Source organism: Bacillus sp. NPDC077411 (assembly GCF_044543425.1).
GTDB classification, from domain to species: Bacteria; Bacillota; Bacilli; order Bacillales; family Bacillaceae_G; genus Bacillus_A; species Bacillus_A bruguierae.
The window spans coordinates 10892-58432 of the sequence record NZ_JBITWA010000026.1 but is presented as its reverse complement, the minus strand read 5'-3'; the positions used below and the strand labels follow the sequence as shown (position 1 = coordinate 58432).

Genomic DNA, 47541 nt, shown 5'->3' with positions numbered 1-47541 from the left:
CCAGTTCCAGTGGCTAGAATGTTCGGTGGCTTTGCTTCTTCCTACGAGGTAAAAAACACCTCTACGTCAGAAGCTCCATCCTCCCTCACATTCTGAACGAGCCACTTCCGCTTTTCTAAAGAAGATAGGTGGGGGATAACTGCAGGCATGTGCTCGATTGGGCGAGCTTTCCATCAGTAGGGGAATGAAAAAACCCCCACTGATGGAAGTTTCACTTTATCCTGAAAAAACTGAATTGAAAACCTTCATGAGGGGAAGTTTCGTTTTATAATTAGGAAACTTTACATTCTTTATTCATAAAATAAAGAACAGCTGATTAAACGTGAGAAAATATGGATAGGATAGAGAAGGAAGCAAAAGAGTTGCAAAATTTTTTAATACGTATATAATTAAAGTCAAAGATAGTCAAAGTCAATAAAGGTGGAGGATAAATGAGAAATATATCTGATATTATTGAACAATATCTAAAGCAAGTTATTGACTTAAGTAATAATAATGCAATTGAAATTAAAAGAAGCGAAATTGCTGATAAGTTTGATTGCGTGCCATCTCAAATTAACTACGTTATTAATACTCGTTTTACGCTAGAAAGAGGATTTGTAGTGGAAAGTAAACGTGGTGGCGGAGGTTACATTCGCATTATAAAAGTCAAATTGCATGATGATATAGACATTATTGATCAAATGTTACAAATGATTCAGTATAGTATTGCACAGTCGAGTGCGGAGAGTATAATAAGGCGTTTAGCTGAAGAAGGCATTGTTACAACCAGGGAAGCAAAGCTCATGTTTAGTGTGATAGATCGATCTGTACTACTAACAGACTTACCGCTTCGAGATGAATTGCGAGCACGTATGCTTCGAGCAATGCTTAGAACACTGAAGTATAAGTAAAACTTCTTTTAGGAATGATCTATCTCCTAAAGGTTAGTTGAACGAATAAGGTTATAAATTCATAATTCGTTCCTATTGTAAAGGTGGGGAAATACGTTGATTTGTCAAAACTGTAATTCACGATCAGCAACGCTACATTTTACAAAAGTAATGAATGGAGAAAAGACGGAGATTCATCTTTGTGAGCAGTGTGCACAAGAAAATGAATATACGTCTTTCTTTCAATCAAACAAGTCCAGTTTTTCATTTCATAATTTATTAGCAGGTTTACTGCATGTTGAACAACCTACGCTTGAGAAAAAAACAAATGGCTTTTCGAATACGGATCCTTTGCAATGTTCGAAATGTAATATGACGTATTCGCAATTTGCAAAGGCCGGTAGATTTGGTTGCTCTTCTTGTTATGAAACATTTAAAGAACAATTACAACCGATGCTAAAGCGGCTTCATGGCGGGCATACAAGTCACAATGGGAAAATTCCTAACCGTATAGGAGGAAATATTCATCTAAAAAAAGAATTAGATGAGTTAAAACTAAAATTGCAGGAATGCATACAACAAGAAGAGTTTGAACAGGCTGCAGAATTACGCGATAAAATTCGCAGCTTAGAAAATCAGCTTCGTGAGCATAGAGAGGGGGAATAGTTCTATGTCACTCGATCGTATTATGAGCGAAGCAATTAGCCCGTGGATGAGGGAAGATGGTCCTGATTCCGATATTGTTTTAAGCAGTCGCGTTCGATTGGCTCGGAATTTACGAGATTACCAATTCCCGACTATGTTAACAAATGAAGAAGCAGAGCAAATGATTAAAGTATTTCAAGAAAGGTTTGCTAATCAAACGGTCGAACCTTTTGGGATATTTGAACTTTTACAAATGAATAGCATTCAGCCGCTGCAGCGCAGAGTATTAGTAGAAAAGCACCTTGTAAGTCCAGATTTAGTGGGAACAGAATATGGTGCTTGTTTATTATCTGAGAATGAACAAGTAAGCATTATGCTTAATGAAGAAGATCATATTCGAATTCAATGTTTATTTCCGGGATTACAATTATCAGAAGCGCTGCATAGTGCAAATCGAATTGATGATTGGATAGAAAGTCAGGTTGAATACGCATTTGATGAACAAGTTGGTTATTTAACGAGTTGTCCTACAAATATAGGAACGGGTTTACGAGCTTCAGTGATGATACATTTGCCTGCTCTTGTGTTGACAGGACAAATGAATCGTATCGTTCAAGCAATTAATCAACTTGGTTTAGTGGTAAGAGGGATATATGGTGAAGGTAGTGAAGCGCTAGGAAATATATTTCAACTTTCGAATCAAATGACGCTAGGAAAACCTGAAGAAGATATTGTAGAAGATTTAAAAAGTGTTGTTCAGCAACTTATTCAACAAGAGCGAACAGCGAGGGAATCTATCATGAAAAATTCAGGCGTAGAGCTTGAGGATAAGGTATATCGTTCTTATGGTGTATTGGCAAATAGCCGCTTAATTGAATCTGCTGAGGCTGCAACATGTTTATCGGATGTGCGGCTTGGTATTGATCTTGGCTATATCGAAAATATATCCAGAAATATTTTAACAGAGTTAATGGTACTTACACAGCCGGGAATTTTGCAGCAATATGCTGGTGGTCCACTGCAACCTGATGAAAGAGATTACCGCAGAGCAGCACTTATTCGTGAAAGATTGCAAATTGAACAAAATCGAGCGAAGTAGGAGTGTGATTTATATGATGTTTGGAAGATTTACAGAGCGAGCACAAAAAGTATTAGCGTTATCCCAAGAAGAAGCAATTCGCATTGGTCATAATAATATCGGTACAGAGCATATTTTACTCGGTCTTGTACGAGAAGGAGAAGGAATTGCTGCGAAAGCATTGGTCGCACTTGGATTAAGCCCGGAGAAAGTTCAAAAGGAAGTAGAGGCGTTAATTGGGCGTGGTACAGAGATGTCTCAAACAGTTCACTATACGCCACGTGCAAAAAAAGTGATAGAGTTGTCCATGGATGAAGCACGTAAACTAGGTCATTCTTACGTGGGAACGGAGCATATTTTACTCGGTCTTATTCGAGAAGGAGAAGGGGTTGCAGCCCGTGTTTTAAATAATTTAGGTGTAAGTTTAAATAAAGCACGCCAACAAGTACTGCAGCTTCTTGGTAGTAATGAGACTGCGTCTGGTCATCAAGGTGGTGGTTCTGCTAATGCAAGTACACCGACACTTGATAGTTTAGCTCGCGATTTAACAGTTGTAGCTCGAGAAGGTCGTTTAGATCCAGTGATTGGCCGCAGTAAAGAGATTCAACGTGTAATTGAAGTGTTAAGTAGAAGAACAAAAAATAATCCTGTATTAATCGGAGAACCTGGTGTTGGTAAAACGGCGATTGCTGAAGGATTAGCACAACAAATTGTAAACAATGAAGTTCCGGAAACTTTACGTGATAAGCGTGTTATGACATTAGATATGGGAACTGTAGTTGCTGGTACGAAATATCGCGGTGAGTTTGAAGACCGCTTAAAGAAAGTTATGGATGAAATTCGTCAAGCGGGTAATATTATTTTATTCATTGATGAGCTTCATACATTAATAGGTGCGGGTGGTGCAGAAGGAGCAATTGATGCATCAAATATTTTAAAACCATCATTAGCACGCGGGGAACTGCAATGTATTGGAGCAACAACGCTAGATGAGTATCGTAAATATATTGAAAAAGATGCTGCATTAGAGCGACGTTTTCAACCAATCCAAGTTGATGAACCAAGTCTAGAGGAATCAATCCAAATTTTAAAAGGATTACGTGACCGTTATGAAGCGCATCATCGCGTTTCTATCTCAGATGACGCGATTGATGCAGCTGTAAAATTATCTGATCGTTACATTACAGATCGTTTCCTACCTGATAAAGCAATTGATTTAATTGATGAAGCAGCTTCGAAGGTTCGTTTACGTTCTTATACAACACCACCAAATTTAAAAGAACTTGAATTGAATTTAGAGGAAGTAAGAAAAGAAAAAGATGCAGCGGTGCAAAGTCAGGAATTTGAGAAAGCGGCTTCTTTACGCGATATGGAACAGCGCCTACGTGAGAAATTAGAGGATACGAAGCGTCAATGGAAAGAGCAGCAAGGTAAAGAGAACTCAGAAGTAACAGTAGAAGATATTGCAAATGTTGTTTCAACGTGGACTCGAATTCCAGTTTCTAAGCTAGCTCAAACAGAAACAGACAAACTATTGAACTTAGAAAATATTCTACATGATCGTTTAATCGGACAGGATGAAGCTGTAGTTGCGGTTGCGAAAGCAGTTCGCCGTGCAAGAGCAGGCTTAAAAGATCCAAAACGTCCAATCGGTTCTTTTATTTTCTTAGGACCAACTGGTGTTGGTAAAACAGAACTTGCCCGTGCGTTAGCGGAATCTATGTTTGGTGATGAGGATGCAATGATTCGTATTGACATGTCGGAGTACATGGAGAAACACTCTACTTCTCGTTTAGTTGGTTCTCCTCCAGGATATGTTGGATATGAAGAAGGTGGCCAATTAACAGAAAAGGTTCGTCGAAAGCCATATTCGGTTGTCTTACTTGACGAGGTAGAAAAAGCGCATCCAGATGTATTCAATATTTTATTACAAGTACTAGAAGATGGTCGTTTAACCGATTCAAAAGGCCGTACAGTCGATTTCCGTAATACAATTGTGATTATGACTTCTAACGTCGGTGCAGATGCATTAAAGCGAAATAAACATCTTGGATTTAATGTACAAGATGAAGGTCGTGATTATGCAGATATGAAGGGTAAAGTAATGGATGAGTTGAAAAAAGCATTCCGCCCTGAGTTTTTAAACCGTATTGATGAAATTATTGTTTTCCATACATTAGAGAAGAAACATATTAAAGAAATTGTTACTCTTATGGTAGAACAGTTAGTTAAACGTTTAAGAGAACAAGAGATTGATTTAGAGTTAACAGGTGCGGCAATTGAAGCGATTGCGGATAAAGGATTTGATCCTGAGTATGGTGCACGTCCACTGCGTCGTGCGATTCAAAAACATGTTGAAGATCGATTATCGGAAGAGCTTCTTAAAGGAGTTGTTGAGAAAGGTCAAAAAGTTGTTTTTGATACAGAAGGGGAATCATTTGTCATTCGCAGTGCAGAAAAGGTAAAATAAGTATAGACAAACAAAAGAGGGCTAAACAATAGCCCTCTTTCTTGTACAAGAAAGAAATACTTTTGTTACACATGAAAGTGAAGTGTAAAAAACGATGGCTAAAAAGAAAACAAAATTTATATGTCAAGAATGTGGTTATCAGTCACCGAAGTACATGGGAAGGTGCCCAGGATGTGGACAGTGGAATACCCTAGTCGAGGAGATGGAACCAGTTGTATCATCACGTCGACTTAATTATGCAAATGCAATTCAAACTGAAGTAACGAAGCCTCGTCGTTTGAAAGAAGTGGAAACGAAAACAGAAGCGCGTATTGAAACAAATTTCCAAGAATTTAACCGGGTTCTTGGAGGAGGAATTGTAGATGGCTCTCTCGTACTTATAGGGGGAGATCCTGGTATTGGGAAATCGACATTGTTATTGCAAATATCATCACAACTAGCAGATCTTTCTTATGATGTCTTATATATATCGGGGGAAGAATCCGCAAAACAAATTAAACTTCGGGCAGATCGTCTTCATGTAAATGGAGATAATTTATTTGTTGTATCAGAAACAGATCTACAACGAATTGCAGTATATATAGATGAAATGAATCCGTCATTTGTTGTAATTGATTCTATTCAAACGATTCATTTACCAGAAGTAACTTCAGCACCGGGAAGTGTCGCGCAAGTACGTGAATGTACAGCAGAATTGATGAAGCTTGCGAAAACAAAAGGAATTCCTATTTTTATTGTAGGGCATGTAACGAAAGAAGGGGCTATTGCTGGTCCTCGTATGTTAGAGCATATGGTGGATGCTGTTCTTTATTTTGAAGGGGATCGTCATCATACATATCGAATTTTACGAGCAGTAAAAAATCGTTTCGGTTCAACTAATGAGATGGGGATTTTTGAAATGAAGGAACTTGGTCTTTCAGAGGTGTTAAATCCTTCGGAAATTTTTCTAGAAGAAAGGCCTGTGGGTGTTGCGGGTTCAACGGTTGTTGCCTCTATGGAAGGAACAAGACCTGTTTTAGTAGAAATACAAGCATTAATTTCTCCTACAAGTTTCGGGAATCCAAGGAGAATGGCAACGGGAATTGATCATAATCGCGTCTCTCTTATTATGGCAGTGCTGGAAAAAAGAGCGGGGTTATTGCTCCAAAACCAAGATGCTTATTTAAAAGTTGCTGGAGGAATCAAGTTAGATGAACCTGCAGTGGATTTAGCGGTTGCAATAAGCATCGCATCAAGTTTCCGCGATAAAACGACTTCCCCAGGCGATGCTGTTATTGGTGAAGTTGGTTTAACTGGAGAAGTTCGCCGTGTCTCTCGTATTGAACAGCGTGTACAAGAAGCGGCAAAATTAGGGTTTCAACGTGTAATTATCCCAAGGAAAAATTTGGGTGGATGGGCGATTCCGGAAGGGATTGAAGTAGTTGGCGTATCAAATATAGGAGAAGCTCTTCGATTTGCACTAGGAGGATAAGATATGGAAGAAAACAAGCAACGTTCTAAAAGTATTATTAATATTTTGCAGCTTGTTGCACCGGGGACACCGCTAAGAGAAGGAATTGATAATGTGCTTCGTGCACAAACGGGTGGGCTTATTGTAATCGGATACAACGAACAAATTAAAAGTATTGTTGATGGAGGATTTCATATTAATTGTGCCTTTTCTCCTGCCAGTTTATACGAACTAGCAAAAATGGATGGAGCTCTGATTTTAAATGAAACGGGGAGTAAAATCTTAATTGCGAATGGACAGTTAGTTCCTGATCCAACTATTGACTCCATTGAAACAGGTATGCGCCATCGAACAGCAGAGCGAGTGGCGAAGCAAACGGGTAGCCTTGTTGTTGCTATTTCACAAAGACGGAATGTAATCACCTTATATCAAGGGAATTTACGTTACACATTAAAAGATATTGGGGTTATTTTAACAAAAGCAAATCAAGCAATTCAAACATTAGAAAAGTATAAGGCCGTATGGAATGAAGGAATAACAAACCTTGGTATTTTGGAATTTGAAGAAGTCGTTACGATGTCTGAAGTTGTACATGTATTGCATAGCGTTGAGATGATGCTGCGTATTAAAAATGAAATTTTTAGTTACATTCATGAGTTAGGAACAGAAGGAAGACTTATTCGTTTACAGTTAACGGAGTTGCTTGCTGACGTAGAAGCAGAAGCTGCACTATTAATTAAAGACTATTATCATGAAAAAACACAGGATCACTATCAAATTTTAAAAAAGTTACAAGAGCTTGCGAATGCCCAGCTTCTAGAAGATAGCGATTTAGTAAAACTACTTGGATATTCTGGACAAATGAAACTAGAAGAAAGCATTACACCGCGTGGATATCGGATTGCAAGTAAAATTTCTAGAGTTCCACCTCTTATTATCGAAAATCTAATTAATCGTTTTAAGAATTTGCAAGGAATTTGCCGTGCAACAATTGCAGAATTGGATGATGTGGAAGGAATTGGAGAAGTGCGGGCGAAAAAGATACGAGAGGGTTTAAAACGAATTCAAGAACACTTATATATGAGCAGACACAATTAAGAATATTACATTGGTTTCATAATATAACGACACTCAAAGATTTTTTATATATGATATGATATATTGGTAAATAAAACAAATCATGAAAAAAACACGTCCACTTTTGCACTCGACGTTTTGAGTGGCGAAGTAATGGTTAATAATGAGTAGGAGGTGGTTGAATGTTAAAACGAATCGTACAGCTTTTCTTTTTAGTTATTGGAGGAGCATTAGGAATTTTTCTTATTCCAAAAGTGATTGATATGTTGGGTATAGGTGCAGTTCCTTGGCTTGAAGGTTCTTATATTCGTGCAATTATTGGTGCAATCATTTTATTTTTAACAACGTTTTGGCTTGTAGATTATATTGTTCAGCTTATTAAACATATTGAGGAAGCGCTTGTAAAAGCGCCTGTTACAGATGTTTTATTTGGAACGTTAGGATTAATCTCAGGGCTAATTGTTGCGTATTTGATCTTGATTCCGGTTCGCGAAATTACCATTCAAGTCATTAGTACAGTATTGCAAATCTTTTTCACGCTATTACTTGGTTATTTAGGATTCCAAGTAGGGTTTAAAAAGAGAAATGAGCTGTTGGGGTTGTTTACATTATCGCAACGTGGAGGAAAGAAAAAAAATATTAGCAATGAAAATGAGGAAGTAGAAACGCTAACCTCTTATTGGAAAATATTGGACACTAGTGTTATTATTGATGGGCGCATTGCGGATATTTGCCAAACAAAATTTTTGGAAGGCACAATTGTCATTCCGCAATTTGTGTTAGAAGAATTACAGCATATTGCTGATTCTTCGGATGCGTTAAAGCGTAATCGCGGACGAAGAGGTTTGGATATTTTAAATCGTATTCAAAAAGAGTTACCTATTCCAGTAGAAATTTATGAAGGTGATTTTGAAGACATTCAAGAAGTCGATAGTAAGCTTGTGAAACTAGCAAAATTAACTGGTGGAACTGTTGTTACCAATGATTTTAACTTGAATAAAGTTTCTGAATTGCAAGGTGTGACAGTTTTAAACATTAACGATTTAGCAAATGCCATTAAGCCAGTTGTACTTCCAGGTGAAGAATTAAGGGTATATGTCGTGAAAGACGGGAAAGAGCAAAATCAAGGTGTTGCTTATTTAGATGATGGTACAATGATCGTTGTTGAAGATGGTAGAGAGTATGTTGGTTCCCAACTTGATGTGCTTGTTACAAGTGTACTGCAAACATCTGCAGGCCGTATGATCTTTGCCAAACGTAAATTGTTAGAGAAAGCGTTATAAGTAGAGGATTAAGACGATGTATACATTAATTATTCCAGCAGCAGGACAAGGTAAGCGTATGGGCGCAGGGAAAAATAAGTTATTCTTGCAACTTGATAATGTTCCCATTATTATTCATACATTACGGGCTTTTGAAAAAGATGAACAATGTAGACAAATTATTTTAGCGATTAATGAGAGAGAGCGTTCTTATTTTGAAGAACTTCTTCAAACTTATCATATTCAAAAAGATATTCGATTTGTTCAAGGCGGAAATGAGCGCCAGGATAGTGTATATAATGCTCTTATGTATGTAAGAGAGATAGAGTATGTACTTGTCCACGACGGGGCACGTCCGTTTGTAACGAAAAAGATGATTGAAGATGTATTGCAAATGGCGAAAGAAAAGGGTGCTTCTATTTGTGCAGTACCTGTGAAAGATACAATTAAAAAAGTGATGTATGATGCTGTTGTTGAAACAGTAGAACGTTCCCAACTGCGAGCGGTTCAAACACCGCAAGGGTTTCATGTTCCTATTTTGTTAGAGGCGCATGAGAGTGCAAAACAAGCGGATTTTCTTGGAACTGACGATGCCAGCTTGGTAGAACGCCTTTCTAAAGATGTAGGAGTTGTAGAAGGAAGCTATTACAATATTAAGGTAACAACACCTGAAGATTTAGTGATTGCTGAAAGCTTCTTGCGAGTTTTGCAAATACAGTAGCGATGTTATAATAGAAAAGCTCGGTAGCTACCGAGCTTTTCTATGTATAGAGTGGAAAATTCGGCGCGCGGACATATAAAGGCCCGCGCGAGTAATATAATGTGAAGCTGCCTATAAATAGCGGGATAAAGTGAAACTTCCATCAGTGGGGGTTTTTTATCTTCCACCTATCTTCTTTGTTTTCTCAGAATCTTGAGGTGGGAGTCTTACTGCCCGTTAGAGCGGGATAAAATTTATTAGTGTAGTTTGAGGAGGAATTGAAAATGTTTCGAATTGGACAAGGTTTTGATGTGCATGCATTTGCAGAAGAAAGACCATTAATTATTGGTGGGATTACAATTCCATATGAGAAAGGTTTACTTGGACACTCTGATGCTGATGTCCTTTTACATACAATTGCGGATGCTTGTTTAGGAGCAATCGCTGCGGGAGATATCGGTAAGCACTTTCCGGATACAGATCCTGCATTTAAGGATGCGGATTCAGCTGTGCTTTTGCAAAAAGTATGGGAGTTTGTTACAGAGCAAGGGTATGTACTTGGCAACTTAGATTGTACAATTATTGCTCAAAAGCCAAAAATGGCACCGCACATTGAAAGTATGCGTGTGAGAATTAGTGAGCTGCTGCAAACAGACATCGAGAATGTGAATGTAAAAGCAACGACGACAGAAAAATTAGGTTTTACAGGACGAGAAGAAGGAATTGCTTCACAAGCTATTGTATTATTACAGAAAAAATAGTTGTTTTTAATTCGTAAGATGGATAATCATATTTTTTTGGTGTACAATTAAGGAATCTGTTGACATTAAGAATGGAAGGTGTACCAATTATGGAAAAGCAAGTGAGAGTGCGCTATGCGCCAAGTCCAACAGGACACTTACATATCGGAAATGCACGTACGGCATTATTTAACTATTTATTCGCTCGTAGTCAAAACGGAAAATTTATTATCCGTATTGAAGATACAGACGTAAAGCGTAATATTGCTGGCGGCGAAGAAAGCCAATTAACGTACTTAAAATGGCTTGGCATGGACTGGGATGAGAGCGTCGATGTTGGTGGCGAATATGGTCCGTACCGTCAAATGGAGCGTTTAGATATTTATAAAAATTTATATGAAGATTTACTTGAGCGTGGTTTAGCTTATAAATGCTATATGACAGAAGAAGAATTGGAAGCAGAACGTGAAGGGCAAATCGCTCGTGGTGAAACACCTCGTTATGCAGGTAATCACCGTGAACTAACAGAAGAACAAGTAAAACAATTCGAGGAAGAAGGACGCATTCCGAGTATTCGTTTCCGTGTGCCTGAAAACCGTGAATATGTTTTTAATGATATTGTAAAAGGTGAAGTATCCTTTAACTCAAATGATTTCGGTGATTTTGTTATTGTGAAGAAAGATGGTATTCCAACTTATAACTTTGCAGTAGCAGCAGATGATCATTTTATGGAAATCTCGCACGTTCTTCGTGGTGATGACCATATTTCCAATACACCAAAACAAATGATGATTTATGAAGCATTTGGTTGGGATGTACCGCAATTTGGTCATATGACGTTAATCGTGAATGAAAGCCGTAAAAAGTTAAGTAAACGCGACGAATCAATTATTCAATTTATTGAACAATATGAAGCGCTAGGATATCTTCCAGAAGCGATTTTTAACTTTATCGCATTATTAGGTTGGTCACCAGTAGGGGAAGAGGAAATCTTCTCTAAGGATGAGTTTATTGAAATGTTCGATGCAGCTCGCTTATCGAAATCACCAGCGTTATTCGATTCGCAAAAATTAAAGTGGATGAACAACCAATATATGAAAAAGCAAGACTTAGATCGCGTTGTTGAATTAAGCTTACCGCATTTAGTGAAAGCTGGCCGTGTAAGTGAAAATTCAAGTGAGCAAGAATTGGCTTGGATTCGCGATGTGATTGCTCTATATCATGATCAAATGAGTTTTGGTGCTGAAATTGTTGAACTATCTGATATGTTCTTTAAAGATCATGTAGATTATGAAGAAGAAGGACAAGAGGTGCTGAAAGGTGAACAAGTACCAGAAGTTCTTCGCGTGTTTGCAGCAGAATTAGAAGCATTAGAAGAAGTAGAACCTGCAACAGTTAAAGCGGCGATTAAAGCTGTTCAAAAACAAACTGGTCAAAAAGGAAAAGGTTTGTTCATGCCAATTCGTGTTGCAACAACTGGTCAAACACACGGACCAGAGCTTCCGAATGCAATCGCACTTCTTGGAAAAGAAAAAGTTTTAAATCGTGTTCGTAAAGTAATTGGTTAACATTTTACGGATTTAGAAATATAATAGAAATACTCCAAAATGAAATAAACAAAAGCGACGAGAAGGAGAAGTAGAAAATCATGCTTTTCACAGAGAAAACCACCATTTGGCTGGAAGTGGTTTAAAAGCGGATTTTTGAAGTGCCCCTTTGAGTCTTCTGCTGAACAACGAATGTATTTCGAGAAACGTCATGATGATGTAAAGTAAGCAGAAGCGGTATAAACCGTTATCATGTTTGAGTTTGAGGTCTTTTTAGGCCTAAACAGAGTGGAACCGCGCTAGTAAGGCGTCTCTGTCTATAGACAGAGACGCCTTTTTCTATACATGAAAGGTATGGGGGGAAGTTTTACTTTAAACAAAAAAGGGGGAACACCGATGTTTAAGAGGCTTCGGGAGGATATTGAAGTCGTCTTTGAACAGGATCCAGCGGCGAGAAGTTATATCGAAGTGATTTTAACTTACTCTGGATTGCACGCAATTTGGGCACATCGTATTGCGCACGCCTTTTATAAGCGAAAATTTTTCTTTTTTGCACGTGTTATCTCGCAAATGAGCCGTTTTTTTACAGGTATTGAAATTCACCCAGGGGCAACGATCGGTCGTAAGTTTTTTATCGATCATGGTATGGGAGTTGTAATTGGAGAAACGTGTGAAATTGGAGATAATGTGACGATTTATCAAGGCGTTACGTTAGGTGGTACAGGAAAAGAGAAAGGGAAACGCCACCCAACGATTAAAGATAATGTGTTAATTGCGACAGGTGCGAAAGTGCTTGGATCGATTACAGTTGGAGAAAATTCTAAAATTGGTGCTGGTTCAGTTGTGCTGAAAGAAGTGCCTACGCATTCTACAGTTGTAGGCATTCCTGGTCGTGTCGTGATTCAAAATGGCGTAAAAGTAGGCCACGAATTAAATCATTGTGATCTTCCAGATCCAATTTTTGATAAGTTGAAAGCGATGGAAGCTGAAATTGAGAAATTAAAAGAGCAACTTGAAGTAAAAGTAGAAAGGACGGATAAAAATGACTATTCACATTTATAATACGTTAACGCGTCAAAAAGAAGCATTTATTCCATTAGAAGAAAATAAAGTGAAAATGTATGTATGCGGACCAACTGTATACAACTACATTCATATTGGGAATGGAAGGCCGCCGATTGTGTTTGATACAGTACGCCGTTATTTGGAGCACCGTGGTTATGATGTTCAATATGTATCTAATTTCACGGATGTGGATGATAAATTGATTAAAGTTGCCAATGAATTAGGAGTAGATGTTCCGACAGTTGCAGATCGTTTTGTTAAAGCATATTTTGAAGACGTAACTGCACTAGGTTGCAAACATGCAACGGCTCACCCTCGTGTAATGGAAAATATGGATATTATTATCGAATTTATTCAAGAGCTTGTAGCTAAGGGATATGCATATGAGTCTGAAGGGGATGTGTATTACAAAACGAAGGAATTTGAAGGATACGGTAAATTATCACATCAACCAATTGCAGACCTGCGTCATGGTGCACGCATAGAAGTTGGAGAAAAGAAACAAGATCCACTTGACTTTGCATTATGGAAAGCGGCGAAAGAAGGAGAAATCTTCTGGGATAGCCCTTGGGGGGAAGGTCGCCCAGGTTGGCATATTGAGTGCTCAGCCATGGCACGTAAGTATTTAGGTGATACAATCGATATTCATGCTGGTGGGCAAGATTTAACATTCCCGCATCATGAAAATGAAATTGCTCAATCAGAAGCATTGACTGGAAAAACATTTGCACGTTACTGGATGCACAATGGATATATTAATATTAATAATGAAAAGATGTCTAAATCGTTGGGTAACTTTGTTCTTGTTCACGATATTATTAAGCAGTACGATCCGCAATTAATTCGTTTCTTTATGTTATCTGTGCATTATCGTCACCCAATTAATTTTAGTGAGGAATTATTGCAGCATACAAGTAACGGATTAGATCGTATTAAAACGGCTTATGGTAACTTAAAGCATCGCATGGAAAGTAGTACAGATTTAACGGATCACAATGAGAAGTGGTTAGCTGAGATGGAGAAATTCCAGGCTGCATTTGAAGAGGCAATGGATGATGATTTTAATACAGCAAACGCCGTAACGGAGTTATACAACTTAGCAAATCATGCAAATCAATATTTATTAGAACAACATACATCAAAAGCGGTAATTGAAGCGTATGTGAAGCAATTTGAAACGCTATTTGGAATCTTAGGATTAGAATTAACGAAAGAAGAATTACTTGATGAGGAAATTGAAGCATTAATCCAAAAACGTATTGAGGCCCGTAAAAATCGTGATTTTGCATTATCTGATCAGATTCGCGATGAGTTAAAAGAGCGTAACATTATTTTGGAAGATACACCACAAGGTACGAGATGGAAAAGAGGCTAAACATGATTGATGCAAAGCAATTAAATAGCTTAGCGTTAGCGTATATGGGTGATGCGGTATATGAACAGTATATCCGCTATCACTTGCTTCAAAAAGGGACAGTTCGTCCAAATCAACTACATCGTTTGGGGACAAGCTTTGTTTCTGCAAAAGCACAAGCAAAAGTGGTTCATCATTTATTGGAGACAGCATTTCTTAATGAAGAAGAGGAAGCTGTATTAAGAAGAGGACGTAATGCAAAATCAGGTTCTGTTCCGAAAAATACAGATGTACAAACGTATCGATATAGTACTGCTTTTGAAGCGTTGATTGGATATCATTATTTATTAAATCATCAAACGCGAATAGAAGAGATTGTATGTGAAGCGATTCGTGTATTAGAGAATAAGGAAGGAGGCGCGTAAGCGTGAATAGTGAATATATTATTGGTCGTAACCCTGTAATTGAAGCGCTGAGATCAGGTCGTGATATTAATAAGATTTGGATTGCAGAAGGTGCTGCGAAAGGACAAGTGCAAATTGTACTTGCATTAGCGAAAGAAAATAAAATTTTAGTACAGAATGCGCCAAAGAAAAAATTAGATCAACTTGTAGAGGGGAATCATCAAGGTGTAATTGCACAAGTGGCAGCATATGAATATGCAGACTTAGAGGGTTTATTTGCAGTAGCAGCGAAGCGGAATGAAGATCCTTTCTTTTTAATTCTTGATGAGATTGAAGATCCACACAACTTAGGTTCTATTATGCGTACGGCAGATGCGGTAGGAGCTCACGGTATTATTATTCCGAAGCGCAGAGCGGTTGGTTTAACAGCGGCAGTTGCAAAGGCTTCGACGGGAGCGATTGAGTATGTTCCGGTAGCTCGTGTGACAAATTTATCGAGAACGATTGATGAGTTAAAAGAGCGTGGACTTTGGATTGCAGGTACAGATGCAAAAGGAAAAGATGACTATCGTAATTTAGATGGAAATATGCCAATTGGCTTAGTGATTGGTAGTGAGGGGAAAGGTATGAGTCGCCTTATTGGCGAGAAATGCGATTTCCTCATCCATTTGCCGATGGCTGGTAAAGTTACATCCTTGAATGCCTCAGTTGCTGCTAGCTTGTTAATGTATGAAGTGTATCGGAAACGTCATCCAATCGGTAAGTAAGAATGAATGATATTTTAATCGTTGATGGCTACAACATTATTGGGGCTTGGGCAGATTTGAGAAAGCTAAGGGATGTAGACTTGCAGGCTTCACGCGACTTACTTATTGATAAAATGGCAGATTATCAAGGATATACAGGCACGAAAGTTATGATTGTGTTTGATGCGTATTCTGTTTATGGAATTGAAAAGAAGATGAAACAAGCGCGTGTTGACGTGATTTTTACAAGAAAGAACCAAACGGCCGATGAGAAAATTGAGCAACTCGCAATTGAACTACGTAATATTAATACGCGTATTTATGTTGCGACGTCTGATTACACAGAGCAGTGGGCTATTTTTGGACAAGGTGCTCTGCGTAAATCAGCGCGTGAGTTAGAGATAGAAGTTCAGGCGATGGAACGAACCGTACGTCATGAAACGAAGAAAACAAAAGAAACGCAACCGGCTATGCGAACGATATTTAGTGAAGAAGTTACAGAAAAATTAGAAAAATTAAGACGAGGAGGGCGTTGAAATGTTGACGCTCTCCAATTTCTTACTGTATAATATTGCTAAATAACTAGCGGTCGGAGGGATCAGATTGGAAGTAGACTTCGCAAGCGACAACAGTGTTATATTTAGTGGTTTAGAGGATGAAGAGATAGTTGAATTAGTAAGGAAAGGTAATGTAGATGCGCTAGAGTATTTGATTCATAAGTACAAAAACTTTGTTCGTGCAAAATCAAGATCTTATTTTTTAGTTGGTGCTGATCGTGAAGATATTATTCAAGAAGGTATGATTGGATTATTTAAGGCGATTCGTGATTATAAAGAGGACAAGCTATCTTCTTTTAAAGCTTTTGCGGAATTATGTATTACACGCCAAATTATCACCGCTATTAAAACTGCGACAAGGCAGAAACATATTCCTTTAAATTCGTACGTGTCTTTAGACAAGCCAATTTATGATGAAGAATCTGATCGAACTCTGTTAGATGTTATATCTGAGGCGAAGATGACGGATCCTGAAGAGATGATTATTAGCCAAGAAGAGTATGTTGATATAGAATCAAAAATATCTGAATTATTAAGCGATTTAGAAAGAAAAGTACTGTCTTTGTACTTAGATGGAAGATCGTATCAAGAGATTTCAGAGCAATTGAATCGTCATGTGAAATCCATTGATAATGCTCTGCAACGAGTGAAAAGAAAACTAGAACGTTATATGGAAATGAGAGAAGCGGCAACTGTTAATGCGTCCTCCATTAAGCGAAATATATAAATGCCAATTGAAAAATCGAATCCTTTCTAGAGGGGAGAAGGTATTTGGCTATACATAGAAGCGGTCAGATCCTTTTGCCAAAAATACACAGATTAAAATAAAGGGCGAAAGCCAGCGGGTCATTTTTATTTTATAAAGCAACGGCTTATGTGTTGAGAAACAAAAATGGGTTTATATAGATGCTTCTTTAAATTATATTAAAATAGTAGATTAATAGAAAAGAGAGGTTTTTCCTCTCCTTTTCTTTTTGGAGTAGGTGGGAAGTGTCATTGACATTGTATTTTATTGTATGATACATTTTTAATGAAATAATGTTACAAGGCTGGTGTAACAGATGAGAAAAAAAGTTGTACTCGCATGTGAAAAGTGTAATAATCGAAACTATTCCACAATGAAAGATATAAGCTCAGTAGAGCGTCTTGAGATAAAGAAATTTTGTAAAACATGCAATGCGCATATGATTCATAAGGAAACAAAATAAATAATCGTAATTATGCACTGGAGGTTCCGGAAATGCGTTTGACGAACTTTTTTGGCGATGTAAGCCGTGAAATGAAAAAAGTAAGTTGGCCGAAAAAAGATGAATTATTCCGTTCGACACTTACTGTAATTGCAACCGTTGTATTCTGTGCAGTTTTCTTTGCAGTGGTGGATATGGGGATTTCTTCTTTAATTCGTTTAATTCTTGAATAAGAAGCACTTATACATGATATAATGTTAATGTTATTTATACGAACTGTGTAAAAGCCCGGTGAACGGGTTTTTTCATTTGCGCGAAAAAATGTACGTCAGGGAGGGAAGGACGGTCGTCCTAAATCAATGGAAAAACGTTGGTATGTTGTCCATACTTATTCTGGATATGAAAATAAAGTAAAAACGAACCTAGAGAAACGTGTAGAATCAATGGGTATGCAAGATAAGATTTTCCGTGTTATTGTTCCAGAGGAAACAGAAGTAGAAATGAAAAACGGAAAAGAGAAAGTAACTAAGAGAAAAGTATTTCCAGGTTACGTATTAGTAGAACTTATCATGACAGATGATTCTTGGTATGTTGTCCGCAATACACCGGGGGTAACAGGGTTTGTTGGTTCTTCTGGATCTGGTTCAAAACCATCTCCGTTATTAGAAGAAGAAGTAGTTGTGATTTTAAAACACATGGGGATGGAAAATGAAGTAGTTGACTTTGATTTTGAACTTCATGAGACTGTACGTGTGAATGAGGGCCCATTTGCAAACTATACAGGTGCTATTAATGAAATTGACTTAGAAAAACAAAGAGTTACAGTACTTGTTGATATGTTTGGTCGCGAAACTTCAGTTGAGCTAGACTTCCACCAAATTGAAAAATTATAAAATCAAACTTGAAATGAATTGTAAAAAGTGATAATATCTTTAAAGTCAGTACGTCTTCGGAAACGGAGACGTTTTTTGAAAAATTTTATCGCTAAAGATAAAATATGAAGTGGGAGGGCAAAAAATAATTGCCCATTGACCACATCACGGACTTAAGGAGGTGTGTCTCGTGGCTAAAAAGGTAATTAAAATGGTAAAACTTCAAATTCCTGCAGGTAAAGCTAACCCAGCTCCACCAGTTGGTCCAGCATTAGGACAAGCGGGTGTTAACATCATGGGCTTCTGTAAAGAGTTCAACGCTCGTACAGCAGATCAAGCTGGTCTAATCATTCCTGTTGAAATTACAGTATTTGAAGACCGTTCATTCACTTTCATTACTAAAACTCCTCCTGCTGCTGTTCTTCTTAAGAAAGTAGCTGGTATCGAGTCTGGTTCTGGTGAACCAAACCGTAATAAAGTGGCAACTGTTAAGCGTGATAAAGTTCGCGAAATCGCTGAAACTAAAATGCCTGACCTAAACGCTGCTAGCGTAGAAGCTGCAATGCGTATGGTTGAAGGTACTGCACGCAGTATGGGCATTGTTATCGAAGACTAATTCGATTTGTTATTTTGTAAAAGAGGTTGCGGGTCTGGAGTTCCAATTCGCAACCTTTATTATCGTAAATGAATGTCGTTTTTTAAATAAAAGGGTGGGCGCACATCCTCGGTTGTATCGAAAATAAGGCGTAAACGTGGGAGGTTATTCCGCTAAAACCACATTGAGGAGGAAATAAAATGGCTAAAAGAGGTAAAAAGTACGTAGAAGCTGCGAAGCTTGTTGATCGTGCGACTGCTTACTCTGCAACAGAGGCAGTAGAATTAGTAAAGAAAACAAACACAGCTAAATTTGATGCAAGTGTAGAAGCTGCATTCCGTTTAGGCGTTGATCCTAAGAAAGCTGACCAACAAATTCGTGGTGCAGTTGTTCTTCCACACGGTACTGGTAAAGTACAACGTGTATTAGTATTCGCTAAAGGCGAAAAATTAAAAGAAGCTGAAGCAGCTGGAGCTGACTTCGTAGGTGATGCAGATTACATCAACAAAATCCAACAAGGTTGGTTCGATTTTGATGTAGTAGTAGCAACTCCTGACATGATGGGTGAAGTTGGTAAACTTGGTCGTGTATTAGGACCTAAAGGTTTAATGCCAAACCCTAAAACTGGAACAGTTACTTTCGACGTAACAAAAGCAGTTAACGAAATCAAAGCTGGTAAAGTAGAATACCGCGTTGATAAAGCTGGTAACATCCATGTGCCAATCGGTAAAGTATCTTTCGAAGATGCGAAATTAGTTGAAAACTTAGAAACAGTTGCTGACGCGCTTCTAAAAGCTAAGCCAGCTGCTGCAAAAGGTACTTACATGAAGAACGTAACAGTTGCTTCTACAATGGGACCTGGCGTACGCGTTGACGTTTCAACTATTGCGTAAAAATTGGAAGTTGACTTCATGATGAAGTTTTAATATAATCATCTATGTTGTGAATTTTAATAGTGTACCGTAGACAGTAGGTGCCATCTTGGCTTAATATCCTACCGAGGTGTAAATATACGGAACGGAAATTTTCTGTGACTATATGCCTCCATGTCTATAACTGGGCACGGAGGCTTTTTAGTGCACTTTCGGTACATCTTCTATATAATCTACAGGAGGTGTAATAACATGACTAAAGCAATCGAAGCAAAACAACATGTTGTAACTGAAATCGCTGGTAAACTTAGCGAAAGTAAATCAACAATCGTTGTTGACTACCGTGGTTTAACAGTTTCTGAAGTAACAGAATTACGTAAAACATTACGTGAAGCTGGCGTTGAGTTCAAAGTTTACAAAAACTCTTTAACTCGTCGTGCTGCAGAAGTTGCTGAACTAACTGAGTTAAATGAATTCCTAACAGGACCAAACGCTATCGCGTTCAGTAACGAAGATGTAGTTGCTCCTGCGAAAGTATTAAACGACTTTGCGAAAAATCACGAAGCTTTAGAAATTAAAGCTGGTGTAATCGAAGGTAAACTTGTAACTGTTGATGAGGTTAAAGCTATCGCTACTCTTCCATCACGTGAAGGCTTACTTTCTATGCTTCTTAGCGTTCTTCAAGCTCCAATCCGCAACCTTGCACTTGCTGCAAAAGCTGTTGCTGATCAAAAAGAAGAGCAAGGCGCTTAATTTTTTAAAAGATAATTACGTGTTATCGATCAAACAATATGAACTTATTTAATAAGGGAGGATATTTACAATGACTAAAGAACAAATCATTGAAGCAGTTAAAAATATGACTGTATTAGAACTTAACGACTTAGTAAAAGCTATCGAGGAAGAATTCGGCGTAACTGCTGCTGCTCCTGTAGCTGTTATGGGTGGCGCTGCTGGTGAAGCTGCTGCTGAGAAAACTGAATTTGATGTAGTACTTGCTGATGCAGGCGCTCAAAAAATCAAAGTTATCAAAGTTGTTCGTGAAATCACTGGTCTTGGATTAAAAGAAGCTAAAGAAGTAGCTGACAACACTCCAAAAGCAGTTAAAGAAGGCGTTTCTAAAGAAGAAGCTGAAGAAATCAAAGCTAAACTTGAAGAAGTTGGCGCTGCTGTAGAAGTTAAGTAATTAACTTTTGAAGCTTAAAAAAAGCTCGCTCTCATGCGAGCTTTTTTTTTAACTGTAAAGAAAAGAGGTGGCCATATGGCAGACCATTATTTTTCTAATGATCCTTCTAGCAAAAGTGATCGTAAACGTTGGGAATATACGCTTAGAGGATCTCAATTTGTTTTCTTATCTGACCACGGAGTATTTTCAAAAAATGAAGTGGATTTTGGTTCTCGTCTTTTAATTGAAACGTTTCAAATGTCAGATGTTCAAGGTGATGTGTTGGATGTCGGGTGTGGGTATGGTCCAATTGGTTTATCTTTAGCGAAAGAGTTTCAAGGGCGCGTAGTTCATATGGTGGATGTAAACGAAAGGGCGCTTGGGCTTGCAAAAGAAAACGCTGCTAATAACCGAATTGGAAATGTCCAAATCTATCAAAGTAGTGTATATGAAAATGTGAGTGGAGAATATGCTGCTATTTTATCAAATCCGCCAATTCGTGCTGGAAAACAAGTTGTGCATGAAATTTTAGAAGAAGCGGTGAATCATCTTGTGTCGGGCGGCGAGCTTTGGATTGTAATTCAGAAAAAGCAAGGTGCGCCATCTGCGATGAAAAAATTAGAAGAAGTGTTCGATGTTGTGGAAGTCGTAGAAAAGAAAAAAGGCTATTATATCATAAAATCAAAAAAACGTTGACGGTTATTTTGGGTTGTGTTAACATTATAAAATGCCAATATATGATTTTCTGCGTTGAGAACAATGTATATTTTTGCTTCTCTTGGAAAAGATAGTAAAATCAGCAGATTATGAAACAGAATGATGGTTTTCTTATAGAAGCCATTTTTCTTTTTTGAGCAGTTAGAAACACTCAACGTATCTATCTTTTTAGAGGAAAAAGGCTACGTAATTTGCGTTAGTCGTATTTAGTTGTGATTTTGCACATTTTTGTGCATTTATAATACTCTTGATTTGAGGGGTGAAGCAGTTGACAGGTCAACTAGTTCAATACGGACGACACCGCCAACGAAGAAGTTATGCCCGTATTAGTGAGGTATTAGAATTACCAAATCTTATCGAAATTCAAACCTCTTCTTATCAGTGGTTTCTTGATGAGGGTTTGCGAGAAATGTTCCAAGACATTTCTCCGATTGAAGACTTTACGGGAAATCTATCGCTTGAGTTTATCGACTACAGTCTAGGTGAAACGAAATATTCTGTAGAAGAGTGTAAAGAGCGTGATGTGACGTATGCAGCACCACTTCGTGTAAAAGTGCGTCTAATCAATAAAGAAACTGGTGAAGTAAAAGAGCAAGATGTGTTCATGGGGGATTTCCCGCTCATGACAGAGACAGGAACATTTGTAATTAACGGTGCAGAACGCGTTATTGTTTCTCAGTTAGTTCGTTCACCAAGTGTATACTACAGCGGAAAAGTGGACAAAAACGGAAAACGCGGATTTACTGCTACTGTAATTCCAAACCGCGGAGCTTGGTTGGAGTATGAAACAGATGCTAAGGATGTTGTTTATGTGCGTATCGATCGTACGCGTAAATTACCTGTAACTGTTTTGTTACGCGCATTAGGGTTTGGCTCTGATCAAGAAATCACCGAATTGATAGGTGATAACGAATACTTAAGCAATACGCTAGAAAAAGATAACACGGATAGCACAGAAAAAGCGCTGCTCGAAATTTATGAGCGTCTACGTCCAGGTGAGCCACCAACAGTAGAAAATGCAAAGAGTTTGCTTGTTTCTCGCTTCTTTGATCCAAAACGTTATGATCTAGCAAATGTAGGTCGCTACAAAATTAATAAGAAATTACACATTAAAAACAGATTGTTTAACCAACGTTTGGCTGAAACTTTAGTGGATCCTGAAACAGGTGAAATTTTAGCAACAGAAGGAACAATCCTAGATCGTCGTACATTAGATCGTATTTTACCTTATTTAGAAAAGAACATTGGTTTTAAAACAGTGAAACCGATGGGCGGAGTGGTAGAAGGTAATGTTGAATTACAATCTATTAAGATTTATGCTCCAGATGCAGATGGAGAGCGTTCTATCAATATTATTGGTAATGCGAATATCGATCGCGATGTAAAACATATTACACCAGGCGATATTATTGCATCTATTAGCTATTTCTTTAATCTTCTATATAAAGTAGGAGACACAGACGATATTGACCATTTAGGAAACCGTCGCCTACGTTCTGTAGGGGAATTGTTACAAAACCAATTCCGTATCGGTCTTTCTCGTATGGAACGTGTTGTTCGTGAGAGAATGTCAATTCAAGATACAAATGCAATTACACCGCAAGCGTTAATTAACATTCGTCCGGTTATTGCATCTATTAAAGAGTTCTTCGGTAGCTCTCAGTTATCTCAGTTTATGGATCAAACAAACCCATTAGCAGAGTTAACACATAAACGAAGACTATCTGCATTAGGACCTGGTGGTTTAACGCGTGAGCGCGCAGGCTTTGAAGTGCGTGACGTTCACTACTCTCACTATGGTCGTATGTGTCCAATTGAAACGCCAGAGGGACCAAACATCGGTTTGATTAACTCTTTATCTTCATTTGCGAAAGTAAATGAGTTTGGTTTCATTGAAACACCATATCGCCGCGTGGATCCAGAAACTGGCCGTGTAACAACACGTGTAGATTATTTAACAGCTGATGAACAAGATAATTATGTTGTTGCCCAAGCAAACGCACGTTTATCTGAAGATGGAGATTTCCTTGACGAAGACGTTGTAGCTCGTTTCCGAGATGAGAACGTTGTAGTAAAACGTGAACGTATCGACTATATGGATATCTCTCCAAAACAGGTTGTGTCTGCTGCGACAGCTTGTATTCCGTTCTTAGAAAACGATGACTCGAACCGTGCGCTAATGGGTGCGAACATGCAACGTCAAGCGGTTCCACTTATGAACCCAGAATCTCCAATTGTAGGTACTGGTATGGAGTACGTATCGGCGAAAGATTCAGGTGCTGCAGTAATTTGTAAACACCCTGGTATTGTTGAACGTGTAGAAGCTCGCGAAGTTTGGGTACGCCGTTATATCGAAGTAGACGGTCAGCAAGTAAAAGGTGACTTAGATCGCTACAAAATGTTGAAATTCATCCGTTCTAACCAAGGAACTTGTTACAACCAACGTCCAATCGTAAGTGTTGGCGATGAAGTTGTAAAAGGGGAGATTCTTGCAGACGGTCCTTCTATGGAAAAAGGTGAACTTGCACTTGGTCGTAACGTGCTTGTTGGCTTTATGACATGGGATGGTTATAACTACGAGGATGCGATCATTATGAGTGAGCGCCTTGTAAAAGATGATGTGTACACTTCAATTCATATTGAAGAATATGAGTCTGAAGCTCGTGATACGAAGCTAGGACCAGAAGAAATTACACGAGACATTCCAAACGTAGGGGAAGATGCGCTTCGCAACCTTGATGAGCGCGGTATCATCCGCATCGGTGCAGAAGTAAAAGACGGAGACTTGCTTGTTGGTAAAGTAACGCCAAAAGGTGTAACGGAGTTAACAGCAGAAGAACGCCTATTACATGCAATCTTTGGTGAGAAAGCTCGTGAAGTACGTGATACATCACTACGTGTACCACACGGTGGTGGCGGTATTATCTTAGACGTAAAAGTATTTAACCGTGAAGATGGCGATGAATTGCCACCAGGTGTAAATCAACTTGTACGTGCATATATCGTTCAAAAACGTAAAATTTCTGAAGGTGACAAGATGGCCGGCCGTCACGGTAACAAAGGTGTTATCTCCCGTATTTTACCGGAAGAAGATATGCCTTACTTACCAGATGGTACACCAATCGATATCATGTTAAACCCATTAGGGGTACCATCTCGTATGAATATCGGTCAGGTGTTAGAGCTTCATCTAGGTATGGCAGCAAGATATCTTGGTATCCACGTTGCAACACCAGTATTCGATGGTGCTCGTGAGGAAGATGTATGGGGAACAATTGAAGAAGCTGGTATGGCGCGTGATGCGAAGACAATTTTATACGATGGCCGTACTGGTGAACCGTTCGACAACCGTGTATCTGTTGGTGTCATGTACATGATTAAACTTGCACACATGGTTGACGATAAACTTCATGCTCGTTCTACTGGACCATACTCACTTGTAACGCAGCAACCTCTTGGAGGTAAAGCGCAGTTCGGTGGACAGCGTTTCGGTGAGATGGAGGTTTGGGCACTTGAAGCTTACGGTGCTGCATATACTCTTCAAGAAATCTTAACAGTTAAGTCGGATGATGTTGTTGGGCGTGTGAAAACGTACGAATCGATTGTAAAAGGCGAAAACGTTCCAGAACCAGGTGTTCCTGAATCATTCAAAGTATTGATTAAGGAATTACAAAGTTTAGGTATGGATGTTAAGATGATGTCTAGCGACGATACTGAAATTGAAATGCGTGATACTGATGACGATGATCATCAATCTGCAGATAAATTAAATGTCGAAGTTGAGGCAACGAAGGAATAATTGGGATAACCTGTAGATTAAAAGGGAGGTAGGCCCCTTGATAGATGTAAACAACTTTGAATATATGAAGATTGGACTTGCATCACCAGACAAAATTCGCTCTTGGTCATATGGGGAAGTAAAAAAACCCGAAACGATTAACTATCGTACATTGAAACCAGAGAAAGACGGTTTGTTCTGTGAGCGTATTTTCGGTCCAACAAAAGACTGGGAATGTCATTGTGGTAAATATAAACGTGTCCGTTATAAAGGTGTAGTTTGTGATCGATGCGGCGTTGAAGTAACGCGTGCGAAAGTTCGTCGTGAACGTATGGGTCATATTGAATTAGCTGCTCCTGTATCTCATATTTGGTATTTCAAAGGTATCCCAAGCCGCATGGGACTTGTCTTAGACATGTCCCCTCGCGCGCTTGAAGAAGTAATTTATTTCGCTTCTTATGTAGTAACAGAAAGTGGAGATACACCACTTGATAAGAAGCAACTTCTTTCGGAGAAAGAATACCGTGCGTATCGCGATAGATACGGAAACTCTTTCCAAGCTTCCATGGGCGCAGAAGCAATTAAGAAGTTATTACAAGATATCGATCTAGATAAAGAAGTAGACTTCTTAAAAGAAGAGTTAAAAACAGCGCAAGGACAACGTCGTACGCGCGCTATTAAACGTCTAGAAGTATTAGAAGCATTCCGTAACTCTGGAAACGAACCATCTTGGATGATTCTAGATGTTCTTCCAGTTATCCCACCAGAACTTCGCCCGATGGTACAGTTAGATGGTGGACGTTTTGCAACTTCTGACTTAAACGACCTATATCGTCGTGTAATTAACCGTAACAATCGTTTAAAACGTTTATTAGACTTAGGTGCACCAAGCATTATTGTCCAAAACGAAAAGCGTATGTTACAAGAAGCAGTAGATGCTTTAATTGATAACGGTCGTCGTGGTCGTCCAGTTACTGGGCCTGGTAACCGTCCGTTAAAATCTCTTTCCCATATGTTAAAAGGTAAGCAAGGACGCTTCCGTCAAAACTTATTAGGTAAACGTGTTGACTACTCTGGTCGTTCCGTTATCGTTGTAGGACCGAACCTGAAAATGTACCAATGCGGTCTGCCAAAAGAAATGGCGCTGGAACTGTTCAAACCTTTCGTTATGAAAGAGTTAGTAGGAAAAGGTTTAGCGCACAACATTAAGAGTGCTAAACGTAAAATTGAACGAGTACAACCTGAAGTTTGGGATGTTTTAGAGTCTGTAATTAAAGAACACCCTGTACTTTTAAACCGTGCTCCAACGCTTCACCGTCTTGGTATTCAAGCGTTTGAACCTACATTGGTAGAAGGTCGTGCAATTCGTCTGCATCCACTTGTATGTACTGCATACAACGCGGACTTTGACGGTGACCAAATGGCGGTTCACGTTCCGTTATCATCAGAAGCACAGGCAGAAGCTCGTCTTCTTATGTTAGCTGCACAAAACATTTTGAACCCGAAAGATGGAAAACCAGTTGTTACACCGTCTCAGGATATGGTATTAGGTAACTACTACTTAACGCTTGAGCGCGCGGGTGCAATTGGTGAAGGTATGATTTTCAAAGATACGAACGAAGCATTACTTGCATACCAAAACGGATATGTACACTTGCATACTCGTGTTGCTGTTGCAGCAAGCTCTGTAAATAACGAAACGTTTACAGAAGAGCAAAACAGCAAGCTGTTGTTAACAACAGTTGGTAAGTTAATATTCAATGAAATCTTACCGAAATCATTCCCTTACATTAATGAACCAACAAAAACAAACTTGGAGAAAGAAACTCCAGTGGAATACTTTGTTGAAAAAGGTTCTAACGTAAGAGAAATTATTGCTAGTCGCGAAGAAGTGGCGCCATTTAGCAAGAAAATTCTTGGTAATATCATTGCGGAAGTATTTAAACGTTTCAAGATTACAGAAACGTCTCGCATGCTTGATCGTATGAAAAACCTAGGATTTAAATATTCTACAAAAGCTGGTATTACAGTTGGGGTAGCGGATATCCTTGTATTAGGTGAAAAAGAAGAAATCTTGCGTGAAGCGCAAGCAAAAGTAGATACAGTAATTAAACAATTCCGTCGTGGTTTAATCACGGAAGAAGAACGTTATGATCGCGTTATCTCTATTTGGAGTAATGCAAAAGACGTTATCCAAGGAAAACTGATGAAAACTCTAGATAAGCGCAACCCGATCTTCATGATGAGTGATTCTGGTGCCCGTGGTAACGCATCGAACTTTACTCAGCTTGCTGGTATGCGTGGTTTGATGGCCAACCCATCTGGACGTATCATCGAACTTCCAATCAAATCAAGTTTCCGTGAAGGTTTAACGGTACTTGAGTACTTCATCTCTACGCATGGTGCGCGTAAAGGTCTTGCCGATACAGCACTTAAAACTGCCGATTCTGGTTACTTAACACGTCGTCTTGTTGACGTTGCACAAGATGTTATCGTTCGTGAAGATGACTGTGGAACAGATCGTGGTTTATTAATTGGCGCAATTAAAGAAGGAAACGAAATTATCGAATCCTTATACGATCGTCTTGTAGGACGTTTCGCAAGAAAAACTCTGAAACATCCAGAAACAGGCGAAGTGTTAGTTCGTGAAAATGAATTAATTACAGAAGATATCGCTCATATCATCGAAAAATCAGGCGTTGAACAATTGTACATCCGCTCTGCATTTACATGTAACACACGCCACGGCGTATGTAAGAAGTGTTATGGTCGTAACTTAGCTACTGGTACAGACGTAGAAGTAGGAGAAGCGGTAGGTATTATCGCAGCTCAATCTATCGGTGAGCCAGGTACACAGTTAACGATGCGTACATTCCATACAGGTGGGGTTGCTGGAGACGATATCACACAAGGTTTACCGCGTATTCAAGAGATTTTCGAAGCGCGTAATCCGAAAGGGCAAGCGGTTATCAGTGAGATTGATGGTGTTGTTGCAGCGATTAACGATGTGAAAGATCGCCAAGAAGTTGTTGTACAAGGTGATGTAGAAGCTCGTACGTATGCAATTCCTTATGGCGCTCGTTTAAAAGTAGCTCCAGGACACCGCATCGAACACGGTAAAGAACTTACTGAAGGTTCTATCGATCCGAAAGAATTACTGAAAGTAACAGATATTACGGCAGTTCAAGAATACTTGCTTCGTGAGGTACAAAAAGTATACCGTATGCAAGGGGTAGAAATTGGTGATAAGCACGTTGAAGTAATGGTTCGCCAAATGCTTCGTAAAGTTCGTGTAATCGATGCTGGTGAAACAGACGTATTACCAGGAACATTACTTGATATCCATCAATTTACAGATGCAAATGCGAAAGTGTTGCTTCAAGGCAAGCAACCAGCAACGGCGCGTCCAATCCTTCTTGGTATTACGAAGGCTTCACTTGAAACAGATTCGTTCTTATCTGCAGCATCATTCCAGGAAACAACTCGTGTGTTAACTGATGCGGCAATTAAAGGTAAGCGTGACGAACTTCTTGGTCTGAAAGAAAATGTTATTATCGGTAAGCTTGTTCCAGCTGGTACAGGTATGAATCGTTACCGTAAAGTCGATCTTGTGAAAACAGCACAAGAAGAAATAAATGTAGAAAATGACGAGGTTTACGTAGAAAACTAAAATTTTCCGTCGTAAATTTTGCATAAAAAAAATAATCCTAGTTGACATTATGCGATGCAAAATGTTAATATAAGCAAGGTTGCTCCTTAATAAACGTTGAATGTAATTCAACACGGTATAGTTAGAACGTTGTCGTAGCTTTTAGCAATGCAACATAACATACTTTTTCAAAACTGGATCTTAACATGAAAATGAGTGAGATCAAGTAGGAGCTTCAGTGATAGGAATAACAAGTTAAAACTGTTTTTGTGAGGAGAGAGCATTTGCTCTCCCTTGCAAAAACTTTGTTTTCAACTAATAATGAACCACCTGGATATGTGGTCATACAAACGTGCGAAGGGAGGATAAATTAATGCCTACTATTAACCAATTAGTGAGAAATGGACGTACTGATAAAGTATGGAAATCTAAATCACCTGCGTTAAACAAAGGTTTCAACTCTTTAAAGAAAAAAGCAACTGATATCTCTGCACCTCAAAAACGTGGTGTATGTACTCGTGTTGGTACAATGACTCCGAAGAAACCGAACTCAGCGTTACGTAAATACGCTCGTGTACGTTTAACAAATGGTATCGAGGTTACTGCTTACATCCCAGGTATCGGTCATAACCTACAAGAACACAGCGTAGTATTAATTCGCGGTGGTCGTGTAAAAGACTTACCAGGGGTACGTTACCACATCGTTCGTGGTGCGCTTGACACAGCTGGTGTTGACAAACGTATGCAAGGACGTTCTAAATATGGTACTAAGAGACCAAAACCTGCTAAGAAATAATAAAACTGAACTGAAAGGAGGAACTCAATATGCCTCGTAAAGGACCTGTTGCGAAACGTGACGTGTTACCAGATCCAATGTACAATTCTAAACTTGTAACACGCCTAATCAACAAAATGATGGTTGACGGTAAAAAAGGTAAATCTCAAACAATTCTTTATAATGCGTTCGATATCGTTCGCGAACGTACTGGTAACGAACCAATGGAAGTATTCGAGCAAGCTCTTAAGAACATCATGCCTGTTCTTGAAGTACGCGCTCGTCGTGTTGGTGGTGCTAACTACCAAGTTCCAGTTGAGGTTCGTCCAGAACGCCGTACAACTTTAGGTCTTCGCTGGTTAGTAAACTACGCTCGTCTTCGTGGTGAAAAAACTATGGAAGAGCGTTTAGCTTACGAAATCTTAGATGCAGCTAACAACGCTGGTGCATCTGTTAAGAAACGTGAAGACACTCACAAAATGGCAGAAGCTAACAAAGCATTTGCTCATTACCGTTGGTAGGATTCAACGAAAAATAACTATAAGCATAAACCGCTTTATTTGTCGCTTATGGAAGTGTGGAGAGGGAGAATTCCTCTCCCTTTCAATGGGCGCTCGTTTTACATAATGAGGGTACTAGACATACTGACATATGTAACAAAATAAAGTGGCTTTTTTGCTACTTAAAATAAAAAAATCCAATCCATATTAGGAAGGAGAAAGACACCAAATGACAAGAGAGTTCTCCTTAGAAAACACTCGTAATATTGGTATCATGGCTCACATCGATGCTGGTAAAACAACAGCAACTGAGCGTATCCTGTACTACACAGGCCGCATTCACAAAATCGGTGAAACTCACGAAGGTGCATCTCAGATGGACTGGATGGAGCAAGAGCAAGAGCGTGGTATCACAATTACTTCTGCGGCAACTACAGCTCAATGGAAAGGTCATCGTGTAAACATCATTGACACTCCAGGACACGTAGATTTCACTGTAGAAGTAGAACGTTCTTTACGCGTACTTGATGGTGCGGTAGCAGTACTTGACGCGCAATCTGGTGTAGAACCACAAACAGAAACTGTTTGGCGCCAAGCTACTACTTACGGTGTACCACGTATCGTGTTCGTTAACAAAATGGACAAGATCGGTGCAGACTTCTTATACTCTGTAGGAACAATTCATGACCGTTTACAAGCAAACGCACATCCAATTCAGTTACCAATCGGTGCTGAGGATCAGTTTACAGGAATTATCGACCTAGTAGAAGAGTGTGCATACATGTATGCAAACGACTTAGGAACAGATATTCAACGTATTGAAATTCCTGCAGAACATAAAGAATTAGCTGATGAATACCGCGGAAAACTTATCGAAGCGGTAGCAGAGCTTGATGAAGAAATGATGATGAAGTACCTAGAAGGTGAAGAAATCACTGTAGAAGAGCTTAAAGCTGGTATCCGTAAGGCTACAACTTCTGTAGAATTCTTCCCAGTAATCTGTGGTTCTGCATTCAAAAATAAAGGTGTTCAAATTCTGTTAGATGCAGTTATCGACTACCTACCATCTCCATTAGACGTACCAGCTATTAAAGGTACTCTTCCGGACACAGATGAAGAAGTAGAACGTCATTCTAGCGATGAAGAGCCTTTCGCAGCATTAGCATTCAAAATCATGACTGACCCTTATGTTGGTAAGTTAACATTCTTCCGTGTGTACTCTGGTGTGTTAAACTCTGGATCATACGTGAAAAACTCAACTAAAGGTAAGCGTGAGCGTGTAGGTCGTATCCTACAAATGCACGCAAACAGCCGTGAAGAGATTTCAACAGTTTACGCTGGTGACATCGCTGCTGCTGTTGGTTTAAAAGATACTACAACTGGTGATACTCTTTGTGACGAGAAGAGCCTTGTTATCCTTGAGTCTATGGAATTCCCAGAGCCAGTTATCTCTGTAGCTATCGAACCAAAATCTAAAGCTGACCAAGATAAAATGGGTACAGCATTATCTAAGCTTTCTGAAGAAGATCCAACATTCCGTGCTCACACTGACCAAGAAACTGGCCAAACAATCATCGCTGGTATGGGTGAACTTCACCTTGATATCATCGTTGACCGTATGCGCCGTGAATTCAAAGTGGAAGCAAACGTTGGTGCTCCTCAGGTAGCATACCGTGAGACTTTCCGCGCTGCTGCGAAAGTTGAAGGTAAGTTCGCTCGTCAATCTGGTGGTCGTGGACAATTCGGTCACGTTTGGATTGAGTTTGAACCTAACGAAGAAGGTAAAGGATTCGAGTTCCAAAACAAGATCGTTGGTGGTGTAGTTCCACGTGAATACATCCCAGCTGTAGGAGCAGGTCTTGAAGATGCACTTAAAAATGGTGTACTAGCTGGTTATCCTCTAGTAGACATTAAAGCTGCATTAGTTGACGGATCTTACCATGATGTTGACTCCTCTGAGATGGCGTTCAAAATCGCTGCATCTATGGCTCTTAAAGCTGCGGTTTCTAAATGTAACCCAGTAATTCTTGAACCAATGATGAAAGTTGAAGTTGTAATTCCTGAAGAGTACATGGGAGATATCATGGGTGACGTAACTTCTCGCCGTGGACGCGTAGAAGGTATGGAAGCTCGTGGTAACGCGCAAGTTGTTCGTGCTATGGTTCCACTTTCTGAAATGTTCGGTTATGCAACGGCATTACGTTCTAACACGCAAGGACGCGGAACATTCTCAATGACATTTGATCATTATGAAGAAGTACCGAAGTCTATTTCAGAAGAAATTGTTAAAAAAAATAAAGGTGAATAATTGATTTTTATCGATTGTTCAAGTATAACTACTTATGTAAGCTTAGAAAGCGGGGCTTAGGTCCCTTACTTTCTAGTCTAAATATAAAATAATCTATATAAACAAGGAGGAATTTAGAATGGGAAAAGCTAAATTCGAACGTTCTAAACCACATGTTAACATTGGTACAATCGGCCACGTTGACCATGGTAAAACTACATTAACTGCTGCTATCACTACAGTTCTTGCAAAAGCTGGTGGTGCTGAAGCGAAAGGTTACGACCAAATCGATGCTGCTCCAGAAGAAAGAGAGCGCGGTATCACAATCTCAACTGCGCACGTTGAGTACGAAACTGAAACTCGTCACTATGCACACGTTGACTGCCCAGGTCACGCTGACTATGTTAAAAACATGATCACTGGTGCTGCTCAAATGGACGGCGGTATCTTAGTAGTATCTGCTGCTGATGGCCCAATGCCTCAAACTCGTGAGCACATCCTTCTTTCTCGTCAAGTAGGTGTTCCTTACATCGTTGTATTCTTAAACAAATGCGACATGGTTGACGACGAAGAGCTACTAGAATTAGTAGAAATGGAAGTTCGCGATCTATTATCTGAATACGACTTCCCAGGCGATGATATCCCTGTAATTAAAGGTTCTGCTCTTAAAGCTCTTCAAGGAGATGCTGAGTGGGAAGCAAAAATCATCGAATTAATGAACGAAGTTGACGCTTACATCCCAACTCCAGAACGTGACACTGAAAAAGCATTCTTAATGCCTGTTGAGGACGTGTTCTCTATCACAGGTCGTGGTACAGTTGCTACAGGTCGCGTAGAGCGTGGTATCGTTAAAGTTGGTGACGTAGTAGAAATCATCGGCTTCACTGAAGAAAACAAATCTACAACTGTAACTGGTGTAGAAATGTTCCGTAAGCTTCTTGACCAAGCACAAGCTGGAGACAATATCGGTGCACTACTTCGTGGTGTAGCTCGTGAAGAAATCCAACGTGGACAAGTTCTTGCTAAAACTGGCTCTGTAAAAGCTCACGCTAAATTCAAAGCTGAAGTTTTCGTATTATCTAAAGAAGAAGGTGGACGTCACACTCCATTCTTCGCTAACTACCGTCCGCAATTCTATTTCCGTACAACTGACGTAACTGGTATCATCCAATTACCAGAAGGTACTGAAATGGTAATGCCTGGTGACAACATCGAAATGACTATCGAACTTATCGCTCCAATCGCTATCGAAGAGGGAACTAAGTTCTCTATTCGTGAAGGTGGACGTACAGTAGGTTACGGTGTAGTTGCAACTATCGTTGAGTAATCTTAACTGATATATGAAACCCAAGGGATTTTCCCTTGGGTTTTTTATTTATAATAGATAAAACCTATTTTTTAAGTTTTGACGAGTTTCTTCTATAATATATAAATCGTAAAACCTTGCGACCAAAAACTGTTAAAGTAATTACGACAGATGAAAACTTGAAATTCATTAAAGTACCATGTATAATAGCAAAAGTACAGTAAATGATGATGTGCACAAATAAAGTGTTGCATCTAGACTAGAAACGTTGTATAATAAACAATGTTGGTCTTTGACTGCGATGAAGTGGAAGGTTGCTGACACACCCGGCCGCTTTGCCATGGCGAGTGTGTGGAAATTTCCATGGAGAATGTCTATTTTTAAAATAGGCGAACGAAGGAGGGAAAATAATGGCAAAAGAAAAAATTCGTATTCGTTTAAAAGCTTATGATCACCGTATTCTTGATCAGTCAGCTGAGAAAATTGTAGAAACAGCTAAGCGTTCTGGGGCGACAGTTTCTGGTCCGATCCCATTACCAACTGAAAAAACTGTTTACACGATTCTTCGTGCGGTTCATAAATACAAAGATTCTCGTGAGCAATTCGAAATGCGCACGCACAAACGTCTAATCGACATCGTGAGCCCTACTCCGCAAACAGTAGACTCTTTAATGCGTTTAGACCTACCATCTGGTGTAGATATCGAAATCAAACTATAATTTATATAAGTTAAAATGTAGGAGGTGTAACTCATGACCAAAGGAATCTTAGGAAAAAAGATCGGTATGACTCAAGTATTTGCTGAAAATGGCGAGCTAATTCCTGTAACTGTTATCGAAGCGACTCCAAACGTGATCCTTCAAAAGAAAACTGTTGAAACTGATGGCTACAACGCAATTCAGTTAGGTTTTGATAACAAACGCGAAAAATTAGCTAACAAACCTGAACAAGGTCACGTTGCTAAAGCAACTACTGCTCCTAAGCGCTTCATTCGCGAACTTCGCGATGCAGACGTTGAAGGACAAGAAGTTGGTCAAGAGGTAAAAGTAGAAGTTTTCACTGCAGGTGAAATTGTAGACGTAACAGGTATTTCTAAAGGTAAAGGTTTCCAAGGTGTTATTAAACGCCACGGACAATCTCGCGGACCTATGTCTCACGGTTCTCGTTACCACCGTCGTCCTGGTTCAATGGGCCCTGTTGCTCCGAACCGTGTATTCAAAGGCAAAAAACTTGCTGGACGTATGGGCGGAGACCAAGTTACTATTCAAAACTTAGAAATCGTTCAAGTTGATGTTGAACGTAATTTACTATTAGTAAAAGGCAATGTTCCTGGCGCTAAGAAATCTCTTGTAGTTGTTCGTAGTGCTGTTAAGGCTAGCAAATAATTTTCTATAAGAAAGGAGGAACCCCAATGCCAAAAGTAAAGTTATTTAACCAAACTGGTTCTGAAGTTGGTGAAATCCAATTAGCTGAAACTATTTTCGGTATCGAACCAAACCAAGCTGTACTTTTTGAAGCTGTAACGATGCAACGTGCATCTTTACGTCAAGGTACACACAAAGTAAAAACTCGCTCTGAAGTACGCGGTGGAGGTCGCAAACCATGGCGTCAAAAAGGAACTGGACGTGCTCGTCAAGGTTCTATCCGTTCTCCTCAATGGCGTGGTGGTGGTACGGTATTCGGACCTACACCAAGAAGCTATGCTTACAAACTACCTAAAAAAGTTCGTCGCTTAGCTATCAAATCTGCATTAGCTACTAAAGTAGTTGAGAACAACATCGTAGTTCTTGAGGATTTAGTATTAAATGCACCAAAAACAAAAGACATGGTAGCAGTTCTTAAAGGATTAGCTGTTGAGAAGAAAGCTCTTATCGTAACTGCTGATGCAAACGAAGCTGTTGAGTTATCTGCTCGCAACATCCCTGGAGTAACAGTAATCACTGCTGATGGCGTGAACGTATTAGACGTTCTTCATCATGATAAGCTAATCATGACAAAAGCGGCAGTGGAAAAAGTAGAGGAGGTGCTTGCATAATGAAAGATCCTCGTGATATCATTAAGCGCCCAGTTATCACTGAACGTTCTATGGAAATGATGGCTGAAAAAAAATACACGTTCGATGTGGACGTTAAAGCTAATAAAACGGAAGTTAAGGATGCTGTGGAAGCGATCTTTGGTGTTGAAGTTGATAAAGTAAATATCATGAACTACAAACCAAAAGCAAAACGTGTTGGTCGTCACGCTGGTTTTACTAACCGTCGTCGTAAAGCAATCGTTAAGCTTACTGCTGACAGCAAAGAAATCGAGATCTTCCAAGGAGTTTAATCCTTACTAAAGAAGGAGGGAAAATCAGATGGCAATCAAAAAGTATAATCCGACTACTAACGGTCGTCGTAACATGACTACGAACGATTTCGCTGAAATCACGACTGATAGACCGGAAAAATCATTACTTGCGCCTTTAAGCAAAAAGGCTGGACGTAATAACCAAGGTAAAATTACTGTACGTCACCAAGGTGGCGGACACAAACGTCAATACCGTATCATCGACTTTAAACGTAACAAAGATGGAATTCCAGGACGCGTTGCTACGATCGAATACGATCCAAACCGCTCTGCGAATATCGCATTAATTAACTACGTTGACGGTGAAAAACGTTACATCCTTGCTCCTAAAAACTTAGAAGTAGGTATGGAAATCATGTCTGGCCCAGAAGCGGACATTAAAATCGGTAATGCATTACCATTAATCAACATTCCAGTAGGTACAGTTGTTCATAACATTGAGCTTAAACCAGGTCGTGGTGGACAATTAGTTCGTTCTGCTGGTACATCTGCTCAAGTACTTGGTAAAGAAGGTAAATACGTACTTGTACGTTTAACTTCTGGTGAAGTACGCTTAGTGTTATCTGCTTGTCGCGCTACAGTAGGTCAAGTAGGTAATGAGCACCATGAACTTATTAAAATTGGTAAAGCAGGTCGCTCTCGCTGGTTAGGTAAGCGCCCAACTGTTCGTGGTTCTGTAATGAACCCAGTTGATCACCCACACGGTGGTGGTGAAGGTCGCTCACCAATCGGACGTAAGTCTCCAATGTCTCCATGGGGTAAACCAACTCTTGGATTCAAGACTCGTAAGAAAAATAAAGCGTCTGACAAATTCATCGTTCGTCGTCGTAAAAAATAATGGGGTTGTAGTACGGTTCATTTCTAGAACCGTACGGCAATCACGAAGGGAGGCACCAAAATGGCTCGTAGCTTGAAAAAAGGACCATTTGTCGATGATCATTTAATGAACAAAATGACAAAGTTAAATGAAACTGAGCAAAAGCAAGTTGTAAAAACTTGGTCTCGTCGTTCAACGATCTTCCCACAGTTTATTGGTCATACAATCGCTGTATATGATGGTCGTAAACACGTTCCTGTATACGTAACTGAAGATATGGTAGGCCACAAGTTAGGTGAGTTCGCACCAACTCGTACGTACAAAGGTCATGATGCTGACGATAAGAAAACTAGAAGATAATGAGAGGAGGCACTTCAATGCAAGCTAAAGCAGTAGCGAGAACAGTTCGTATTGCTCCTCGTAAAGTTCGTTTAGTAGTAGACTTAATCCGAGGTAAGCAAGTGGGTGAAGCGATTGCTATCCTTAACCACACACCAAAAACTGCTTCTCCAGTTGTAGAAAAAGTTTTGAAATCTGCAATTGCAAATGCAGAACATAACTACGAAATGGATGTAAACAACTTAGTTGTTGAGAAAGTTTTCGTTGACGAAGGTCCAACGTTAAAACGTTTCCGTCCACGTGCAATGGGTCGTGCAAGCCAAATTAACAAACGCACAAGCCACATTACAGTTGTGGTATCAGAAAAGAAGGAGGGATAATCGATGGGTCAAAAGGTTCATCCAGTTGGTCTTCGCGTCGGTATTATCCGCGATTGGGAATCTCGTTGGTACGCTGAAAAAGACTACGCTACGTTCTTACATGAAGACATCAAAATTCGTGAATACATTAACGTTCGCTTAAAAGATTCTGCTGTTTCTAAAGTAGAAATTGAGCGTGCGGCAAATCGTGTTAATGTTACAATTCACACGGCAAAACCTGGTATGGTAATTGGTAAAGGTGGTACAGAAGTTGAAGCACTTCGTAAAGCTCTTAACCAATTAACAGGTAAACGTGTACACATCAACATTTTAGAAGTTAAGAGAGCTGATCTTGACGCTAAATTAGTGGGCGAAAACATCGCTCGTCAATTAGAAAACCGTGTATCTTTCCGTCGTGCACAAAAGCAAGCAATTCAACGTGCTATGCGTGCAGGAGCTAAAGGTATTAAAACACAGGTTTCTGGTCGTCTTGGCGGAGCTGATATCGCTCGTGCAGAATCTTACAGTGAAGGAACTGTTCCACTTCATACACTTCGCGCTGATATTGACTATGCAACAGCTGAAGCTGATACAACGTACGGTAAATTAGGTGTAAAAGTATGGATCTACCGTGGAGAAGTCCTTCCTACAAAAAAGAAAGCTTCTGAGGAAGGAGGAAAATAATATGTTAATGCCTAAACGCGTAAAATATCGTAGAGAGCATCGTGGTAAAATGCGTGGTCGCGCAAAAGGTGGCGCTGAAGTACATTTTGGTGAGTTTGGTTTACAATCTCAAGAAGCATCTTGGATTACAAACCGTCAAATCGAAGCAGCTCGTCGTGCAATGACTCGTTATATGAAACGTGGCGGTAAAGTCTGGATTAAAATTTTCCCTTCTAAACCTTACACTGCTAAGCCTCTAGAAGTACGTATGGGTTCCGGTAAAGGGGCTCCTGAAGGTTGGGTAGCAGTTGTAAAACCTGGAAAGGTTATGTTTGAAATTGCGGGCGTATCTGAAGAGGTAGCACGTGAAGCATTACGTCTTGCAGCTCACAAATTACCAGTGAAATGTAAATTCGTAAAACGTGAAGAAAATGGTGGTGAATCTAATGAAAACTAATGATATTCGTGAATTAACCACTGCTGAAATCGAAACAAAAGTTAAAGCATTAAAGGAAGAGTTGTTTAACCTTCGCTTCCAACTTGCTACAGGCCAATTAGAGAATCCAACACGCATCCGTGAAGTGCGTAAAGCGATTGCTCGTATGAAAACTGTAGTTCGTGAAAGAGAGATCGGAATTAATCGATAAATTGAGGGGAGGTTTGCAAAGTGAGCGAACGTAACCAACGCAAAGTTTACACTGGTCGTGTTGTTTCTGACAAAATGGACAAAACGATTACAGTTTTAGTTGAAACTTACAAAACTCATTCCTTATATGGAAAACGCGTTAAGTATTCTAAGAAATACAAAGCGCATGATGAGCAAAACCAAGCAAAAGTTGGCGATATCGTAAAAATCATGGAAACTCGCCCGCTTTCTGCTACTAAGCGTTTCCGTTTAGTTGAAATCGTTGAAGAAGCGGTTATTATCTAAATAGACGAATCGGAATTTTAAGTCCGAAGGGAGGTTTCATAACATGATCCAACAAGAATCTCGTTTGAAAGTAGCTGACAACTCTGGCGCACGTGAACTTTTAACAATCAAAGTATTAGGCGGCTCTGGTCGTAAATACGCAAACATCGGTGATATTATCGTTGCTACGGTAAAACAAGCAACACCAGGTGGCGTTGTTAAAAAAGGTGACGTTGTTAAAGCAGTAGTAGTACGTACGAAGAGCGGTGCTCGTCGTCCAGACGGTTCTTACATTCGTTTTGATGAAAACGCAGCGGTTATCATTAAAGACGATAAGAGCCCACGTGGTACTCGTATCTTCGGACCAGTAGCTCGTGAATTACGTGATAGCAACTTCATGAAGATCGTTTCTTTAGCTCCAGAAGTTCTATAATTTAAGGTATTGCCTTGCTAAGGAGGTGCAGAAGTAAGATGCATGTAAAAAAAGGTGATAAAGTACAGGTAATCAGTGGTAAAGACAAAGGAAAACAAGGTGTTATCCTTGCAGCTTTCCCAAAAGAAAACCGTGTTATCGTTGAGGGTGTTAACATCGTTAAGAAGCACTCTAAGCCATCTCAATTAAATCCACAAGGTGGAATTATCACGAAAGAAGCACCTATCCACGTATCTAATGTTATGCCATTAGATCCTAAAACAGGTGTACCTACTCGCGTAGGTTACAAAGTGGAAGATGGTAAAAAAGTTCGTGTTGCAAAAAAATCTGGTGAATTATTAGATAAATAAGTTCTATATGAAAGGAGGTCCCTTCATTGAATCGCCTTAAAGATAAATTCCAAAAAGAAATTACTCCTGCTCTTATGAGCAAGTTTAACTATAAATCTGTTATGGAAGTACCGAAAATCGAAAAGATCGTAATCAACACTGGTGTTGGTGACGCGGTATCCAATTCTAAAGCATTAGATAGTGCTGTAGAAGAATTAACACAAATCGCAGGTCAAAAGCCTGTTGTAACTCGCGCTAAAAAATCTATCGCAGGTTTCCGTCTTCGTGAGGGTATGCCTATCGGTGCAAAGGTTACTTTACGCGGCGAGCAAATGTATGAGTTCTTCGACAAATTAGTATCAGTTTCTTTACCACGTGTACGTGATTTCCGTGGTGTTTCTAAGAAATCTTTCGATGGTCGTGGTAACTACACATTAGGTGTTAAAGAGCAATTAATTTTCCCTGAGATTGATTATGATAAAGTGAGCAAAGTTCGTGGTATGGACATCGTAATCGTTACTACAGCGAAAACTGATGAAGAAGCTCGTGAACTTTTAACACAATTCGGTATGCCATTCCAAAAATAATGGAAGCCAACGCTAAGTAGAGGAGGCGAAAACGTGGCTAAAAAATCTATGATTGCGAAACAAAAGCGTACTCCTAAGTTTAAAGTACAAGACTATACACGTTGCGAGCGCTGCGGTCGTCCGCATTCTGTATACCGCAAATTTAAACTTTGCCGTATTTGTTTCCGTGAACTTGCATATAAAGGTCAAATTCCTGGTGTTAAAAAAGCTAGTTGGTAAAACCCACAAATGGGAAGGAGGTAAAACACATGGTGATGACAGATCCAATTGCAGATATGCTTACTCGCATCCGTAATGCGAACATGGTACGTCATGATAAATTAGAAGTTCCTGCTTCTAAAATCAAAAAAGAAATCGCTGAAATCTTAAAACGTGAAGGTTTCATCCGTGATGTGGAATACATCGAGGATAACAAACAAGGCATCCTTCGTATTTTCCTAAAATACGGTGTTAACAATGAGCGTGTAATCACTGGATTAAAGCGTATTAGTAAGCCTGGCTTACGCGTTTATGCAAAAGCTGATGAAGTACCACGTGTACTTAACGGATTAGGTATTGCACTTGTTTCTACATCTAAGGGCGTAATGACGGACAAAGATGCTCGTCAATTACAAACTGGTGGAGAAGTAGTAGCATACGTTTGGTAATATATATTTAAACGAACGGAGGTGTGACCACATGTCTCGTATTGGTAAAAAGATTCTTGAAATCCCTGCAGGTGTTACAGTTACAGTAGCAGAAGATAATACGGTAACTGTAAAAGGACCTAAAGGTGAATTAACTCGTACTTTCAATGCTGATATGGTTATCAAAATTGAAGAAAATATCTTAACAGTAGAACGTCCTACTGAACAGAAGGAACACCGTGCATTACACGGAACAACTCGTGCTCTTCTTGGAAACATGGTTGAAGGTGTAACAACAGGTTTCGCTCGCGGACTTGAATTAATCGGTGTTGGTTACCGTGCACAAAAACAAGGTGACAAACTTGTATTAAACGTAGGTTATTCTCACCCAGTTGAGATGACTCCAGAAGCTGGTCTTGAAGTTGAAGTTCCTGCTCCTACAAAGATCGTAATTAAAGGTATCGACAAGCAACGTGTTGGCGAATTCGCTGCTAACGTTCGCGCTGTACGTGCTCCAGAGCCATATAAAGGCAAAGGTATTCGTTACGAAGGCGAAGTTGTACGTCGTAAAGAAGGTAAAACTGCTAAGTAAACCCGTTAGGTGAAAGAAAGGAGTGACAAGAATGATCACTAAACCTGATAAAAATGTGGTTCGTAAGAAAAGACATGCACGTGTACGTGCAAAGCTTGCTGGTACTGCTGAGCGTCCACGTTTAAACGTGTTCCGTTCTAATCAACACATTTACGCTCAAGTAATTGATGATGTAAACGGTGTAACATTAGCAAGCGCGTCTACTCTTGATAAAGAACTTACTCTTAACGGTACAAGCAACATCGAAGCTGCTACTAAAGTTGGCGAAATCGTTGCTAAACGTGCTGTAGAGAAAGGCGTTAAAGAAGTAGTATTTGATCGCGGCGGTTACTTATACCATGGTCGTGTTAAAGCTTTAGCTGAAGCTGCTCGTGAGGCTGGCTTACAATTTTAATGGTCAAAGGAGGGAAAATAGATGCGTCGCATTGACCCAAGTAAATTTGAACTTGAAGAACGTGTAGTTACGATAAACCGTGTTGCGAAGGTTGTTAAGGGTGGTCGTCGTTTCCGCTTCGCTGCACTGGTTGTAGTTGGTGATAAAAACGGTCATGTTGGATTCGGTACTGGTAAAGCGCAAGAGGTACCAGATGCAATCCGCAAGGCTATTGAAGATGCTAAGAAAAACTTAATCGAAGTACCATTAGTTGGTACAACAATTCCACACCAAATTATCGGTAACTTTGGAGCAGGTGAAGTATTCTTAAAACCTGCTGCAGAAGGTACTGGAGTTATCGCTGGTGGTCCAGTTCGTGCGGTTCTTGAATTAGCTGGTGTACAAGATATTCTTTCTAAATCTCTTGGTTCTAACACACCAATTAACATGATCCGTGCTACTGTGAACGGATTAAAAGATCTTAAGCGTGCTGAAGATGTAGCAAAATTACGCGGTAAATCTGTAGAAGAGCTACTAGGTTAAGAAGGAGGGAAAACATAATGGCGAAAAAGTTAGAAATTACCCTCACTCGTAGTGTAATTGGTCGTCCGCAAGATCAACGTGCGACTGTAGAAGCTTTAGGTCTTAAAAAGTTGAATTCAACTGTAGTTAAGGAAGAAACTCCTGCTATTCGCGGTATGATCAACAAAGTTTCTCACCTTATAACTGTAAAAGAAGCTTAATCATAACTCATCAATATAAGGAGGTGCCTGGGAATGAAACTTCATGAATTACAACCTGCAGAAGGTTCTCGTAAAGTTCGTAATCGTGTAGGTCGTGGTATCGGTTCTGGTAATGGTAAAACTGCTGGAAAAGGTCATAAAGGACAAAACGCACGTTCTGGTGGCGGTGTTCGTCTTGGTTTTGAAGGCGGTCAAACTCCATTATTCCGTCGTTTACCAAAACGCGGCTTCACAAACATCAACCGTAAAGAATTTGCTATCGTTAACTTAACAACGTTAAATCGTTTTGAAGACGGTACAGAAGTAACACCTGAATTATTGCTTGAGACTGGCGTTATCAGCAAATTAAACGACGGTGTTAAAATTCTTGCAAACGGTGCTGTAGAGAAAAAGCTTACTGTTAAAGCTCATAAATTCTCTTCAAGTGCAAAAGAAGCTATTGAAGCAGCTGGCGGAACAGTTGAGGTGATCTAATGTTTCGCACAATCTCCAACTTTATGCGCGTTGCTGAGATAAGAAATAAAATATTATTCACTTTAGCGATGTTAATCGTGTTTCGAATTGGCACGTTCATCCCAGTGCCTCATACAAATGCAGATGTACTGAGAGCGCAAGACCAGTTGAATGTATTGGGCATTCTGAATACATTTGGCGGCGGAGCCTTAAAAAACTTTTCCATCTTTGCGATGGGAATCATGCCGTACATTACAGCATCCATCATCGTGCAATTATTGCAGATGGATGTTGTTCCTAAATTTACGGAGTGGTCAAAACAAGGTGAAATGGGTCGTCGTAAACTAGCTCAGTTTACCCGCTACTTTACAATTGTTCTTGCTTTTATTCAAGCAATTGGTATGTCAATCGGTTTTAACGGTATGGCAGGTGGACAATTAATTTTGGATCCTAGCTGGTCAACTTATTTATATATTGCAACGGTACTAACTGCCGGAACTGCATTTTTAATGTGGTTAGGTGAGTTAATTACAGCAAAGGGAGTAGGAAATGGTATTTCTATCATCATCTTTGCAGGTATTACCGCAGCGATCCCAAATACTATAAATCAAGTGTATGCACAGCAGTTCCAAGATGCTGGAGATCAATTGTTCATCCGTATCGTAAAAGTTGGTTTAATTTTGTTAGCTGTGTTAGCAGTTATTGTTGGTGTTATTTACATTCAGCAAGCTGTTAGAAAAATCCCGATTCAATATGCGAAGCGCGTAACTGGAAACGGTGGTTATACTGGAGCACAAAACACTCATTTACCACTTAAGGTAAATAGTGCCGGTGTTATTCCAGTAATTTTTGCTGTTTCATTCTTGATTACGCCTCCGACTATTGCACAGTTTTTCCCGAAACATGAAATATCGCAGTGGATTATTAAAAACTTTAACTATTCTCATCCAGTGGGTATGATCGTATATGTTGCACTAATTATTGCCTTTGCATATTTCTATGCATTTGTTCAAGTAAATCCTGAACAGATGGCTGAAAACTTAAATAAACAAGGTGGATATGTTCCTGGTATTCGTCCGGGTAAGAATACAGAACAGTATCTAACAAAGATCTTGTATCGTTTGACCTTTGTAGGTGCAATTTTCTTAGCAGCGATTGCAATCCTGCCTGTTTTATTTATTAAATTTGCAAACCTGCCACAATCTGCACAGATAGGTGGAACAAGTTTACTAATTGTTGTCGGTGTTGCTTTAGAAACAATGAAGCAGCTCGAAAGTCAATTAGTAAAACGCCATTACAAAGGGTTTATCAAACAGTGAGTAAGCGGGAAGATTCATCTTCCCTGTATGCTCATTCATGAGGGGGAATACAGATGAACTTAATTTTAATGGGGCTTCCAGGTGCCGGTAAAGGCACACAGGCCGAAAAGATTGTTGCCAAGTATAACATCCCTCACATTTCAACAGGAGACATGTTTCGTGCTGCTATGAAAGATGAAACTGAACTTGGTTTACAAGCTAAGTCCTTTATTGATAAAGGAGCACTTGTACCAGATGAAGTTACAATCGGAATCGTGCGTGAGCGTTTGAGTCAAGAAGACTGTGTAAAAGGCTTCTTATTAGATGGTTTTCCACGAACAGTTGCACAAGCTTCAGCTCTTGAAGAAATCATGAAAGATCTTGGCAAAAAGATCAATTATGTTTTAAACATTAATGTGGATTCAGGATTACTGCTAAAACGTTTAACAGGCCGTCGCATTTGTAAAGAGTGCGGTGCGACTTACCACTTAGAATTCAATCCGCCAGCAAAAGAGGGCGTGTGCGATAAGTGTGGTGGCGAGTTATATCAGCGTTCTGATGACAACGAAGAAACTGTAGCAAATCGTTTAGAAGTGAATATTAAGCAAACAAAGCCGTTGCTTGATTTCTACGAAGAGCTTGGTTACTTAAAAAGCATTAATGGTGAGCAAGATATCGATAAAGTATTTGCTGATGTCGATCTTCTCATCGGAGGCTTAGCGTAATGATTATTTGCAAAACTCCTCGCGAAATCGAGATTATGCGAGAAGCTGGCAAGATTGTTGCTTTAACTCATCAAGAGTTAAAAAAGCATATTGCCCCAGGAATTACAACGAAAGAGCTCGATCAAATAGCGGAAAAAACGATTCTAAAATATGGCGCTGTGCCATCTTTTAAAGGATACAACGGATTTCCGGGAAGCATTTGTGCTTCGGTAAACGAAGAGCTTGTACACGGGATTCCAGGAAAGCGCAAGCTCCAAGAAGGCGATATTATTAGTATCGATATTGGTGCGAAATATAATGGATACCATGGAGATTCTGCATGGACGTATCCAGTAGGAAACATTTCCGAATCTGTTCAAAAGCTACTTGATGTCACAGAAAAATCGTTGTATCTTGGTCTAGAACACGCAAAACCGGGCGAGCGATTATCAAATATTTCGCATGCGATTCAAACGTATGTTGAAGATAGTGGATTCTCGATCGTTAGGGAGTATGTCGGTCACGGAATCGGGCAAGACTTACATGAAGACCCACAAATCCCACACTATGGTCCACCAAATCAAGGGCCTAGATTAAAACCGGGAATGGTCATTTGTGTTGAGCCGATGGTGAACCAAGGAAGACGATATGTAAAAACACTATCTGATGACTGGACAGTGGTAACGGTAGATGGTAAATGGTGTGCACATTTCGAGCACACGATTGCTCTTACAGAAGCAGGATACGAAATCCTTACCACTTTATAGGTAGCTGGCTCTCCGGAATTTCAGAACAGTGTAGAATGTTACTGATTTGAAGAAGGGAGAACATTGAATGGCTAAAGATGATGTAATTGAAGTCGAAGGTACCGTTATTGAAACGTTGCCAAATGCTATGTTCAAAGTAGAATTAGAGAATGGGCATGTTGTATTGGCTCACGTTTCTGGTAAAATCCGTATGAACTTCATTCGTATTTTACCAGGAGATAAAGTTACGGTAGAATTATCTCCGTACGATTTAAATCGTGGTCGTATCACGTACCGCTTTAAATAATATAGCACTCCGTAATCTTTAAGGAGGTTCGAGACATGAAAGTAAGACCGTCAGTTAAGCCGATCTGCGAAAAATGTAAAGTTATTCGTAGACGTGGAAAAGTAATGGTTATTTGTGAAAACCCTAAACATAAACAAAAACAAGGTTAATCAGAAGGAGGTGCATTCGGAATGGCACGTATCGCAGGTGTAGATATTCCTCGTGACAAACGCGTTGTTATTTCTTTAACTTACGTATTCGGCATTGGTCGCACAACTGCTGAAAAAATTCTTGCTGAAGCTGGTGTTTCTTCAGAAACACGAGTTCGCGATTTAACTGAAGACGAATTAGGACGTATCCGTGATATCGTCGATCGTATCAAAGTTGAAGGAGACCTTCGTCGTGAAGTATCCCTTAACATTAAACGTCTAATGGAGATCGGTTCTTACCGTGGTCTTCGTCACCGTCGTGGTTTACCAGTTCGTGGTCAAAACTCTAAAAACAATGCTCGTACACGTAAAGGTCCACGTCGTACAGTAGCAAATAAAAAGAAATAATAAGTAAAGGAGGTTGAACTAACAATGGCACGTAAAACAAACACTCGTAAAAAACGTGTGAAAAAGAATATTGAAGCTGGTGTAGCTCATATTCGTTCTACTTTCAACAACACAATCGTAACACTTACAGATACTCACGGTAACGCGCTTTCTTGGTCTAGTGCTGGTGCACTTGGTTTCCGTGGATCTCGTAAATCTACTCCATTCGCTGCACAAATGGCTGCTGAAACTGCTGCTAAAGTTGCAATGGAGCACGGTTTAAAAACTTTAGAGGTTACTGTAAAAGGTCCTGGTGCTGGTCGTGAAGCTGCAATTCGTGCTCTTCAAGCTGCAGGTCTAGAAGTAACAGCAATCAGAGATGTTACTCCAGTTCCTCATAATGGATGTCGTCCGCCAAAACGTCGTCGTGTTTAATTTTTCTGTATAGAATTTTCCCTTTTGTCTATAATGGATATGATGCATTATCGAGAAATTTCGTACAGAAACATCGCTTGTTGTGCACAATCGGGAACTGCCTAAGGGGGACTTTCGGTTAGACAGAGGTTTTTCCTTTGTTTAGCCGAGGTTTCGACGTTTTGAAGGAGGGTTTAGTTAATGATTGAAATTGAAAAACCGAAAATCGAAACGGTTGAGCTTAACGAAGATGCTAAGTATGGTAAATTCGTTATTGAACCGCTTGAGCGTGGATATGGTACTACTTTGGGTAACTC

58 protein-coding genes, 1 pseudogene and 2 other annotated features are annotated in these 47541 nt (G+C 39.6%); all 59 genes and pseudogenes read left to right on the top strand.

The annotated features are described in order from the left end of the window. Nucleotides 1-431 precede the first annotated feature (431 nt). A complete protein-coding gene (locus ACIGHG_RS22670; protein ID WP_336474415.1) occupies nt 432-893 on the top strand; it encodes a CtsR family transcriptional regulator in 462 nt (153 codons plus the stop codon). Between the two features lie 96 nt (nt 894-989). Then, complete coding sequence (gene mcsA / locus ACIGHG_RS22665; protein ID WP_090918621.1) at nt 990-1538, top strand: protein-arginine kinase activator protein McsA; 549 nt, start codon at nt 990-992, stop codon at nt 1536-1538. A 4-nt stretch (nt 1539-1542) separates the two neighbouring features. After that, nucleotides 1543-2616: a protein-arginine kinase McsB gene (gene mcsB, locus ACIGHG_RS22660; RefSeq protein ID WP_090918619.1), complete on the top strand. Its 1074-nt coding sequence runs from the start codon at nt 1543-1545 to the stop codon at nt 2614-2616. 13 nt (nt 2617-2629) lie between these two features. Beyond that, nucleotides 2630-5065: an ATP-dependent protease ATP-binding subunit ClpC gene (clpC, locus tag ACIGHG_RS22655; RefSeq protein ID WP_336474416.1), complete on the top strand. Its 2436-nt coding sequence runs from the start codon at nt 2630-2632 to the stop codon at nt 5063-5065. 94 nt (nt 5066-5159) lie between these two features. Continuing rightward, a complete protein-coding gene (radA, locus tag ACIGHG_RS22650; protein ID WP_336474417.1) occupies nt 5160-6536 on the top strand; it encodes a DNA repair protein RadA in 1377 nt (458 codons plus the stop codon). A 3-nt stretch (nt 6537-6539) separates the two neighbouring features. Next, on the top strand, nt 6540-7613 hold the full coding sequence (gene disA, locus ACIGHG_RS22645; protein WP_396550639.1) for a DNA integrity scanning diadenylate cyclase DisA: 1074 nt from the start codon (nt 6540-6542) through the stop codon (nt 7611-7613). Between the two features lie 161 nt (nt 7614-7774). Next, nucleotides 7775-8875 (top strand): PIN/TRAM domain-containing protein, encoded by a 1101-nt coding sequence (locus ACIGHG_RS22640; RefSeq protein ID WP_396550637.1) that lies wholly within the window; start codon nt 7775-7777, stop codon nt 8873-8875. Nucleotides 8876-8891: 16 nt separating this feature from the next. Next, nucleotides 8892-9575: a 2-C-methyl-D-erythritol 4-phosphate cytidylyltransferase gene (gene ispD, locus ACIGHG_RS22635; RefSeq protein WP_336474419.1), complete on the top strand. Its 684-nt coding sequence runs from the start codon at nt 8892-8894 to the stop codon at nt 9573-9575. Nucleotides 9576-9838: 263 nt separating this feature from the next. After that, complete coding sequence (ispF, locus tag ACIGHG_RS22630; protein WP_396550635.1) at nt 9839-10315, top strand: 2-C-methyl-D-erythritol 2,4-cyclodiphosphate synthase; 477 nt, start codon at nt 9839-9841, stop codon at nt 10313-10315. A gap of 89 nt (nt 10316-10404) precedes the next feature. Next, nucleotides 10405-11862: a glutamate--tRNA ligase gene (gltX, locus tag ACIGHG_RS22625; RefSeq protein WP_336474420.1), complete on the top strand. Its 1458-nt coding sequence runs from the start codon at nt 10405-10407 to the stop codon at nt 11860-11862. Between the two features lie 48 nt (nt 11863-11910). Next, nucleotides 11911-12159: a binding site (T-box leader), on the top strand. Between the two features lie 78 nt (nt 12160-12237). Continuing rightward, entirely contained in the window at nt 12238-12903 is a 666-nt protein-coding gene (gene cysE / locus ACIGHG_RS22620; RefSeq protein ID WP_396550632.1) for a serine O-acetyltransferase, read from the top strand. After that, nucleotides 12884-14281, top strand: coding sequence for a cysteine--tRNA ligase (gene cysS / locus ACIGHG_RS22615; RefSeq protein ID WP_336474422.1), 1398 nt, complete (start codon nt 12884-12886; stop codon nt 14279-14281). Before cysE ends, cysS begins: the two co-directional genes overlap by 20 nt. A 2-nt stretch (nt 14282-14283) precedes the next feature. Then, nucleotides 14284-14685: a Mini-ribonuclease 3 gene (locus ACIGHG_RS22610; protein ID WP_090918600.1), complete on the top strand. Its 402-nt coding sequence runs from the start codon at nt 14284-14286 to the stop codon at nt 14683-14685. 2 nt (nt 14686-14687) lie between these two features. Next, complete coding sequence (gene rlmB, locus ACIGHG_RS22605; RefSeq protein WP_396550629.1) at nt 14688-15431, top strand: 23S rRNA (guanosine(2251)-2'-O)-methyltransferase RlmB; 744 nt, start codon at nt 14688-14690, stop codon at nt 15429-15431. A gap of 2 nt (nt 15432-15433) precedes the next feature. Further along, the gene (locus ACIGHG_RS22600; RefSeq protein WP_090918596.1) at nt 15434-15946 is read left to right on the top strand and encodes an NYN domain-containing protein; all 513 of its coding nucleotides are present in this window, start codon (nt 15434-15436) and stop codon (nt 15944-15946) included. Nucleotides 15947-16007: 61 nt separating this feature from the next. Further along, nucleotides 16008-16694 (top strand): RNA polymerase factor sigma-70, encoded by a 687-nt coding sequence (locus ACIGHG_RS22595; RefSeq protein ID WP_336474438.1) that lies wholly within the window; start codon nt 16008-16010, stop codon nt 16692-16694. Between the two features lie 334 nt (nt 16695-17028). After that, on the top strand, nt 17029-17175 hold the full coding sequence (rpmG, locus tag ACIGHG_RS22590) for a 50S ribosomal protein L33 (RefSeq protein ID WP_090918592.1): 147 nt from the start codon (nt 17029-17031) through the stop codon (nt 17173-17175). A 32-nt stretch (nt 17176-17207) separates the two neighbouring features. Further along, entirely contained in the window at nt 17208-17387 is a 180-nt protein-coding gene (gene secE, locus ACIGHG_RS22585; protein WP_020062280.1) for a preprotein translocase subunit SecE, read from the top strand. 126 nt (nt 17388-17513) lie between these two features. Continuing rightward, nucleotides 17514-18047 (top strand): transcription termination/antitermination protein NusG, encoded by a 534-nt coding sequence (gene nusG / locus ACIGHG_RS22580; protein ID WP_090918590.1) that lies wholly within the window; start codon nt 17514-17516, stop codon nt 18045-18047. Between the two features lie 169 nt (nt 18048-18216). Then, nucleotides 18217-18642: a 50S ribosomal protein L11 gene (rplK, locus tag ACIGHG_RS22575; protein WP_001085872.1), complete on the top strand. Its 426-nt coding sequence runs from the start codon at nt 18217-18219 to the stop codon at nt 18640-18642. Between the two features lie 179 nt (nt 18643-18821). Beyond that, nucleotides 18822-19514, top strand: coding sequence for a 50S ribosomal protein L1 (gene rplA, locus ACIGHG_RS22570; RefSeq protein WP_035433734.1), 693 nt, complete (start codon nt 18822-18824; stop codon nt 19512-19514). A gap of 49 nt (nt 19515-19563) precedes the next feature. Beyond that, nucleotides 19564-19705: a sequence feature (ribosomal protein L10 leader region), on the top strand. Between the two features lie 40 nt (nt 19706-19745). Next, the gene (rplJ, locus tag ACIGHG_RS22565; RefSeq protein ID WP_336474423.1) at nt 19746-20246 is read left to right on the top strand and encodes a 50S ribosomal protein L10; all 501 of its coding nucleotides are present in this window, start codon (nt 19746-19748) and stop codon (nt 20244-20246) included. A gap of 70 nt (nt 20247-20316) precedes the next feature. Beyond that, the gene (gene rplL, locus ACIGHG_RS22560) at nt 20317-20679 is read left to right on the top strand and encodes a 50S ribosomal protein L7/L12 (protein ID WP_090918586.1); all 363 of its coding nucleotides are present in this window, start codon (nt 20317-20319) and stop codon (nt 20677-20679) included. Between the two features lie 75 nt (nt 20680-20754). Further along, a complete protein-coding gene (locus tag ACIGHG_RS22555; protein WP_396550625.1) occupies nt 20755-21354 on the top strand; it encodes a class I SAM-dependent methyltransferase in 600 nt (199 codons plus the stop codon). Between the two features lie 289 nt (nt 21355-21643). Beyond that, nucleotides 21644-25174 carry a DNA-directed RNA polymerase subunit beta gene (gene rpoB, locus ACIGHG_RS22550; RefSeq protein WP_336474424.1) on the top strand — a complete coding sequence of 1177 codons (3531 nt, stop codon included), beginning with the start codon at nt 21644-21646 and terminating at the stop codon, nt 25172-25174. Between the two features lie 37 nt (nt 25175-25211). Next, nucleotides 25212-28823 (top strand): DNA-directed RNA polymerase subunit beta', encoded by a 3612-nt coding sequence (gene rpoC, locus ACIGHG_RS22545; protein ID WP_336474425.1) that lies wholly within the window; start codon nt 25212-25214, stop codon nt 28821-28823. A 352-nt stretch (nt 28824-29175) separates the two neighbouring features. Beyond that, entirely contained in the window at nt 29176-29598 is a 423-nt protein-coding gene (rpsL, locus tag ACIGHG_RS22540) for a 30S ribosomal protein S12 (protein ID WP_090918580.1), read from the top strand. A 29-nt stretch (nt 29599-29627) separates the two neighbouring features. Further along, the gene (rpsG, locus tag ACIGHG_RS22535) at nt 29628-30098 is read left to right on the top strand and encodes a 30S ribosomal protein S7 (RefSeq protein ID WP_020062289.1); all 471 of its coding nucleotides are present in this window, start codon (nt 29628-29630) and stop codon (nt 30096-30098) included. Between the two features lie 208 nt (nt 30099-30306). Beyond that, nucleotides 30307-32385 (top strand): elongation factor G, encoded by a 2079-nt coding sequence (gene fusA, locus ACIGHG_RS22530; protein ID WP_336474426.1) that lies wholly within the window; start codon nt 30307-30309, stop codon nt 32383-32385. 118 nt (nt 32386-32503) lie between these two features. After that, on the top strand, nt 32504-33691 hold the full coding sequence (gene tuf, locus ACIGHG_RS22525; protein WP_090918574.1) for an elongation factor Tu: 1188 nt from the start codon (nt 32504-32506) through the stop codon (nt 33689-33691). A gap of 389 nt (nt 33692-34080) precedes the next feature. Next, complete coding sequence (gene rpsJ, locus ACIGHG_RS22520) at nt 34081-34389, top strand: 30S ribosomal protein S10 (protein WP_001040596.1); 309 nt, start codon at nt 34081-34083, stop codon at nt 34387-34389. 33 nt (nt 34390-34422) lie between these two features. Further along, nucleotides 34423-35055: a 50S ribosomal protein L3 gene (gene rplC / locus ACIGHG_RS22515; protein WP_336474427.1), complete on the top strand. Its 633-nt coding sequence runs from the start codon at nt 34423-34425 to the stop codon at nt 35053-35055. A gap of 26 nt (nt 35056-35081) precedes the next feature. Continuing rightward, nucleotides 35082-35705, top strand: coding sequence for a 50S ribosomal protein L4 (gene rplD / locus ACIGHG_RS22510; RefSeq protein WP_336474428.1), 624 nt, complete (start codon nt 35082-35084; stop codon nt 35703-35705). Then, a complete protein-coding gene (gene rplW, locus ACIGHG_RS22505) occupies nt 35705-35995 on the top strand; it encodes a 50S ribosomal protein L23 (protein ID WP_020062294.1) in 291 nt (96 codons plus the stop codon). Before rplD ends, rplW begins: the two co-directional genes overlap by 1 nt. Before the next feature lie 28 nt (nt 35996-36023). Further along, nucleotides 36024-36854, top strand: coding sequence for a 50S ribosomal protein L2 (gene rplB, locus ACIGHG_RS22500; protein ID WP_090918568.1), 831 nt, complete (start codon nt 36024-36026; stop codon nt 36852-36854). Between the two features lie 60 nt (nt 36855-36914). Then, entirely contained in the window at nt 36915-37193 is a 279-nt protein-coding gene (gene rpsS / locus ACIGHG_RS22495; protein ID WP_090918566.1) for a 30S ribosomal protein S19, read from the top strand. A gap of 17 nt (nt 37194-37210) precedes the next feature. Continuing rightward, entirely contained in the window at nt 37211-37552 is a 342-nt protein-coding gene (gene rplV, locus ACIGHG_RS22490; RefSeq protein WP_011983250.1) for a 50S ribosomal protein L22, read from the top strand. 3 nt (nt 37553-37555) lie between these two features. Then, nucleotides 37556-38215 (top strand): 30S ribosomal protein S3, encoded by a 660-nt coding sequence (gene rpsC, locus ACIGHG_RS22485; protein WP_035433709.1) that lies wholly within the window; start codon nt 37556-37558, stop codon nt 38213-38215. 1 nt (nt 38216) lies between these two features. Then, the gene (gene rplP / locus ACIGHG_RS22480) at nt 38217-38651 is read left to right on the top strand and encodes a 50S ribosomal protein L16 (protein ID WP_020062298.1); all 435 of its coding nucleotides are present in this window, start codon (nt 38217-38219) and stop codon (nt 38649-38651) included. Further along, nucleotides 38641-38841 (top strand): 50S ribosomal protein L29, encoded by a 201-nt coding sequence (gene rpmC, locus ACIGHG_RS22475; protein ID WP_000855718.1) that lies wholly within the window; start codon nt 38641-38643, stop codon nt 38839-38841. The genes rplP and rpmC overlap by 11 nt, the downstream gene beginning before the upstream one ends. A gap of 20 nt (nt 38842-38861) precedes the next feature. Further along, nucleotides 38862-39125, top strand: coding sequence for a 30S ribosomal protein S17 (rpsQ, locus tag ACIGHG_RS22470; protein WP_011983253.1), 264 nt, complete (start codon nt 38862-38864; stop codon nt 39123-39125). Nucleotides 39126-39168: 43 nt separating this feature from the next. After that, complete coding sequence (rplN, locus tag ACIGHG_RS22465) at nt 39169-39537, top strand: 50S ribosomal protein L14 (protein ID WP_011983254.1); 369 nt, start codon at nt 39169-39171, stop codon at nt 39535-39537. 38 nt (nt 39538-39575) lie between these two features. Beyond that, nucleotides 39576-39887 (top strand): 50S ribosomal protein L24, encoded by a 312-nt coding sequence (gene rplX, locus ACIGHG_RS22460; RefSeq protein WP_090918562.1) that lies wholly within the window; start codon nt 39576-39578, stop codon nt 39885-39887. A 26-nt stretch (nt 39888-39913) separates the two neighbouring features. Continuing rightward, nucleotides 39914-40453, top strand: a complete 540-nt coding sequence (gene rplE / locus ACIGHG_RS22455) for a 50S ribosomal protein L5 (protein WP_090918560.1) — start codon at nt 39914-39916, stop codon at nt 40451-40453. 33 nt (nt 40454-40486) lie between these two features. Beyond that, complete coding sequence (gene rpsN, locus ACIGHG_RS22450) at nt 40487-40672, top strand: 30S ribosomal protein S14 (protein WP_020062302.1); 186 nt, start codon at nt 40487-40489, stop codon at nt 40670-40672. A gap of 29 nt (nt 40673-40701) precedes the next feature. Continuing rightward, nucleotides 40702-41100, top strand: coding sequence for a 30S ribosomal protein S8 (gene rpsH / locus ACIGHG_RS22445; RefSeq protein ID WP_090918559.1), 399 nt, complete (start codon nt 40702-40704; stop codon nt 41098-41100). Between the two features lie 31 nt (nt 41101-41131). Continuing rightward, on the top strand, nt 41132-41671 hold the full coding sequence (gene rplF, locus ACIGHG_RS22440; protein WP_336474429.1) for a 50S ribosomal protein L6: 540 nt from the start codon (nt 41132-41134) through the stop codon (nt 41669-41671). A gap of 31 nt (nt 41672-41702) precedes the next feature. Further along, nucleotides 41703-42065 (top strand): 50S ribosomal protein L18, encoded by a 363-nt coding sequence (rplR, locus tag ACIGHG_RS22435; RefSeq protein ID WP_336474430.1) that lies wholly within the window; start codon nt 41703-41705, stop codon nt 42063-42065. Nucleotides 42066-42086: 21 nt separating this feature from the next. Then, nucleotides 42087-42587: a 30S ribosomal protein S5 gene (gene rpsE / locus ACIGHG_RS22430; protein ID WP_090918555.1), complete on the top strand. Its 501-nt coding sequence runs from the start codon at nt 42087-42089 to the stop codon at nt 42585-42587. Nucleotides 42588-42604: 17 nt separating this feature from the next. Next, on the top strand, nt 42605-42787 hold the full coding sequence (rpmD, locus tag ACIGHG_RS22425) for a 50S ribosomal protein L30 (RefSeq protein ID WP_242224051.1): 183 nt from the start codon (nt 42605-42607) through the stop codon (nt 42785-42787). A gap of 33 nt (nt 42788-42820) precedes the next feature. Then, the gene (gene rplO / locus ACIGHG_RS22420; protein ID WP_020062308.1) at nt 42821-43261 is read left to right on the top strand and encodes a 50S ribosomal protein L15; all 441 of its coding nucleotides are present in this window, start codon (nt 42821-42823) and stop codon (nt 43259-43261) included. Then, entirely contained in the window at nt 43261-44559 is a 1299-nt protein-coding gene (gene secY, locus ACIGHG_RS22415) for a preprotein translocase subunit SecY (protein WP_090918553.1), read from the top strand. The genes rplO and secY overlap by 1 nt, the downstream gene beginning before the upstream one ends. A gap of 53 nt (nt 44560-44612) precedes the next feature. Next, nucleotides 44613-45263 (top strand): adenylate kinase, encoded by a 651-nt coding sequence (locus ACIGHG_RS22410; RefSeq protein ID WP_035433699.1) that lies wholly within the window; start codon nt 44613-44615, stop codon nt 45261-45263. Next, nucleotides 45263-46009 carry a type I methionyl aminopeptidase gene (map, locus tag ACIGHG_RS22405; RefSeq protein ID WP_242224054.1) on the top strand — a complete coding sequence of 249 codons (747 nt, stop codon included), beginning with the start codon at nt 45263-45265 and terminating at the stop codon, nt 46007-46009. Before ACIGHG_RS22410 ends, map begins: the two co-directional genes overlap by 1 nt. Nucleotides 46010-46076: 67 nt before the next feature. Beyond that, nucleotides 46077-46295, top strand: coding sequence for a translation initiation factor IF-1 (gene infA, locus ACIGHG_RS22400; RefSeq protein WP_020062312.1), 219 nt, complete (start codon nt 46077-46079; stop codon nt 46293-46295). A 35-nt stretch (nt 46296-46330) separates the two neighbouring features. Beyond that, on the top strand, nt 46331-46444 hold the full coding sequence (gene rpmJ, locus ACIGHG_RS22395) for a 50S ribosomal protein L36 (RefSeq protein ID WP_000868344.1): 114 nt from the start codon (nt 46331-46333) through the stop codon (nt 46442-46444). A gap of 21 nt (nt 46445-46465) precedes the next feature. Further along, nucleotides 46466-46831 carry a 30S ribosomal protein S13 gene (rpsM, locus tag ACIGHG_RS22390; RefSeq protein ID WP_090918549.1) on the top strand — a complete coding sequence of 122 codons (366 nt, stop codon included), beginning with the start codon at nt 46466-46468 and terminating at the stop codon, nt 46829-46831. 24 nt (nt 46832-46855) lie between these two features. After that, nucleotides 46856-47245, top strand: coding sequence for a 30S ribosomal protein S11 (gene rpsK, locus ACIGHG_RS22385; protein WP_000101801.1), 390 nt, complete (start codon nt 46856-46858; stop codon nt 47243-47245). Nucleotides 47246-47425: 180 nt separating this feature from the next. Next, nucleotides 47426-47541: pseudogene (locus ACIGHG_RS22380) on the top strand (DNA-directed RNA polymerase subunit alpha); the annotation flags it as partial.

Excerpts from the sequence above, each read along its gene's own strand:
- ispF (WP_396550635.1), top strand. The coding sequence starts at position 9,839 with ATGTTTCGAATTGGACAAGGTTTTGATGTGCATGCATTTGCAGAAGAA.
- rpsK (WP_000101801.1), top strand. The coding sequence starts at position 46,856 with ATGGCACGTAAAACAAACACTCGTAAAAAACGTGTGAAAAAGAATATT.
- ACIGHG_RS22670 (WP_336474415.1), top strand. The coding sequence starts at position 432 with ATGAGAAATATATCTGATATTATTGAACAATATCTAAAGCAAGTTATT.
- ACIGHG_RS22555 (WP_396550625.1), top strand. The coding sequence starts at position 20,755 with ATGGCAGACCATTATTTTTCTAATGATCCTTCTAGCAAAAGTGATCGT.
- ACIGHG_RS22600 (WP_090918596.1), top strand. The coding sequence starts at position 15,434 with ATGAATGATATTTTAATCGTTGATGGCTACAACATTATTGGGGCTTGG.
- fusA (WP_336474426.1), top strand. The coding sequence starts at position 30,307 with ATGACAAGAGAGTTCTCCTTAGAAAACACTCGTAATATTGGTATCATG.
- radA (WP_336474417.1), top strand. The coding sequence starts at position 5,160 with ATGGCTAAAAAGAAAACAAAATTTATATGTCAAGAATGTGGTTATCAG.
- rpsE (WP_090918555.1), top strand. The coding sequence starts at position 42,087 with ATGCGTCGCATTGACCCAAGTAAATTTGAACTTGAAGAACGTGTAGTT.
- cysS (WP_336474422.1), top strand. The coding sequence starts at position 12,884 with ATGACTATTCACATTTATAATACGTTAACGCGTCAAAAAGAAGCATTT.
- secE (WP_020062280.1), top strand. The coding sequence starts at position 17,208 with ATGCGTTTGACGAACTTTTTTGGCGATGTAAGCCGTGAAATGAAAAAA.
- gltX (WP_336474420.1), top strand. The coding sequence starts at position 10,405 with ATGGAAAAGCAAGTGAGAGTGCGCTATGCGCCAAGTCCAACAGGACAC.
- map (WP_242224054.1), top strand. The coding sequence starts at position 45,263 with ATGATTATTTGCAAAACTCCTCGCGAAATCGAGATTATGCGAGAAGCT.
- ACIGHG_RS22610 (WP_090918600.1), top strand. The coding sequence starts at position 14,284 with ATGATTGATGCAAAGCAATTAAATAGCTTAGCGTTAGCGTATATGGGT.
- rpsC (WP_035433709.1), top strand. The coding sequence starts at position 37,556 with ATGGGTCAAAAGGTTCATCCAGTTGGTCTTCGCGTCGGTATTATCCGC.
- secY (WP_090918553.1), top strand. The coding sequence starts at position 43,261 with ATGTTTCGCACAATCTCCAACTTTATGCGCGTTGCTGAGATAAGAAAT.
- ACIGHG_RS22410 (WP_035433699.1), top strand. The coding sequence starts at position 44,613 with ATGAACTTAATTTTAATGGGGCTTCCAGGTGCCGGTAAAGGCACACAG.
- rpmJ (WP_000868344.1), top strand. The coding sequence starts at position 46,331 with ATGAAAGTAAGACCGTCAGTTAAGCCGATCTGCGAAAAATGTAAAGTT.
- rpmG (WP_090918592.1), top strand. The coding sequence starts at position 17,029 with ATGAGAAAAAAAGTTGTACTCGCATGTGAAAAGTGTAATAATCGAAAC.
- rpsS (WP_090918566.1), top strand. The coding sequence starts at position 36,915 with ATGGCTCGTAGCTTGAAAAAAGGACCATTTGTCGATGATCATTTAATG.
- rplJ (WP_336474423.1), top strand. The coding sequence starts at position 19,746 with ATGACTAAAGCAATCGAAGCAAAACAACATGTTGTAACTGAAATCGCT.
- mcsB (WP_090918619.1), top strand. The coding sequence starts at position 1,543 with ATGTCACTCGATCGTATTATGAGCGAAGCAATTAGCCCGTGGATGAGG.
- rplL (WP_090918586.1), top strand. The coding sequence starts at position 20,317 with ATGACTAAAGAACAAATCATTGAAGCAGTTAAAAATATGACTGTATTA.
- rplD (WP_336474428.1), top strand. The coding sequence starts at position 35,082 with ATGCCAAAAGTAAAGTTATTTAACCAAACTGGTTCTGAAGTTGGTGAA.
- rplR (WP_336474430.1), top strand. The coding sequence starts at position 41,703 with ATGATCACTAAACCTGATAAAAATGTGGTTCGTAAGAAAAGACATGCA.
- rplC (WP_336474427.1), top strand. The coding sequence starts at position 34,423 with ATGACCAAAGGAATCTTAGGAAAAAAGATCGGTATGACTCAAGTATTT.
- rplO (WP_020062308.1), top strand. The coding sequence starts at position 42,821 with ATGAAACTTCATGAATTACAACCTGCAGAAGGTTCTCGTAAAGTTCGT.
- cysE (WP_396550632.1), top strand. The coding sequence starts at position 12,238 with ATGTTTAAGAGGCTTCGGGAGGATATTGAAGTCGTCTTTGAACAGGAT.
- rpsM (WP_090918549.1), top strand. The coding sequence starts at position 46,466 with ATGGCACGTATCGCAGGTGTAGATATTCCTCGTGACAAACGCGTTGTT.
- rplF (WP_336474429.1), top strand. The coding sequence starts at position 41,132 with ATGTCTCGTATTGGTAAAAAGATTCTTGAAATCCCTGCAGGTGTTACA.
- ACIGHG_RS22640 (WP_396550637.1), top strand. The coding sequence starts at position 7,775 with ATGTTAAAACGAATCGTACAGCTTTTCTTTTTAGTTATTGGAGGAGCA.
- rplX (WP_090918562.1), top strand. The coding sequence starts at position 39,576 with ATGCATGTAAAAAAAGGTGATAAAGTACAGGTAATCAGTGGTAAAGAC.
- nusG (WP_090918590.1), top strand. The coding sequence starts at position 17,514 with ATGGAAAAACGTTGGTATGTTGTCCATACTTATTCTGGATATGAAAAT.
- rpsG (WP_020062289.1), top strand. The coding sequence starts at position 29,628 with ATGCCTCGTAAAGGACCTGTTGCGAAACGTGACGTGTTACCAGATCCA.
- rplN (WP_011983254.1), top strand. The coding sequence starts at position 39,169 with ATGATCCAACAAGAATCTCGTTTGAAAGTAGCTGACAACTCTGGCGCA.
- ispD (WP_336474419.1), top strand. The coding sequence starts at position 8,892 with ATGTATACATTAATTATTCCAGCAGCAGGACAAGGTAAGCGTATGGGC.
- rpsH (WP_090918559.1), top strand. The coding sequence starts at position 40,702 with ATGGTGATGACAGATCCAATTGCAGATATGCTTACTCGCATCCGTAAT.
- infA (WP_020062312.1), top strand. The coding sequence starts at position 46,077 with ATGGCTAAAGATGATGTAATTGAAGTCGAAGGTACCGTTATTGAAACG.
- rpmD (WP_242224051.1), top strand. The coding sequence starts at position 42,605 with ATGGCGAAAAAGTTAGAAATTACCCTCACTCGTAGTGTAATTGGTCGT.
- disA (WP_396550639.1), top strand. The coding sequence starts at position 6,540 with ATGGAAGAAAACAAGCAACGTTCTAAAAGTATTATTAATATTTTGCAG.
- rplW (WP_020062294.1), top strand. The coding sequence starts at position 35,705 with ATGAAAGATCCTCGTGATATCATTAAGCGCCCAGTTATCACTGAACGT.
- rpmC (WP_000855718.1), top strand. The coding sequence starts at position 38,641 with ATGAAAACTAATGATATTCGTGAATTAACCACTGCTGAAATCGAAACA.
- clpC (WP_336474416.1), top strand. The coding sequence starts at position 2,630 with ATGATGTTTGGAAGATTTACAGAGCGAGCACAAAAAGTATTAGCGTTA.
- rpsL (WP_090918580.1), top strand. The coding sequence starts at position 29,176 with ATGCCTACTATTAACCAATTAGTGAGAAATGGACGTACTGATAAAGTA.
- tuf (WP_090918574.1), top strand. The coding sequence starts at position 32,504 with ATGGGAAAAGCTAAATTCGAACGTTCTAAACCACATGTTAACATTGGT.
- rplB (WP_090918568.1), top strand. The coding sequence starts at position 36,024 with ATGGCAATCAAAAAGTATAATCCGACTACTAACGGTCGTCGTAACATG.
- rpsJ (WP_001040596.1), top strand. The coding sequence starts at position 34,081 with ATGGCAAAAGAAAAAATTCGTATTCGTTTAAAAGCTTATGATCACCGT.
- rplV (WP_011983250.1), top strand. The coding sequence starts at position 37,211 with ATGCAAGCTAAAGCAGTAGCGAGAACAGTTCGTATTGCTCCTCGTAAA.
- rplA (WP_035433734.1), top strand. The coding sequence starts at position 18,822 with ATGGCTAAAAGAGGTAAAAAGTACGTAGAAGCTGCGAAGCTTGTTGAT.
- rplP (WP_020062298.1), top strand. The coding sequence starts at position 38,217 with ATGTTAATGCCTAAACGCGTAAAATATCGTAGAGAGCATCGTGGTAAA.